The 49,831-nt window shown below is 38.5% G+C and carries 45 protein-coding genes, 1 pseudogene and 1 riboswitch (1 of these 47 running past the window's edge); of the genes and pseudogenes, 8 read left to right on the top strand and 38 right to left on the bottom strand.

Translation table 11 applies throughout. The annotated features are described in order from the left end of the window. Positions 1 to 275 precede the first annotated feature (275 nt). From SB775_RS13030 to hutG, 5 genes are all read right to left on the bottom strand, one after another. Positions 276 to 1,592, bottom strand: coding sequence for a Na+/H+ antiporter NhaC family protein (locus tag SB775_RS13030; RefSeq protein ID WP_410861834.1), 1,317 nt, complete (start codon positions 1,590 to 1,592; stop codon positions 276 to 278). Between the two features lie 192 nt (positions 1,593 to 1,784). Beyond that, positions 1,785 to 1,892, bottom strand: a riboswitch (SAM riboswitch). A 323-nt stretch (positions 1,893 to 2,215) separates the two neighbouring features. After that, positions 2,216 to 2,887, bottom strand: coding sequence for an SOS response-associated peptidase (locus SB775_RS13025; protein WP_410861833.1), 672 nt, complete (start codon positions 2,885 to 2,887; stop codon positions 2,216 to 2,218). Between the two features lie 60 nt (positions 2,888 to 2,947). After that, positions 2,948 to 3,103, bottom strand: a complete 156-nt coding sequence (locus tag SB775_RS13020; protein ID WP_155727292.1) for a hypothetical protein — start codon at positions 3,101 to 3,103, stop codon at positions 2,948 to 2,950. 280 nt (positions 3,104 to 3,383) lie between these two features. Continuing rightward, positions 3,384 to 4,589: a sodium/glutamate symporter gene (gene gltS, locus SB775_RS13015; RefSeq protein ID WP_061462884.1), complete on the bottom strand. Its 1,206-nt coding sequence runs from the start codon at positions 4,587 to 4,589 to the stop codon at positions 3,384 to 3,386. Between the two features lie 29 nt (positions 4,590 to 4,618). Next, the gene (hutG, locus tag SB775_RS13010) at positions 4,619 to 5,575 is read right to left on the bottom strand and encodes a formimidoylglutamase (protein ID WP_289320517.1); all 957 of its coding nucleotides are present in this window, start codon (positions 5,573 to 5,575) and stop codon (positions 4,619 to 4,621) included. A gap of 123 nt (positions 5,576 to 5,698) precedes the next feature. Between hutG and SB775_RS13005 the strand changes: the two genes are divergently transcribed. Further along, a complete protein-coding gene (locus tag SB775_RS13005) occupies positions 5,699 to 6,589 on the top strand; it encodes a LysR family transcriptional regulator (protein WP_410861832.1) in 891 nt (296 codons plus the stop codon). A 174-nt stretch (positions 6,590 to 6,763) separates the two neighbouring features. On the opposite strand, the gene ggt is transcribed toward SB775_RS13005, so the two are convergent. The 4 genes from ggt to SB775_RS12985 all read right to left on the bottom strand — a co-directional run bounded on the left by ggt (position 6,764) and on the right by SB775_RS12985 (position 12,631). Then, entirely contained in the window at positions 6,764 to 8,839 is a 2,076-nt protein-coding gene (ggt, locus tag SB775_RS13000) for a gamma-glutamyltransferase (RefSeq protein ID WP_289320519.1), read from the bottom strand. Between the two features lie 239 nt (positions 8,840 to 9,078). Next, positions 9,079 to 11,073: a TRAP transporter permease gene (locus tag SB775_RS12995; RefSeq protein ID WP_289320520.1), complete on the bottom strand. Its 1,995-nt coding sequence runs from the start codon at positions 11,071 to 11,073 to the stop codon at positions 9,079 to 9,081. Further along, positions 11,066 to 11,572, bottom strand: a complete 507-nt coding sequence (locus SB775_RS12990) for a DUF1850 domain-containing protein (protein WP_061462879.1) — start codon at positions 11,570 to 11,572, stop codon at positions 11,066 to 11,068. Before SB775_RS12990 ends, SB775_RS12995 begins: the two co-directional genes overlap by 8 nt. A gap of 84 nt (positions 11,573 to 11,656) precedes the next feature. Continuing rightward, on the bottom strand, positions 11,657 to 12,631 hold the full coding sequence (locus tag SB775_RS12985; protein WP_061462878.1) for a TAXI family TRAP transporter solute-binding subunit: 975 nt from the start codon (positions 12,629 to 12,631) through the stop codon (positions 11,657 to 11,659). A 453-nt stretch (positions 12,632 to 13,084) separates the two neighbouring features. On the opposite strand from SB775_RS12985, the gene SB775_RS12980 reads away from it, so the two are divergent. Continuing rightward, the gene (locus SB775_RS12980; RefSeq protein ID WP_289320521.1) at positions 13,085 to 13,999 is read left to right on the top strand and encodes a LysR family transcriptional regulator; all 915 of its coding nucleotides are present in this window, start codon (positions 13,085 to 13,087) and stop codon (positions 13,997 to 13,999) included. Between the two features lie 385 nt (positions 14,000 to 14,384). Here the strand turns inward: SB775_RS12980 and SB775_RS12975 are convergent, their stop codons facing one another. Further along, positions 14,385 to 14,723: a YmaF family protein gene (locus SB775_RS12975; protein WP_125162106.1), complete on the bottom strand. Its 339-nt coding sequence runs from the start codon at positions 14,721 to 14,723 to the stop codon at positions 14,385 to 14,387. Positions 14,724 to 15,000: 277 nt separating this feature from the next. Here SB775_RS12975 and SB775_RS12970 point away from each other — a divergent pair, with 277 nt between their 5' ends. Genes SB775_RS12970 through SB775_RS12960 form a run of 3 tightly spaced genes read left to right on the top strand, consistent with a single transcriptional unit; the run spans position 15,001 to position 17,987 of the window. Then, positions 15,001 to 16,035 carry a FecCD family ABC transporter permease gene (locus SB775_RS12970; RefSeq protein WP_061462876.1) on the top strand — a complete coding sequence of 345 codons (1,035 nt, stop codon included), beginning with the start codon at positions 15,001 to 15,003 and terminating at the stop codon, positions 16,033 to 16,035. A gap of 12 nt (positions 16,036 to 16,047) precedes the next feature. Then, on the top strand, positions 16,048 to 17,052 hold the full coding sequence (locus SB775_RS12965; RefSeq protein ID WP_410861839.1) for a FecCD family ABC transporter permease: 1,005 nt from the start codon (positions 16,048 to 16,050) through the stop codon (positions 17,050 to 17,052). A 20-nt stretch (positions 17,053 to 17,072) separates the two neighbouring features. Further along, complete coding sequence (locus tag SB775_RS12960) at positions 17,073 to 17,987, top strand: ABC transporter substrate-binding protein (RefSeq protein ID WP_289337667.1); 915 nt, start codon at positions 17,073 to 17,075, stop codon at positions 17,985 to 17,987. Between the two features lie 196 nt (positions 17,988 to 18,183). Here the strand turns inward: SB775_RS12960 and SB775_RS12955 are convergent, their stop codons facing one another. Continuing rightward, positions 18,184 to 18,381, bottom strand: coding sequence for a hypothetical protein (locus SB775_RS12955; RefSeq protein WP_410861831.1), 198 nt, complete (start codon positions 18,379 to 18,381; stop codon positions 18,184 to 18,186). Positions 18,382 to 18,586: 205 nt separating this feature from the next. Beyond that, on the bottom strand, positions 18,587 to 19,414 hold the full coding sequence (locus SB775_RS12950; protein WP_289337668.1) for a TrmB family transcriptional regulator: 828 nt from the start codon (positions 19,412 to 19,414) through the stop codon (positions 18,587 to 18,589). Between the two features lie 139 nt (positions 19,415 to 19,553). Between SB775_RS12950 and SB775_RS12945 the strand changes: the two genes are divergently transcribed. Beyond that, complete coding sequence (locus tag SB775_RS12945) at positions 19,554 to 20,183, top strand: homoserine/threonine efflux transporter (RefSeq protein ID WP_410861830.1); 630 nt, start codon at positions 19,554 to 19,556, stop codon at positions 20,181 to 20,183. A gap of 193 nt (positions 20,184 to 20,376) precedes the next feature. On the opposite strand, the gene SB775_RS12940 is transcribed toward SB775_RS12945, so the two are convergent. The 6 genes from SB775_RS12940 to SB775_RS12915 all read right to left on the bottom strand — a co-directional run bounded on the left by SB775_RS12940 (position 20,377) and on the right by SB775_RS12915 (position 26,817). Continuing rightward, a complete protein-coding gene (locus tag SB775_RS12940; protein WP_054397421.1) occupies positions 20,377 to 20,874 on the bottom strand; it encodes a PTS sugar transporter subunit IIA in 498 nt (165 codons plus the stop codon). A gap of 220 nt (positions 20,875 to 21,094) precedes the next feature. Next, a complete protein-coding gene (locus SB775_RS12935; protein WP_410861829.1) occupies positions 21,095 to 22,069 on the bottom strand; it encodes a carbohydrate kinase family protein in 975 nt (324 codons plus the stop codon). A 16-nt stretch (positions 22,070 to 22,085) separates the two neighbouring features. Beyond that, positions 22,086 to 23,558 carry a sucrose-6-phosphate hydrolase gene (locus SB775_RS12930; protein ID WP_289320525.1) on the bottom strand — a complete coding sequence of 491 codons (1,473 nt, stop codon included), beginning with the start codon at positions 23,556 to 23,558 and terminating at the stop codon, positions 22,086 to 22,088. A gap of 69 nt (positions 23,559 to 23,627) precedes the next feature. After that, positions 23,628 to 25,076: a sucrose-specific PTS transporter subunit IIBC gene (locus SB775_RS12925; protein WP_410861828.1), complete on the bottom strand. Its 1,449-nt coding sequence runs from the start codon at positions 25,074 to 25,076 to the stop codon at positions 23,628 to 23,630. Positions 25,077 to 25,269: 193 nt separating this feature from the next. Next, positions 25,270 to 26,265 (bottom strand): LacI family DNA-binding transcriptional regulator, encoded by a 996-nt coding sequence (locus SB775_RS12920; protein WP_289337671.1) that lies wholly within the window; start codon positions 26,263 to 26,265, stop codon positions 25,270 to 25,272. 276 nt (positions 26,266 to 26,541) lie between these two features. After that, positions 26,542 to 26,817, bottom strand: a complete 276-nt coding sequence (locus tag SB775_RS12915; protein WP_410861827.1) for a hypothetical protein — start codon at positions 26,815 to 26,817, stop codon at positions 26,542 to 26,544. Between the two features lie 195 nt (positions 26,818 to 27,012). On the opposite strand from SB775_RS12915, the gene SB775_RS12910 reads away from it, so the two are divergent. Further along, complete coding sequence (locus SB775_RS12910) at positions 27,013 to 28,188, top strand: SLC13 family permease (RefSeq protein WP_410861838.1); 1,176 nt, start codon at positions 27,013 to 27,015, stop codon at positions 28,186 to 28,188. Between the two features lie 330 nt (positions 28,189 to 28,518). Beyond that, positions 28,519 to 29,541, top strand: a complete 1,023-nt coding sequence (locus tag SB775_RS12905; protein ID WP_410861826.1) for an NAD(P)H-dependent amine dehydrogenase family protein — start codon at positions 28,519 to 28,521, stop codon at positions 29,539 to 29,541. A 291-nt stretch (positions 29,542 to 29,832) separates the two neighbouring features. Here SB775_RS12905 and SB775_RS12900 read toward each other — a convergent pair whose 3' ends face one another. From SB775_RS12900 to SB775_RS12805, 20 genes and pseudogenes are all read right to left on the bottom strand, one after another. Continuing rightward, positions 29,833 to 30,588: an IclR family transcriptional regulator gene (locus SB775_RS12900; RefSeq protein ID WP_410861825.1), complete on the bottom strand. Its 756-nt coding sequence runs from the start codon at positions 30,586 to 30,588 to the stop codon at positions 29,833 to 29,835. Between the two features lie 207 nt (positions 30,589 to 30,795). Then, on the bottom strand, positions 30,796 to 32,523 hold the full coding sequence (locus SB775_RS12895) for a PAS domain S-box protein (RefSeq protein ID WP_410861824.1): 1,728 nt from the start codon (positions 32,521 to 32,523) through the stop codon (positions 30,796 to 30,798). 20 nt (positions 32,524 to 32,543) lie between these two features. Next, on the bottom strand, positions 32,544 to 33,005 hold the full coding sequence (locus SB775_RS12890) for a GAF domain-containing protein (protein ID WP_410861823.1): 462 nt from the start codon (positions 33,003 to 33,005) through the stop codon (positions 32,544 to 32,546). Next, positions 32,995 to 33,648 (bottom strand): response regulator transcription factor, encoded by a 654-nt coding sequence (locus SB775_RS12885; RefSeq protein ID WP_061462865.1) that lies wholly within the window; start codon positions 33,646 to 33,648, stop codon positions 32,995 to 32,997. Before SB775_RS12885 ends, SB775_RS12890 begins: the two co-directional genes overlap by 11 nt. A gap of 101 nt (positions 33,649 to 33,749) precedes the next feature. Continuing rightward, positions 33,750 to 34,400: a sensor histidine kinase gene (locus SB775_RS12880; RefSeq protein ID WP_410861822.1), complete on the bottom strand. Its 651-nt coding sequence runs from the start codon at positions 34,398 to 34,400 to the stop codon at positions 33,750 to 33,752. 177 nt (positions 34,401 to 34,577) lie between these two features. Further along, on the bottom strand, positions 34,578 to 36,083 hold the full coding sequence (locus SB775_RS12875; protein ID WP_410861821.1) for a nitrate/nitrite transporter: 1,506 nt from the start codon (positions 36,081 to 36,083) through the stop codon (positions 34,578 to 34,580). Beyond that, a complete protein-coding gene (locus SB775_RS12870) occupies positions 36,076 to 36,363 on the bottom strand; it encodes a hypothetical protein (RefSeq protein WP_410861820.1) in 288 nt (95 codons plus the stop codon). Before SB775_RS12870 ends, SB775_RS12875 begins: the two co-directional genes overlap by 8 nt. Next, positions 36,350 to 36,661, bottom strand: coding sequence for a hypothetical protein (locus SB775_RS12865; protein WP_061462861.1), 312 nt, complete (start codon positions 36,659 to 36,661; stop codon positions 36,350 to 36,352). The genes SB775_RS12870 and SB775_RS12865 overlap by 14 nt, the downstream gene beginning before the upstream one ends. Positions 36,662 to 36,848: 187 nt before the next feature. Then, complete coding sequence (locus tag SB775_RS12860; protein WP_061462859.1) at positions 36,849 to 37,376, bottom strand: QcrA and Rieske domain-containing protein; 528 nt, start codon at positions 37,374 to 37,376, stop codon at positions 36,849 to 36,851. An 11-nt stretch (positions 37,377 to 37,387) separates the two neighbouring features. Next, positions 37,388 to 37,948 carry a 4Fe-4S dicluster domain-containing protein gene (locus SB775_RS12855; RefSeq protein ID WP_061462858.1) on the bottom strand — a complete coding sequence of 187 codons (561 nt, stop codon included), beginning with the start codon at positions 37,946 to 37,948 and terminating at the stop codon, positions 37,388 to 37,390. Continuing rightward, positions 37,949 to 40,117 carry a molybdopterin oxidoreductase family protein gene (locus tag SB775_RS12850; protein ID WP_410861819.1) on the bottom strand — a complete coding sequence of 723 codons (2,169 nt, stop codon included), beginning with the start codon at positions 40,115 to 40,117 and terminating at the stop codon, positions 37,949 to 37,951. Then, positions 40,104 to 41,186 carry a hypothetical protein gene (locus tag SB775_RS12845; RefSeq protein ID WP_410861818.1) on the bottom strand — a complete coding sequence of 361 codons (1,083 nt, stop codon included), beginning with the start codon at positions 41,184 to 41,186 and terminating at the stop codon, positions 40,104 to 40,106. Before SB775_RS12845 ends, SB775_RS12850 begins: the two co-directional genes overlap by 14 nt. Before the next feature lie 310 nt (positions 41,187 to 41,496). Continuing rightward, positions 41,497 to 42,492 (bottom strand): 5-oxoprolinase subunit C family protein, encoded by a 996-nt coding sequence (locus SB775_RS12840; RefSeq protein WP_061462855.1) that lies wholly within the window; start codon positions 42,490 to 42,492, stop codon positions 41,497 to 41,499. Next, a complete protein-coding gene (gene pxpB / locus SB775_RS12835; protein ID WP_410861817.1) occupies positions 42,492 to 43,256 on the bottom strand; it encodes a 5-oxoprolinase subunit PxpB in 765 nt (254 codons plus the stop codon). Before pxpB ends, SB775_RS12840 begins: the two co-directional genes overlap by 1 nt. A 13-nt stretch (positions 43,257 to 43,269) precedes the next feature. Continuing rightward, positions 43,270 to 44,061 (bottom strand): putative hydro-lyase, encoded by a 792-nt coding sequence (locus SB775_RS12830; protein ID WP_061462853.1) that lies wholly within the window; start codon positions 44,059 to 44,061, stop codon positions 43,270 to 43,272. A 76-nt stretch (positions 44,062 to 44,137) separates the two neighbouring features. Further along, on the bottom strand, positions 44,138 to 45,277 hold the full coding sequence (locus tag SB775_RS12825) for an NRAMP family divalent metal transporter (RefSeq protein WP_410861837.1): 1,140 nt from the start codon (positions 45,275 to 45,277) through the stop codon (positions 44,138 to 44,140). Positions 45,278 to 45,397: 120 nt separating this feature from the next. Continuing rightward, the gene (locus SB775_RS12820; protein WP_284471014.1) at positions 45,398 to 46,159 is read right to left on the bottom strand and encodes a LamB/YcsF family protein; all 762 of its coding nucleotides are present in this window, start codon (positions 46,157 to 46,159) and stop codon (positions 45,398 to 45,400) included. A gap of 548 nt (positions 46,160 to 46,707) precedes the next feature. Beyond that, complete coding sequence (solA, locus tag SB775_RS12815; RefSeq protein WP_410861816.1) at positions 46,708 to 47,832, bottom strand: N-methyl-L-tryptophan oxidase; 1,125 nt, start codon at positions 47,830 to 47,832, stop codon at positions 46,708 to 46,710. Positions 47,833 to 48,916: 1,084 nt separating this feature from the next. Beyond that, a pseudogene (locus SB775_RS12810) lies at positions 48,917 to 49,555 on the bottom strand (amidohydrolase family protein); the annotation flags it as partial. A gap of 103 nt (positions 49,556 to 49,658) precedes the next feature. After that, on the bottom strand, positions 49,659 to 49,831 hold the 3' end of the coding sequence (locus SB775_RS12805; RefSeq protein ID WP_289337677.1) for an MFS transporter. The gene runs 1,150 nt beyond the window's last position; only the last 173 of its 1,323 coding nucleotides appear in the window; the start codon falls outside the window, past its right edge; the stop codon is at positions 49,659 to 49,661.

The following is a 49,831-nucleotide window of genomic DNA, read 5'->3' as shown; positions in this document are numbered from 1 at the left end:
TGCATTAAGCTAACCACTACTACTGCCTTCATGATTCGGGACTTCCACCCTATAGATTGCACCCATGCCGGGCGCACGAAAATAAGCCTGAACCAGAATAAATGGTTCAGGCTTATTTTTATTAGTTTAAACTAATAACCTTATTCATAAATATCTTTTTTCATACCAAAATATTTTTGGTCGCATCTCGTTGCCAAACGGCAATTTTATGGTAATAGTCATAACAACACCCTGAATCCAATGATTCAGGGTGTTGTTTCAAAATTATTCTCATTTTAAGAAGTACGTTTCTTCGCTTCATCATTTCCCGCCTGAAACCGTGGAAAACCAATCAAGATGGCAATAATTCCACAAATCCCAATAAGTATTGGGTAATAAGAATATGGCAAGATGCTTATAGGGGAAATCTTTGCTACCCCTGCTGCAACAAGGAGCTGTGCCCCATATGGAATCAACCCTTGGATGCAACAGGCAAAAACGTCAAGCAAGCTCGCCGATTTACGTGGATCAATCCCATACTTCTCGGCAATATTTTTGGCAAGTGGCCCGGCAATGATAATCGAAATCGTGTTATTTGCCGTTGAAAGGTTCGTCAAACCAACAAGCCCGGCAATGCTGAATTCCGCTCCTTTTTTTGATTTGCTATTTCGGGTCACAAGGTGGAGTAAATAATCGATGCCACCATTATGTTTGATTACAGCTACCATACCTGCAATTAAAATGGCAAGGAAGGAGATTTCATACATTCCCGCCATACCTTCCCCAACCTTTTGAATGACACCCAACGGTTGATAACTTCCATCAGCCAAGCCGATAATTCCGGCAAATACAATTCCGATGGAAAGGACCAGGAACACATTGACTCCTGCCAATGCAGTGATCAATACACAAAGATATGGAAGGATCTTCACCCAATTATAAGCATGTTGGGAAATGTCGGCTTGTTCACCCATCGTTAAAATTCCTAGGATGGCACATGTGATGATGGCCGCAGGTAAAACGATGAAAAAATTCACTTTAAACTTATCCTTCATTTTCGTTCCCTGTGTTCGAACTGCAGCGATTGTCGTATCCGAAATGAAGGATAGATTATCACCAAACATCGCACCACCAATAACGGCCGCCATTGAAAGGGCAAGCGAAATATCTGTTTGCTCACTAATTCCAACCCCAATAGGTGCTAGGGCAACAATCGTTCCCATGCTTGTCCCCATAGATAAAGAAATAAAACAAGCAATAATGAAAATCCCTACCATTAATAGATTTTGCGGAAAAACAGCTAAGGCAAGATTCACTGTTGATTCAACTGCCCCCATGCCATTTGCAACCTTGGAAAAAGCGCCAGCCAAAAGGAAAATGATAACCATTAACATAATATTGGAGTCCCCGGCACCTTTACAGAAGATTTCAACCTTTTGATTGAAAGTCTCTTTCCGATTCATTGCCAATGCAGCTGCTGATGCGATAGAAATCGCTACAATCACCGGAAATGAATAAAAATCTTTAGTGATGATTCCGGAGCCAATAAATAAAATTAAAAAAACGACAAATGGGATCAATGCCCAGGGATTCCCTTTATTGTTTGCACTCATGATGAACACCTCTTTTTATTTTTCGCATGACATGTGTCACAGCCCTTATTCTTTTAACAGTTTTTGCAAATAACGCTAATAATAACCTGATATGCCCACTAATGGAATCAACAGCTTTAAAACTGTCGGCATAAAAAAAGACCTCTTCCTTTAAACAACAAGAAGAGGTCTTTTAATTTATAAAAAACGCCCCCCTTATCTTTCAGGCAAAAATTAGCCTGCTGGATTTGGCACAGCACTCCTATTAAGTCTGCTGCCGAGACATCTTCGGGCCAGTCCCTCCGTCTCTCTTGATAAGAAGATCTACATTATATAATTTATCAAATATTACGATATCCACCAGAAAAGTACCAGACTGGAAACTCGCCGAAACCATCTGAGTTTGTGAAAGTGACATCGAAAGCCATATTGAAAAGCAAATATAAGAGTACAGCATTTTATGTATTTTCGCAAGGTTTAGTTTTAAAGAATTTCACATGTGGACCTTAATATAATAAAGGGCCTTTTACATGTGCAGTAAATAAGGTTTTTTCAATAATGATGTACTTGTTATACTATGATCCAAATCCTGTCTTTTATCAGGAAGGAACTTAAAATAAAAAGAGGTCTAAAGAAAGGACCTCTCAGCAAATTTGTTGTATCAGGTTAGGTGAATTATTTTTAGTTGAGTTCACATCAGTCGATACCTCAAATGCTTCCATCTGTTCAGGATCGAATGATTTTAAATACTGCTGCAGATATGCAGGATCATTAATGGATGGATTCAACCAATCTTTTTCATCTTCAGGTTTTAGGATGACAGGCATACGATCATGAATGCTGGTCATTAGCTCATTAGGAACGGTCGTTATAACTGAGCACGAATAAATGTTGATGCCCTCTGGAGATTTCCAAGATTCCCAGAGACCGGCCATACCAAATGGAGCATGATTCTTAAGCTTTATTCGCATGGGTATTTTTCGCTCGGGTCCCTTCTTCCACTCATAAAAGGAATCAGCGATTATCAAGCATCGTTTCTTCTTATACGCATTCTTGAAGCTTGCCTTCTCAGCAATGGATTCCGCTCTGGCATTGATCATTTTGTAGCCCACTTTTTCATCTTTTGCCCAAAAAGGAATGAGTCCCCACCGAAGATATCCAAGTCGATTCCTAGTCCCGTCATTAATGACGGATAGCACGGAGTGGGAAGGTGCAATATTGTAACTGAATTGGTATTCTTCATCAAATGATCCTTGAATATCGAACCGGTCTTTTATTTCTTCAATGTCAGTGAAAAGGGTGAAACGTCCGCACATAATATCGCCTACCGTTTTAAGATTTATTACAGTGTAACAAATGGAACGGGCAGGTACAAATCAGCGTTCTAAAATCCTGATGTCGGTAAATGGTTGATTGAATAATTCGCTGGAAATCAAAAGTGTTCCAAGGACCTCTCTTTCATCTTCAGCTTTAATGATTTCCGACAAAATTAATGTACTGCCATTCCTGACCGTTACATTATATTCATTCATAGGATCCCCCCTCATAATGCTAGATGGTTGTTATTATAAACCAAAAACCTACAAGTATCATTATTGACCTTAAGCAGAGTCGTGGTTAATCCACTAATGAGGAGCCTATACAGTGGCTCCATTAAACTTGATTACCCTTAAGATTAATCACCCGAAGCAATCCGAGACCCTCATTTCATAGTAAAGGAAGCTTGTAATCTTCCATTTGCATTCAAAATAACTTATAGATAAAAAAGACTGTCCATGAATGAAATCAAAGACAGTCTGGTCAGAAGGTTTTTCACTTCAACAAATTTATACTGGTAATGATAATAGGGATAGCAAAAAGGTCGATGAGGAATGCCCCTACGATCGGTACGATAAGAAATGCCCTTCTCGAAGGACCAAATTGACCTGTAATGGCAGACATATTAGCCATTGCGTTGGGAGTTGCCCCTAATCCATGTCCGATAAAGCCACCAACCATGACAGCTGCATCATAATTCTTACCTAGTAATCTGAATAATACCAATGTACCAAGAAGTACTATGAAAAATACCTGGACGAAAACAATTAGAAGCATCGGCAATGCCAAATCGGCCACTTCCCATAGTTTTATGCTCATTAAGGCCATAGAAAGAAAAATCCCCAATGTTACGTCTCCGATTAGATCGATGCTTTTCATATCCACAGCTTCTCTTTTAAAACCATCAAGAATATTTCTAACGATAACCGCTACAAACATTGCTCCTACATAGCTTGGCAAAACAAAACCGGTTGAACTCGAGAAAAGCTCTCCTAAGTAAGAACCTGCTGCCATACAGAATGTTATGATCAGAATCTGGATCATGAAGTTTTGGGCGTTGATCCCCTTGGGTGAATCTCCGTTCGCTTCCACGGCTGCTGCCACTTCATCATCAATATCCGCTTCGGATGGCTGTAATTTATACTTAGTGATTAAATATTTAACGGATGGACCACCAGCTAACCCGCCTGCAACCAAGCCAAAGGTTGCTGCTGCAAGTCCAATGGATAAAGCGGAACTAACCCCAAGATCTTCAATTGTCCCGCCAAATGCAGTAGCTGCCCCATGGCCTCCTTCCATCGAGATGGGGCCCATTACTACTCCTAATAAAGGCTCTAAATCAAGTACGGTTGCAAGTGAAACTCCTATCATACTCTGAAAAAGAGCCAGGGCGCCGCAAGCCAGCCAGTAAATGACGAGCAGTTTCCCACCTAGCTTAACAAGTTTAAAGCTTGCCCCTAACCCTACAGTTGTAAAGAAAGTAAGCATGAAAAGGCTTTGTAAAGTAGTATCCAATGTTAAATTGATCAATCCAGCCTGTCTGAAGATTGTCACAAGTATCGCGAACAATAATCCTCCCACTACTGGAGCCGGTATGCAAAACCTTTTAAGGATGGGAATCTTCCCAATTAACAGTCCACCCGCCAAAAGCAGTGATACGGCGAGAAATAAAGTTGTGATTTGATTTAATTCCAGATTCATCGTATGTCTGCCCCCAGATGTATAATTTATTATTTAAAATGCAGCAATACCTCATTTATTAAATGTGCTGCCAATGTAACGGTTTTATTATTTTCGTCCAACGAAGGATTCACTTCCGCGATATCAAAGGAGAGGATCTTTTCGTTTGATACGACATGCCTAATAATGGCACGGACCAATTTCGGATTCAGTCCAAATGGAGAGGGTGCACTTACCCCTGGTGCGTAGGCTGAATCAATAACGTCAGTACATAATGTAAGAATGATGAAGTCATTTTTTTTAACGAATTCATTTATCCGCTGCTTGGTTTCATTCATTTCGTTCAATGACAAATCTTCTTCCAATATGTAGTCGACCTTACTCCTCTCAGCAGTTTTAAACAGGGCCTTCGTATTTCCCTGTTTCTGAATTCCGACACATAAATATCCACAACTTTGATCTTCGTCCAAAATCTGTTTAAACATCGTTCCTGATGAACTTTCTTTTTCATAAGGCCTCATATCAAAGTGAGCATCAATATTAATAATCCCCAATCTAGCCTTTGGTCCAACGTATTTCCTTATCCCAAGATAATGACCATAAAGGGTTTCATGTCCTCCGCCAAGTATGATAGGAATCGCTTTACTCTCCAATATCTGGGCAACAGCTGATCCCAGTTGAGCTTGGGCATCCTCCATCTCTGAACCTTCACAGATTACATTTCCAGCATCCACCAGTTCGGTTTGGGAGGATAAATGACATGGTAATTTCGCCAAGGACTGCCTTATATGATCAGGACCCTCTGCAGCACCAATCCTGCCTTTATTTCTTTTGACGCCTTCATCACATTTGAAGCCAATCATTCCAAAGGTTCTGGATGCTTTGGGAGAGGTGTTTAATTCCGAAATCGGTGACAAACGCACTCTTTGGTGGTACCTGAAGCTGTCCATTTCAGAATGGGAATCAATCCTTCCATTCCAATAATCTAAAATCGGTTTATTATACATAATTTCTCCTTTATTAAAAAAATTCTGAAATATCTTTTTTAAAAATTATAATTGAGATAATATATAATTACCAATACAAAATTTTAATATATCTATAGTTTTAAACTATAGAAAGGAGAATATATGGATCTTCGCCAACTACGTTATTTCACTACCGTTGTCCAGGAAAAGAATTACTCTAAAGCTGCTAAAATACTGCATATATCTCAACCTTCCTTAAGTAATGCCATAATGAAATTAGAAAAAGAAGTTAGTTTTCAGCTTTTGGAACGTAATACAAGGGGACTTGAGCTTACGGAAGCAGGGGGGATTTTTTATACGAGATCTGTGGATTTGTTAAGAAGATTCAATAATTTTCAAGTGGAACTTGAGGAGATGAAGCATGTTGGAAGTGGAACAATATCTATAGGTTCCATCGAATCATTCAAAATCTGGTTCCCGAAGATAATCAGGAATTTTAAAATCAATTATCCTAATATCCATTTCAAAGTCAGGGAAATATTGGGGGAAGAAAAGGTTATCGAATCGTTAAATCGGTTTAATGTTCATTTCACCATCACGAACCAGCCAATTAACCATGAGAAAATCATATCTGCACCCCTATACAATGAAAAATTCGTGCTTTTGGTCCATAAAGATGATGAATTAAACGAAAAAGAGTCTATCACTTTCCAAGACCTTGCAAAGAAAGAATTGATCATTAGTACAACTGGATTTCAAACAAGAGATGATATCTTAAAAGCATTCAAGCATGAAAAGGCACTTCCCAATATTATTTACGAAATAGAAAGACTTGAAACAGCTTGCAGTTTGGTGGAAGAAGGACTTGGTGTTACAATTTTACCGGAAAGCTATGTAAAATCCGTTACAACAACCGATACTTCAATCCGTGCAATAGAATCTAATTTTTTGGAAAGGACTGTATACCTGGCATACTTGAAAGATCGATATCTGTCACCTGCGGTATGTAAATTAGTTGAGGAGATACATCGCTTTTTTAATGAGAGTGATTGAATCGACTAACTAAAAAAGCAAATCTTCACTGAAAAAATGCACAAAAAAATATTCCCCTTTCTGCACAATGCACAAGGGGAATATCATTAGTCTGGACCGTTTCACTTCCAATATCCTTCTTACATCTTTTTAAAGGAATCCCTGTCTGGACTGGTTATATTAGTCAGGATGAAATCAATTCGTGACGCTACCATCATCGTCGGGATCTTCAAAATCCGCTGGATCTTTTTCCAATAGTGCCTCTTTGTCTGTTTCGTTCCATTTTGTTTTATATCCTAACGATTTCGCTACTTTTAACACCGGTAAATACGATTTTTTATCTGGTTCATATGTTCCTAAGTCACCTGCTCCAATTACACCCAATCCAAGTAGCAATTTGTCTGATTGGATATAGGGTTTTTCATCTATCAGTTTCATTTGTTCAGCAGTATAGGGATAAACGGCTCCATTCACCTTTAAGGTAAACGGTCCTTTCTTTTCTTCTTTTATTTCTTTTGGCTTTTTAGCTTTATAGGAAACATCATACACTCCTTGAACAGTTCCTTCTCTCGTATTGTCGGCTCCTCCATACATTTTCCCTGTTTCATAATCAAAAATGACAGCTTGCACATTACCGATATGTTGGGGTTTTTCTTCATAAACATGGCCTTTTGCCATTAACTCCAGCCTTGTATTTTGTTCAATTCCCGGTTCCCATCTAACTGTAGGATAACCAGCAGAATAAATACGTGGAGCTAGTATGGCATCTTGAATTCGCATATGATGATCAAGCACATTCATAATCGTTTCAGATACCGATGCTATTATCGTCGCTCCGCCTGGTGAACCAATGGCCATGAAGGGATTGCCATCTTTTAATACGAAGGTCGGGGACATACTGCTTCTTGGTCTTTTTCTTGGTTCCACCTGGTTAACGCCCCCCGGTGTGGCATCAAAATCCGTCATTTCATTATTAAGCATGAATCCATAATCAGGTACCATGATACCCGATCCGAATACTTGCTCGATTGTAGTCGTATAAGCAACCATATTTCCCCACTTATCCATTACAGAAAAGTGAGTCGTTTGTCCGATCGGGGTCTGCTCTTCCTTAACGTTCTTCATTGAAGTCGGTTCTTTGCCCTCATACTTCCATGGATCGCCTGCTTTGACATCAACTGTTGATCTATTTGGATTAATGAGTTTTCTTCTTTCTTTTATATAATCTTCATCCAATAGTCCTTTAGTAGGTACATCATAAAAATCTTCATCTGCCATATAGGCAGCTCGATCGGCATATGCGAGATGCATGGCTTCCGTTAGATAATGAAGATACTCAGGGGAGTTAGCCCCCATCTTTTGTACATCGTATCCTTCCATAAGCTTCAGGATTTGTTGGATCGTCAAACTGCCTGAACTTGGTGAAGCTGCACCCACCAATTCAAAGCCCCTATATTCCGATCTAATTGGTTCTCTCTCTTTCACCACATAGTTTTCCAAATCCTCTTTTGTCATCGTTCCTTCACGTTTTTGAACTTCTTTGGTAAGTGCTTCTCCAATTTCACCTTTATAAAAAACGTTAGAACCTTGTTCTTTTATTAACTTAAGAGTCTTTGCCAGATCTGGCTGAACGAGGGTATCTCCCTCTACCAATGGTTTTCCATTTGGCACAAAAACTTTTGCAGCCGCTTGGTTATTTTCAAGTTTTTTTACATTTTCGTCGATATATTGAGCTGTCGCCCAATTGACTTTTACCCCTTTTTCAGCTTGTAAAATAGACTGGTCGATAACTTGAGATAATTTCAATGTTCCATATTTCTCAAGAGCAGTTTCTACCCCTAAAAGTGTTCCGGGAACTGCAACCGCTTTCCCAGATATGTGCCGTTTACTAAAAGGTATAGGTTTTCCCTTTGAATCTAAAAAAAGTTCAGGCGTAACATTTTGTGGTGCCATTTCGCGACTATCGATCATCGTTATTTTATTTTCCTTTTTATTGTAGATCATCATAAAACCACCGCCGCCGATTCCAGACATCATTGGCTCAACTACATTTAACGATAATTGAATGGCAGCTGCTGCATCGACTGCATTTCCACCTTGTTTTAGTATCTTTATACCCGCTTCAGCTGCTAACGGATGAGAAACTGATACGATTCCATTTGTAAAACCCTTTCCCATTGACTTATCCACTCCGGGGACACTTGCAAAAGCTGGTGTGATCATACAAAAGAAACTGAAAGTAACTAAAATAAAACTTTTTAAAAATTTCATGAATTAGTCTCCTTTCAAAAACAAAATTGGGATTTCACCATACGGCAAGTGGATATACGGATGACCCTCGATCTGCAAGTCGGGAATATACTGGTTAATCTCTAAATTGAAGCAGTATGCACATTCCCTTTGGCTGTTAGATAAGTTCTCTCAATGATGATTCAATTCAAAAAATCACCCCCCTGAATTTTCACCATGACTCTTCACTAACCTTTACATCCGGATTGAAAATTGAAGCCTCAACTTTTCTCTATACTTTGCTTATGTTCCAAGATATTGGGGCTGTCGTATTTGTCGCTCTTTCCAAGATATTGTAAAGCCAGCAATACGATAAATGTAGTTAACCCAACGATGTCCGATATCGTTTCAGGATAGATTAATAGTAAACCAACGATTATAGCGAGGATTCTTTCTATCCAGTGCATTCCCCTCATCCAGTAACCTATAACTCCAGCACCAATTGCAATCATGCCTGACAGCGCTGTAAGAACGACCCAGGCGACCTCCAGCCAAGTTGTATCGATCATTAGTAATTGTGGAGAGAGAACAAAAATATACGGAATGATAAATGCAGCAATAGCCAGTTTTGATGACTGTATCCCCGTTTTTATCGGTTCACTGCCCGCTACCCCTGCCGCTGCAAATGCCGCTAATGCAACTGGAGGAGTTATATCTGCTATAATGCCAAAATAGAAGACAAATAGATGTGCAGATAAATCAGGGACGCCAAGCAAAATGATCGCAGGTGCTGCAATCGTCGAGGTGATCACATAGTTGGCAGTTGTAGGTGATCCCATTCCTAAAATAATTGCCGCTACCATCGTTAGCATCAGTGTTGGAATTAAATATCCACCAGAGAAATCGATTAATCCATTTGCCAATTTCAGCCCAAGCCCTGTTTTCGTAACTATTCCTACAATAATGCCGGCTGCTGCGGTTGCAGCAGCAACCGCAAGTGCAGTCCGGGCTCCATCCACTAATGCATAAATGATATCGATGAATTTCATGCGGACATCCTTGTTTATGAATCCTACAAGAACTGAGATAAGAATGGAATACAAGGCTGCATGTGTAACCGTTATATTCAGCATGAGCAGGAAGATAATGGCGATGATCGGAATTAACAAATAAAGTTTACTGATCACTTCCTTTTTATTTGGCATTTCTTCTTTCGTTAGTCCACGTAATCCAAGTCGTTTCGCTTCAAAATGGGTCATGATCCAAATTCCTGAAAAGTAAAGGATAGCTGGAATCGTAGCCGCCTTTGCTATATCCCAATACGTAATCCCATTCCCAATGAATTCAACCATTAAAAATGCCGCCGCCCCCATGATCGGAGGCATTAATTGACCGCCAGTAGACGCGGCTGCTTCCACTGCCCCTGCGAATTCCTTCTTGTATCCAAGATTTTTCATCATCGGTATTGTAAAGGATCCTGAAGTGACAACATTAGCCACAGAGCTTCCGCTGATCGTTCCTTGCAGAGCACTGGAAAAAATCGCAACCTTCGCAGGTCCCCCTATCCTTCTACCGGCAATAGACGTTGCAAGATCATTGAAGTATTGCCCGACACCCGTACGGACAAGAAAGGAACCAAATAATAAAAACAGGAAGATGAATGTCGATGAAACAGCTAACGGTGTACCTAAAATGCCCTCTGTCGAGAAGAACATCGTTTGCACCAAACGTTCCAGCGTTAAACCGCGATGAGAGAGGAATCCTGGCATATACTGACCAAAAATCCCATAGAAAACGAATAATAAAGCAATGACCATAATAGGAAGCCCTACTGCTCGTCTAGTTGCCTCTAAAACTAGCAGAATGGCCATTAAACCAACCGCAAAATCCACAGCGCCTAAACGTCCTACATTCATGACGATATCTTCGAAAAATAATGGCCAATATGCACCTACGCCTATACTAAGGATCGCTAAAATGATATCGTACCAAGCAACTTGAAATTTTCCTTTCTGACGCTTCTTCCGGTTTGCAGGAAAAAGTAAAAAAATCAAGGAAAGTGCAAACCCTAAATGTATCGTCCGTTGGATTTGTGCTGTAAAAACACCAAAAATAGCAGTATATAATTGGAATAACGAAAAAGCTAAGAGTCCAAAAAATACAATGTGTCCCAAGACGCCGGTTAATTTCCTTGTCCCTGCTTCAGGATCGTACTTTTCCAATAATTCCTGTTGTTCCGCTTCGGTTAAATACTGCATTTTTTCCTTATCAGCCATGAATCTTCACTCCTTTCAACTGTTCCCATATTGAAATTCTTTCCGATGAAATCCTGACCCATGTTCCTGGCTTAATAAAGTCTGCCAATGTATATGTTTTTTTATCATAAACTAATCGATGGTTAGCTCTAACTTGCCCTACACGTAAATCTATATAAGCGAAATTGCGATTCATATTTTTTATGAAGTAGATACCATCTTTCTCTTCAAATACTTCCTCCCCCTCTGCATTAGAAGGCATACCGACCGCAAAATCACTATAAGCAAGTTCGGTTTGTTCGATTTGCTTATCGGATAAACGATATGATTCCAGTACCTCCGAGAGGTGGATGGAGTGTGTATACTTAATCTGGAAGTTTTTTTCTCTTTTCAATGGCAAGTACGCGACTAATTCCCCTTGGTCCTGGTAGGAAAATGCAATTACATGCTTATACGGAAAAAATAATAGAAAAGCGATGATCAGAGGTGTACCAAAAGCCATGAATATCTTGAATTTCATAGGTACCCCTTTCAAAATCTGAAATCCCATTCAGAAAAAACGAGGCCGATAGGCCACATATTGCGAGCTACCGACCAAATTTCATTACTTGGAAACACCTTTTTCTTTAAAGTATTTTGCAGCGCCAGGGTGAATTTCCATATCCCCTAATCCTTCAAGTGCAGTCTCTGCTGTAATGAACTTGCCCTTGGCATGTGTGATTTTATCCGTGTTGTCATATACCGCTTTTGTCATTTCATACACTAAATCTTCATCAAGATCCTTTGTAACCACTAACATTGCTTTAACAGCAACTGTTTTAACATCGGATTTGATTTTATACGTACCGCTTGGAATTGTGTCTTCTGCATAGTATGGGTATTTTTTAACCAACTCTTGAATCTTGTCCTCTGCAATAGGCAGGATAATAATATCATTTTGTACGGATAGCGCATCAACCGCACCAGTTGGTGTACCGGCCGTAATGAAAGCTGCGTCAATACTTCCAGCTTGGATTCCTTCCGTCGACTCATCGAAAGAAAGATTTTGTCCTTTAATATCTTTCTCAGTCAACCCATGGATCTCCAGGATTTGCATTGCATTGATGTAAGCACCAGAACCCGGTGCACCTACTGATACCTTTTTACCTTTCAAATCCTCGACTGATTTAATTCCACTCTTTGCCGTCGTTACAATTTGAACCGTTTCAGGATATAAAGAGCTGATCGCCTGTATATTGTCTATAGGCTTGCCATCGAACATTTCTTTTCCTTCAAGTGCATATGCGGCGATATCCGTTTGCGAAAAAGCGATTTCAGCTTCTCCAGCTCTTAAAGTTTCCATGTTTTCAGCCGAGGCACCAGATGTCTGAGGTGTTATTTTCGCTTTTGTTTTATCAGAAATGATTTTTCCAATTTGTCCCCCAAGTGGATAGTATGTACCTCCCGTTCCACCAGTCAACAAACTCAGGTTTTGGTTTCCGCTGCCGGATACTTCTTCCTTACTGTCTCCGCAGGCCGTTATAATACCGGTCACTGTCAGAATCATAACCAATAAAAAGTACTTATTAAACTTTTTCATAAAACTCCCCCCCATTGTTTTTCATCATCTGCAAGAGATGATACTATTATTATTCTACCGACCACCCCACTTTTCCTTTTTTTTGCAAAATTAGACACAATAACTAAAAGTCCCACTATCGATTAAAAAGTTTTATTTATCTCAAGTAAACAAGCAGAGATTTGTAAAAACGCCCGCTTAAATTCGGAAGATTCTGTTATTTAATGAGTTCATTATCCTCTTTATTACATTTTTATCCTTAATTTAAGGATAATATTGACTCTTCCGTTTTAGAAATATATTATTGTTATAAACTTATAAGTCTTTATTATAAAAATACAAACTTTTAACATATTTCTAGCCTTTAATCGTTATATACAAATATTATTTGAGAGGGTATATTTGAGGTCCGCCCTTCCTTTTACCAGCTATTTTTAGTGTGTATTTTCAAATCTGACTAAAGTGGGTGATTGTTTGAATTTCCTATCCCTCCGCTATTTCATAGAGGTTTCTAACCATCTTAGTTTCAGTGAGGCTTCCAAAACCCTGCATATATCCCAGCCAGGACTTAGCCAACAGATTTTATCCCTCGAAAAACAATTAGGCCTTAAACTATTAAATCGAACGACAAGAAAAATTACATTGACGGAAGAAGGAGAGTACATCTATAAAAAACTTGCCCCTTCCTTTGAAGATATTGAGAAAACAGTGAATTACATAGTTGAAAATAAAACCATCCCCAAGCCCAAAATGAAGATTGCTACTGTCCCCTCTGCAGCTAGCATATATATCCCGAAGTTATTGAAAAAGATAGTGGGGGAATACCCGGAAACAGATTTTTACCTGCATGAAACAACATCCTCAAGAGCAGTGAAGCTCGTAAACCAACAAAATTATCACATCGGTTTCATCCGAACGCCCATACACAATAACATCATCGCAAATGAAGGATTAAGCATGATTGAATTCAAAAGGTTCCCTTTACAATTAGTCGTTTCCATTGATCATCCACTTGCCCAAAAGGATGCTATACACTTATACGAAGCAAGGGACGAATCTTTTATCCATTATGATGCCGTCCAAGCGCACTCCCTTCAATTCCTTTTGGAAAAGGCTTGTCTGACTGCTGGATTTTCACCTAAAGAATTATGTAAAGGATCCGAATTATTAACGATTGCCAACCTTATATCCAATAACTTAGGTGTTGCTCTCATGCCGAAAGATATGGTGAGTTTGTTGGGAAAAAGCAAAGTTAAAGCATTGAACATCGATAACTCTGAATTATTCAGTTCCATATCTGCAGTTTGGAAAAACACGGATGATGCGTCAATGCTGACTAAGCATATTTTAAAAACGTTAAAGAATGATCAGACTTTTTACGATATATGAGATTCTTGGCTTAAAAAGCTGCGAAACAACTCGGAGTGTGAAAAACCATTTAGTATTAATAATATTTGTTAACACTTTACCTTTTAAATGATTCATTTTTTGCATTTTGTAAAACTTCAAAAAAAGAGCCCCTCTCGATTAAAAGGAGGGGTTCGAAATAACGGGTTACGCATAAAGTGAAAAAAGCCCCATTTCTCGTTTATGACACTGAGAAATGGGGCTTTTAATTTTGGATAATTTCACTTCTAAACTTCGTTAAATAATTTATCACTGGTTATTTGAAAAACCTCGAATCGGATAAAACTCTACTAAAATTATCAAAAAAAAGAAAACATCAGGGGGCGTTCAATCCCCCTGATGTTTTCTTTTTGAATATCATGTACCTTTATTTATTCCCTGGAGCAGGTTGATCGACCCCTCTAACTCGATGTTTATGCCCATCATCTTCAGTTGTGTAAAAATCATAATAATGAACGTGCATTCCATTGCCAACAGGAATGGCTGGTCCCGAATATGCCTTATAATAATGGTTATGCCCATCCTCAAATACCACATATCCTTCTGTATAGTGAATATGTTCTCCCTCTTGTGATGGAATTGGCGGGGATGTTACATCCAGACATTGATGGACATGGCCGTCCTCTACAGATGTATAATCAACGGACCCATGATTATGATGTGGAACAAACCCAGAAACAAAATCATCTTTTCCTACCTTGTTCAATCCATTCACCCCTTATATATTAATTATCATAAATTCTATAAACTATATGCTTGGAACAATAAGGAGATTCGTAACAATCATAATTAAAAAATCGTAAAAGTACACTTTTACGAACGATTTTCCTGCCTACTGGAGCCTATGTGAACATATACAAACAATTCAATATTTTAACAAATTAACGTGTTAAAAAAATAGATTGATTTCAGCAAAGAGTAAAGATATAATCATCATGATAATGATTATCAATTCCAATGAACAGTAAAGGATGAATTAAAAAATGTTACATAATCCCTCTCTAAAGGGACTCAAAAAGCGTTCAAATGGTTTTCTGCTATTGTGTTTATTCATTCTGGTGATTATTGGATTAGTGCTGTGCCTATTTTTGGCTGTAACATTTGGAGCAAAAGAGGTTAGCATCAATACGGTGTGGTCAGCGATTTTTGATTATAATCCCACACTGACACAGCAACAGATTATCCACGAACTACGGCTTCCACGGGTGATTGGCGCTGCATTAGTCGGAGCAGCTTTTGCAGTTGCAGGTGCTTTGATGCAAGGAGTCACCCACAACCCCTTAGCTGACTCAGGAATACTTGGTATTAACGCAGGGTCAATGTTTGTGGTAGCCCTTAGTTTCGCTTTCTTTCCAAATATACCATATGCTGTCTTGATGGTTTTTTCATTTATAGGAGCTGTGTTGAGTACATTATTCATTTATATAATAGGCTCATCTGTGCCGGGAGGATTAACACCTATAAGGCTAACAATCTCAGGTGCAGTGATAGCAGCGCTCCTACATTCACTTAGTTCAGGAGTGGCCATTTATTATGATTTGAGTCAGGATTTAGCATTTTGGTATGCGGGAGGTGTAGCAGGGATAAAGTGGAGTCATTTGAAAGTGCTTGCTCCTATTATTCTTATCGCAATTATTTGGGCAATTTCATTAGGTCGATCTGTATCACTCATTTCAATGGGCAATGATATTTCCACCAATCTTGGTGTGAATACGAATCGTATTAGAATACTAGGAATGATAGTAGCCGTTATTCTGGCAGGAGTTTCTGTTTCGGCCGTTGGTTCAATAGGTTTTGTTGGACTTGTAATCCCACATATTTCACGAAAATTGGTTGGAGGATATTATCAGCTCATTATTCCAATGTCAGCATTATTGGGTTCGATTCTGTTAATACTGGCTGATCTGGGTGCCAGAACGTTGAACCCGCCTAGAGAGCTGGCTATTGGTATAATGGTTGCCCTTGTCGGTGTTCCTTTTTTCCTCTATATTGCTCGTAAAGTAGGGAGGGACTTATAGGTGAAGCGTCATATGAATGCAGACAACAAGAGGGCATATATAGTTACTATGGTATTTATTTTTATTAGTATAATTGCAGTATTAATAAGCTTGAATACAGGTACACTGCGAATTTCACCTTTAAAAATAATCCAAACGCTTTTTGGCAACGGTGATTTTAAAAGTTCTACTGTGCTATTTGATTACCGTATGCCACGAATCTTGATTACCATGTTGGCGGGAGTTGGATTAGGAATTTCAGGTGCAATCCTACAAGGTTTATCGCGTAATCCTTTGGCAGATCCAGGAATTCTAGGCTTACATGCAGGTGCGTCCTTTGGTCTGATTATCTTTGTAACCTATTTTCATTCATTAGATGAAAAAGCATCAATCCTTATACCGTTATTTACCTTTTTAGGCGGAGTCTTAACTGCTTTTCTTATTGTTTTACTTGCCTATGATCGTTACAAAGGCATACTGCCCATTCGCCTTATTCTCATTGGAATTGCGATTTCTGCTGGTTTTAGTGCTATTACACTTTTTCTGTCTCTTCGTCTTGATGAAGAAACCTACTCATTTGCTTCAAGATGGTTGGTTGGTAATGTATGGGGAAGAGATTGGATCCATGTTATTGCCCTTTTTCCGTGGATCCTTATTTTAGCACCTTATGCTTACTTCAAATCTAACACATTAAATGCCTTATCACTAGGTGATGAGGTAGCGGCTGGACTTGGTGTTTCTGTTCAAAAACAACGTTTGCTGATGCTGGTAACTGCTGTTGGTTTGTCATGTGCGAGTGTAGCAATGGCCGGCGGTATTGGATTTATTGGTCTAGTTGCCCCGCATCTTGCCCGTCGGCTCGTCGGCCCGATGTACCAGCATTTCCTTCCTGTTGCAGGGCTTATAGGACTCATTATTTTGGTGCTTGCGGATACCATCGGCCGATCCATATTTCATCCAAATGCTATTCCAGCTGGTATAGTAGTCGCTGCTATAGGAGCTCCCTATTTTCTTTACTTGCTCACAAAAACAAAATAACTTTTCAATTAGGAGAAAAAATGAACAAGAAAATTACTATTTTATTTAGCATTATGTTAATTCTTATTTTGTCGGCTTGCGGACAGACATCTTCAAATGATAGTAAATCAGCAAAAAAAAATAAACCAGAGAGTGAAGAACCTAGAATCGCTTCACTTTCCATCCACCTAACAAATGATTTACTTGCATTAGATATAACTCCAGTTGGTTCTGTAATTGGTGGAGAATTAAAAGATTTTCTGCCGCATGTGAAGGATCGATTAAAAGATACGCAAAAGCTTGGACCCGTAAAAGATCCAGATATGGAAGCGTTGATAGAACTAAATCCTTCTGTGATTTATCTTGATAAAGAATTTTCAGGACAAGATGTATCAAAATATGAAAAAATCGCACCGACTCATGTATTTAATCTTGATGAAGGAACATGGAGAGATCATTTAAAGTCCGTTGCTAAACTTGTCGACCGTCAACAGCAAGCAGAAAAGTTCATATCAGATTATGAAAAACAAACAAAAGAAGTCAAAAATTTAATTGAAAATAAACTTGGTGAAGGCAGTAAAGTAATGGCAATCCGTGTTACTGCAAAGGAGTTACGAGTATTTAGTACTGAAAAGCCAATGGGACCTATCTTATTTCAGGATTTAGGTTTTAAACCTGCCAATGGTGTTGAAAAGATTGATAAAAATCTGCCTTACGAAGTCATATCTCAAGAAGTTCTTCCAGATTTCGATGCAGATGCTATATTTGTCATTGTCAACAGTGACGATGAGTCTCAGACTGCTTTTAAACAGTTGGAAGATACACCCATTTGGAAAGGGTTGAAAGCAGTTAAAGGAAAACATGTATACGTAGTTCCGGATCAGCCATGGCTTGACTATTCAGCACTAGGAAATAAAATGGCCATGGAAAACGCAAAAGAAATCTTTTCAAAATAAATAGTGTTATTTTTGGGTTAAGATGAACGGGGAATTTTTACGCTAGGCGAAATTTCAAACTAAAAAAGTCGATTCCTGTACGTTAAGGAATCGGCTTTTTTTAGTTTGCTTCTTCAAGTAAAGCACTGTGAGATGGAGAAGATTTATACTTCAAATACCTTATTTTTTGCATTCGGGCTTAACACTTCTTCCGGCTTTAAAACTGCTTATAGCTTTCCATCATTGACTTTATTGATCCACTCACCAGGGTTCCCTTTCCTAAGGCAATCACATCGGCTTCACCTTTTTCAATGAAATTTTCTGGAACTTCTAATTGTCCATTGACTATTGCAGGACTCTCCCGTATTTTTTCGCTATAGGTGAAAATGATGCTTCCGCTAATGCGTGCTTCCATGCTTCAAATCCATCCATATTCATCAATCATTATTAGTAATTCCCATCTAGCAATATTCGCTACTTGGGATTGCCCATAGACGCTGGATGCTGGTGTTAAAGCTTGAATTTGTACTGAGCCCCACACTACTTCATCAAAACGATGATTAATAAAAAAGTAATGCTTTTCTTTTTATGTTGTTAAAACAGGAAAAAATAGTACAAATCTAGTCAACGTAATGTTTCTTAAAATCTGGATGGATAGAGAACTTTTTACGTAAATTGGCAAGGTTTTCACCAAAACTTTCTTCTAAAAGCTCTCTATGTTTCTCCATAATTTCCATGAGATACAAATCATGAATCATGACTTCTGTAATTGGCATTACCAAACCTACATGCATTGTCCATGCCGCACGACTATCTTTACCCAGCGAGACAATACCTGCTACTACTTCTGAGTCATCTCCACTAATAACAAGCCATCGTCCACCATACTCTTCTGTAATTTCATGACCCATATAATGGAGGTAAACATTAGCAAAATCACATACGATTTCCCCATAAGCAATAATTGTTACATTGACCCCTCTAGTTGCTGCCTGTCTTAGTTCAGACTCCAATTCTTCGAATTCCTCTTCCCAAATCTCTAAGAGGATTCTTTTTTCAGCAGATAATATACAAGCTTTAACCTTTTCGAGTATTTCATTGCGTCCAGTGATATTCCAGATATTTTCACGGTCATTTGCAGAACTTTCAAACTCCGCTAATGATTTTTCTGCCAGTTCAAAATTCTCTTCTGCTTTCATTCGACGGTTTTTTATTAGCTCCTTTGCAGGAACAGGAGTATACTGTGGTGTGTTCCCAGGACTAACCAGAATATCCCCTCTTATTGCGAGACCGTCCAGAATTTCATATATTCTTGAACGTGGTACACCGGAGTTTTTTGCTACTGCATAACCAGTCAATGGCGATTCTTCCAATAAGGTAAGATATGCTTTCGCTTCATATTCGGTAAAATTTAGATTTTTTAATGTTTCTAAAATGTTTTCTTTCATAAATCCTCCAACACAACCTTAGTTGCTACCTTAGTAACTAATATTTTAGCAAAATCTGTTGACCTTTTCCATAAGCATCCAATATACTTAATAAGTAGTTACTTGAGTAGCCACTAATAAACGAAAAGGGAGAAATAGTATGGAAAGCTTACTAACTTACATATCAATAGTTGCAATGATGGTTATTATACCCGGAGCAGATACTATGCTCCTAGTGAAAAACACGCTTCGCTATGGTCCAAAAGCTGGACATTATACCGTTCTTGGAATGGCAACGGGACTTTCTTTTTGGACGCTTATTGCTATTCTTGGGTTATCTGTTGTCATTGCAAAGTCTGTTATTCTTTTCAGTACAATTAAATATTTGGGAGCCGCCTACTTAATTTATTTAGGGATTAAAAGTTTTTTTACTAAAAGCGCTTTTTCTTTAAAAGAAATACAAGCACAAGCAAATACACCCACGAAGTATTTAAATCGGCATAATAAGGATTCCTTTATGCAGGCATTACTTAATAATATTCTTAATCCAAAGACTATTTTAGTTTATATAACAATCATGCCGCAATTTGTCAATTTGAATGGAAATGTAAACCAGCAATTGATTATATTAGCCTTCATCTTAACCTTACTCGCTGTATTATGGTTTCTATTTCTTGTTTATCTAATTGATTACGCAAAAAAATGGTTGAACAACTCCAAATTCCAGAAAGCGTTCCAAAAATCAACTGGCTTAATTTTAATAGGTTTTGGCATTAAAACAGGAATATAAATTGTATAAAACAAGTTCAAATTATCACCTAAAGTAACACAATTCCGTTAAGTTATGATACCAACTTAGTCAAAATAAAAACACCCCATTTCTGGGGTGGACATCTCTTGGTCATATGTTCTTTAGTTCTTTAGTTCTTTAGTTCTTTAGTTCTTTAGTTCTTTAACGAGTTTCTTCTATTTTACTCATTCTCCTATTTTAAGGTAACTACCAGAACGGTCGTTTTACCGGCTACAGATTGTCCACTATAGTGATACTCTAAATGTGTCACAATGTCTCCATTGGTAATGATCATCGGTGTAATAGTACTTGATGCTTTTTCCTTTACCAGTTCAAGGCTGTAGGTGACCAATATGTCTCCTGCTTTAACCTGGTCACCTTCTGCCACACAAACGGAAAACCCTTCTCCTTTCATGTTAACCGTGTCCAATCCAATATGGATCAATATTTCCAGCCCTTCTGCCGTTTCCAATGCAATGGCATGCTTCGTCGGGAAGACATTGATGACTTTTGCATCAGCCGGCGCCACTACCTTCCCTTCGATAGGAAAGAAAGCAATACCATCTCCCATCATTTTCTGTGAAAAAACTGGATCCGGTACATCTTCAAGCTTTAAAATTTCTCCTTCAATTGGCGATACTAATTTTATTTCCGAAATTTTTGTTTTTTTTCCAAATAAGTTTTTTAACAAGGTAATACCTCCTATTATTTTTAATATTCTGGCTGAACAACAAATTTCTTAAGCAATCACTTTTTTGATTTGTTCTTTTAGCTGGTCTGATTTCGGTCCAAAAATTGCCTAGATGTTATTTCCTATCTCCAAAACACCAGCAGCTCCAAGGCCTTTTAATCGGTCCTTATCAACTTAGCAAGCCAATCGGTCGGTACTTTTCCGTTTAGGGCAGGCGCCATTATTGATCGATTTGCTGCAGTTGATAAATCGCTTCTTTGGCCGGAATGGAAGAGATTGCTCCTTTTCCAGTCGTAGTAAGAGCGCCACTAGCGTTTGCAAAGCTTAGGATTTCTTGGTGATGAAGTTCAAGAACTTCTTCCAGATTTCCTTGCCGAACGTCTTTTTCCAATAACTGATACAGCAAGCCTCCGATAAATGCATCCCCAGCCCCTGTTGTATCCTGTACGCCGACGCGATACCCGGTTGATTCGTATTTTTTACCTCCTACATATAATTCGGCACCTTGAGCTCCTTTTGTATAAATTACTGCTTTAACAGCACCAGTAAATAACGAAGAAACTGCTTTTTCTTTATCAGTAATCCCGGTAATAAACTCAAGCTCTTCATCAGAAATTTTCAAAATATGAACCATTGGAACAAACTCTAAAATAGTTTTCCGGCATTCTTCAGGATCAGTCCAAAGCGGAAGGCGGACATTTGGGTCAAAGCTGATGATTCCGCCTTTTGCTTTTAGAGAAGCAATGGCTTTCACATGCGCATGCTTCATAGGACTTTCCACTAAATCGACTGAACAGAAGTGGAGGAGGTCGCCGTTTGCAAACCAGCTATCGTTAATTTCAGTCTCATGAAGCAGCAAATCTGCAGAAGGATTGCGGTAGAAAGAGAAATCACGTTCACCATTTTCAAGCAAAGATACAAAAGCAAGGCCTGTGTTGGCTTCATTCGTTCTCGTAATTTTATCTATTTTCACGCCGGCTTGCTGCAATTGTTCTAAAAGAAAGTCCCCAAATGAATCCATTCCGAGCTTAGTAATTATCGATGCATTGCCGCCATTTCTGGCAACTGATACAGCAACATTCGCTGGAGCGCCTCCTGGAGCACGCTCGAATTCCATTACATCTTTTAGTGCGGTTCCTTTTTGAAGGGGGATAAAATCAATTAATACTTCACCGATTGCATATAAATTTCTCATACCTTACCTCTCGCTTTCATACATAACTCCATTTTTTTGCTTGAAAAGTGGTGCTTCCAGATAATGCAAAGAAACGAATTTCATTTCTGTTTTCACGAGGGAAAATCCTGCTCGTGAATACTTCTTCACCGTCATTGATGAAAATCTCAACAGAAGAGGTATCTACAAATAAATGAAACTTAATTTTTTTGGTATTCACAAAGCATTTTCGGATTGTTCCATAAGCTTCTCCAACGGTCTCACCTGAAGAAGAGCGGTCAAGAATGACTTTTTTCTCTACAGTATCATATTTAATGACCGTTTTTTCATCATCACCGGCCCTGAATTCAATACCAAATTCAACGGCATCGTTGTTTTCAAATTCACATACCATTTCATAGGATACTCCTTTGAATTCTTCATACATGTTCTTGGTGTTCTTCAAAACACCTTTTACTTTAGTTTCCTGCCTGCGTAGCGCTTGAAGTTCCTGCACTGGCCGCTGAATCAGTTTACCGTTTCGAACAGATAATTCTCTTGGCAGTGTTAAACAATGCGCCCAGCCATTTTTGTCTGTGGGTAGGTCTATTTCAGGCAAGCCCATCCATCCGACAAGGATACGCCTTCCGTCAGGATTAACCATTGTTTGCGGCGCATAAAAATCAAAGCCTCTGTCAAGCTCCTGAAAAGAGCCATGTGATAATGAGTGGGTTATTGTATCTAGCTTGCTGCCAATAACATAACCGGATTGATAAATATTGTGGTAAAGGTCTCCCTTGGACTCCAAACCCTGTGGAGAAAACATCAATACACCATAGTTTTGCAGTTCAAAATAATCTGGGCATTCCCACATATATCCAAAAGTTCCAAGGTCAGTTTGTAACTCTCCTTCAAATGTCCAGTTTACTAGATTGGAGGAACGATATAGGACGACACATCCTGTTTTGTCTTTCCGCTGTGCACCGATTACTGCATAAAAGTTATCATTTTCTCTCCAAACTTTCGGGTCGCGGAAATGATTAGTATATCCTTCTGGTACGTCCCGAATGAATGGATGGGTCAATTTTTCAATTTGTCCCGTTTTCTCCATGATGGCGATACATTGATAGGGATGTCTTTGCCAATTCTCATCACGGGTGTTCCCGGTATAAAATAAATATAGTTTTCCTTCATATTCAATAGCACTTCCGGAATAGGCTCCATGGCTGTCATAATAATCATCCGGTGCGATCCCGATGCCGGCATTTTCCCAAGAAACAAGATCTTTTGATTTCGTATGATACCAATACTTCAACCCATGTACAGGACCAAGCGGAAACCATTGGTAGAATAAATGGTACTCACCATGATAAAAAGAGAAGCCATTAGGGTCATTAAGTAGGCCGGATAAAGGCTGTATATGAAAGGTTTGTCGCCATGTGCATTCATTTACTCTTGTTTGCAAATTTTGCAGCTCTACCTGATTAACATCTTCAACGCGGCGATAACGCTGTTCTTTTGTCCAGCCCATGTGATCAGACTCCTTTAAAAAATCAGATGACTGTTCCTTGTTTCGAACAGCCCTTTTCATATTAATAAATTAGGCTGCTTCTTTTCGAGAAAGGGCAGCAACTTTTTTATCTGTCCGATTTGCTAAACTGAATGTTGCGATAAAGGCAACCGCAAAGGAAATGGCCATACCAATTATATAAAAGATAATTGTATCTGTTTTTATGGAAATAATCCCTGGTAGACCTGCAGCGCCAAGTGCAATCGCCTTTACTTTGAAGAAGGTGACGAAAGCAGAAGCCACTCCTGAACCTATAATTGCTCCAATAAATGGATATCTCAGTTTTAAGTTAACACCGAACATTGCAGGTTCTGAAATCCCTAAAAGAGCCGAAATACCCGCTGCAGATGCCGTACCTTTTGTTTTTTTATCGTTCGTAATGAAAGTAACTGCAAGGGTTGCTGCACCTTGAGCAATATTGGACATTGCTGCAATTACGAAAATAAAAGAGCCCCCAGTTTTTGAAATATCAGAAAGTAATTGTGTTTCTACAGCAATAAAGCTATGATGCATACCTGTGATGACGATTGGTGCGTAAAGAAGTCCAAATATAGCTCCTCCGATAAAACCAGTTCCATCATATAAGAAGATGAGACCGTCTGTTAATAAGTTCCCTGTAGCACGAGTAATCGGTCCTACTACTGTGAACGTTAAGATACCAGTAATAAAAATTGTCAATAATGGTGTTAGAATATTGTCTAGTGCGGAAGGAATGACTTTTCGCAAATACGTTTCTATTTTTGCTAAAATAAAGGAAGCAACAAGTACTGGCAACACAGTGCCTTGATATCCGATTTTTTCAATTTCAAATCCAAGAATATTCCAGACCTGAATTTCACCGCTTACTAAGGCTCCTCCGTATCCCCAACCATTCAATAAGTCAGGGTGAACCATTAGCATTCCAAGTGTAGCACCCAGATAAGGATTTCCGCCAAACCGCTGTGTGGCAGAGAAACCGATTAAGATTGGAAGGAATACAAATGCTGCGTTGGCAAATGTATTAATTAGAGCTGCTAAATCTGCGAATCCCGGGTTAGCTTCGACAATGGATTGCCCTGCAATAAATAAGTCAGGTGCTGTGAGCAAGTTGTTAATCCCCATCAATAGACCGCCGGCAACAATTGCAGGAATAATAGGAACAAAAATATCAGAAAGCATTTTTACAAAGCGCTGAAGCGGATTCATTTTCTTCGAACCAGCATCTTTTACATCTTTCGTCGACATTTCAGTAAGTCCAGTTAGCTTTGAAAACTCTTTGTATACTTCATTAACGGTTCCCGCACCGATAATAATCTGGTATTGTCCTCCAGTTGAATATGTTCCCTTTACTGCATCCATCTCATCTAGTTTTGCTTGATCAACTTTATCTTCATCATGTAAAGCTAAGCGGAGCCGGGTCGCACAGTGTGCTGCAGCTGCCACATTTTCTTTCCCGCCGATTGCCTCCAATATTTCCTTGGATACTTCTTTATAATTCATAATGATCCTCCTTTTAAACGTTTATAAACGCTGACTTGGAACCGGTTCCGTTTGAATTCAAAAAAATATATGAATATATTAAGCAACGGAACCGGTTCCAGCATAAACCAAAAAAATATAACATCAACAAGTTGATTCACAGAAACCGGTTACATTTTAGAAGGGAAATATTTGGTAACCGATTTCATTTTGATTATAATCGGTGTAGTAAACGATTGTCAACGCTTTCTCGTTCAATAATTTTATATTTTGATAGAGATAATTTTGGTAATTCTTCCCCATTAACAAGCTTTACGATACTCTTAGCTGCCATTTGTCCTGCTTCTTTGTAGTAAAATTTCGCTGTAGTTATGCCTGGGTGTATCATCTCTGTTACTTCATAACCTCCAAATCCAGTGATTGACAAGTCTTCTGGGATTTTCAAACCTCTTAAATAAGCTGCTTTCAAAGCACCAATCGCTATATTATCAGTTGCACATACGATAATAGAGGGAGTGAATTCCTCAATAATAGAAGGGACATTGATTAATGCATCTGTTATGCTGAAGCTTGTTTCATAATACCTTACTTCACAGTCTGGTTTTTCATCTATCGCCCGCTGAAATCCTTTTTTTCGCATGACTCCTACAGCAATATCTTTTCCTGTTACGCCCAAAAAAGCAATCTTACGGTGACCTTTTTCCAGCACATGTTTTCCAAGATCATATGCTGCTTCATAATCATTGTGTATGATGCTGTGAATTGTTTCATGCTGCTGACCAACCAGTAAAACGGGCAATTGCAGCTCTTTGAAGGCCTCTAAATGGGCGTCTGTAACTTGGGATGGAAGCAAAATCATTCCCGCAACCTTTTGCTTAGCCAGTGTGTAAATATTTTCAATTTCCCGATCTAAATCCTGACCGGTATTTGAGATCAGCATTTGATAATTTAGTTCTCTTAATTGTTCATCAATGCCAATTAACGTATGAGAAGAAGCATACGAATCAAGTCTCGGTACAATGGTACCGATTATATTAGTTTTCTTTGCTTTTAAACTTTGAGCGAAGGCATTAGGAGCATAGCTGGTTTCATTTATCACACGTTCGATTTTATTTTTCGTTGCCTCACTAACAGAACCATTATTTAGATAACGTGAAACTGTACTCTTAGCAACTCCGGCAAGCTTCGCGATATCAGTAATTGTAACCAAAGCATTCATCTCCGTCTTTATATGGATTTATCTATTATACACCAATATGTTTAGTAAATTAAGAGGTGAATATAGTTGATTATTTAAACAGGAAATTTTACAACATTATCATTGTAAATTTAAATGTAAACGCATTCACGTCCAAGCAGGAGGTGAAAAATATGGAAATGAGTAAAGAGGGTACATTTATACAATGATAAATAGAACTGACCATTAAGAGAAAAAAATCCTTTCTTTTCTATTTACCTCCTCTTCCTAAATGGGTATAGCACTCCATCAAACCCAATTACAAAACATTTCGTATACTTCCTGATTAGTTTTAACATTACCAGGAAATACACCCATAAGTTCATTATAATAGTATTCTTTATCACTAAATAATGCTTGAAACTCCTTATCATCTGCGAAATCATTAAAAAACAAGTCCATTGAACTGTCTTTTCTTACCCAAGCAAATGCCTCTATAAGTGGAGTGAACTCATATTTCCAATTATCTACATGAAGGTGATTACCAGTATAGTTTTCATCATTAAAATAATCTTGATTATTCATTGACTTACCTTATTGAAAAATGTTGACAAACTATTGGCTGGTTTAGTTCATTAAGAGGTACCACCTAATCCCCATCAAGCCAAGACAAATCATTACCCCCATAACTAAAAAATGCTATTTTTCTGTAATTCCATGGAAATGATGGTGTTTTTTAAGTGTATGTTTCAAATGTAAGAAACAGAGTAATGTAGTAGAATAGATAGTACTGGAGGGGGATTTGATGAAAGAATATATTTATGTGAAGTACGAAAAAAAGTGAACTTGAAATTTGGAATTTTAAAAAAAGACATTGTATTTACCATATCACTCTTGTTTGCAATCGTAAGCTGTTTATTCCATTCACCAAAACTGGAATATATTGATTTTAAAGTATTAGTCAGTTTATTTAATCTTATGCTCGTAGTTAAGGCTCTGGAAGATCTTAAACTATTGGATAAGTTCGCCATTACTATACTGAGTAAATGTCATAATAGTAAAAGTGTTTCAGCAATCCTAATTTTATTATGCTTTTTTAGTTCCATGCTTGTAACGAATGATGTGGCATTAATAACATTTGTACCATTAACACTTATAATTAGTAAGATTATACAAACTTCTATGTTAGATACTATTATACTAGAGACAATTGCGGCTAACATCGGAAGCAGCCTAACTCCTATGGGAAATCCTCAAAATCTTTATATATTTACTAACTACGGAATAAGGCCCATACAATTTTTCACAACAATCCTTCTATTAGTGGTTCTTGGAATTATTCTATTATTCTTTCTTAATCAAAGATTGAATAGTAAAACACTGGAAATGGAACTTCCGTATATTTCTATAAAAAATAAAAAAAGGGCAACAGTATGGGGAATTCTATTTGGCATCATATCTGCATCCATACTTGGGGTTTTAAGCTACAAACTTGCGTTCATCATCGCTTTGGGAACCGCATGTATACTTGATATAAAATTATTGAAGAAAATTGATTATTTATTGCTTATTACTTTTATATGTTTTTTTATATTTATAGGAAACATATCGGATTTAAAGGTAGTACACACATTTGCAAGCGAACATCTCAAAAGTCCTACATCTATCTTTTTCAGTTCCATAATTTTAAGCCAACTGATAAGCAATGTACCAGCTGCGATCTTTTTATCAAAATTCTCCGTGAATTGGCAGCCTTTATTAGTAGGTGTAAATTTAGGTGGACTTGGTACGATAGTTGCTTCCCTCGCAAGTGTAATTTCATTTAAACTTTTTATTAAGAGAGATCCACAAAAAAGTAAAATGTACATTATAAGGTTTAGCTTTTATAACTTTTCGATTTTAGCTCTTTTAACTCTTGTTTATTACTTTACAATGAAAAATCAAAATTTCTTTTAATATAGGTTTAAACAACTTTGGGTTTTTTATATTGGATTTGCCTTAACATATGCCTATAGGGGTGCCGCCATATGCCCAGCAAGCTAGGGCATATCATTACCCCAAAAACAAAAAAACGCTATTCTTTCTGTAATATGTAGAAAGGATGGTGTTTTTTTATGTGTCACGCGGTTTCAGGTGAAGCAACCTCTTTTACATATAGCCACACATTCATTGCGGTCATTCCTTTTATAACGATTATTTATAAATATATAAAAATTAACTATTTTTATTATTTATCTCTCAATGTTAACATTTTGTTATACCTTATTTTGAAAGGATGAGAGATGAATGGCTAAACAATATTCTGAATTTACAGTATTCGGACTCGGCCCCATTGGCATTGAAATACTACGCAGTGCTTACCAAACCAATCCACAATCGATTTTCGGAGTTGTTGATATTGATCCCGATAAGATAGGTAAGGACATTGGCTCACTCATCAATGAAAAGGAAACGAATAAGTGTGTAGTCTCCCATATAAACGAAGTAAGGACTGACGCTGACCACCCTGTCGCCCTTCATGCAACTGGTTCAAACGCACAGCAAGTATGGCCTCAAATCAAAGAGCTTCTAGATCATGGATTTTCAGTGGTTTCCACCTGTGAGGAGCTTTCTTTCCCTTGGCATCGCTATCCTGTACTTTCACAGGAAATAGATGATTACGCTAAAGAAAAGGGACTTAGTGTCATTGGGACCGGAATTAATCCAGGCTACATAATGGATACTATGGCCATTTCTTTTTCTACAGTATTGACGACGGTTAATAAAATTAGGGTCAATCGTAAAGTGGATGTTTCGAAAAGGCGCCTTCCCTTACAAAAGAAGGTCGGAATCGGGATGACCAAAGAAGAGTTTGAATTTTTAGCTGAACAAAATAAAATTGGACATGTAGGACTTGAGGAGTCTGTCAGATTAATCGCTTATGGGCTCAATTGGAAACTTTCAAGTGTACTCAATACAATTGAACCAACGATTGCAAGCGAAAATATTACCGTTCCCCTAACTACCTTAAAACCTGGGGATGTTAAGGGGCTTCATCAAATTTCCACGGGCAAGACCACGGACGGAAAGGAAATTCACCTGGATTTAACGATGTCTGCAGGTATTAAACAAGAAGATGAAATCGTTATCGAGGGGAACGAAACCCAAAGATTGATTGTTCCAAACGGCATCTTTGGGGATACTGCAACCGCTGCAATGATTATCAATACCGCTAAGCAAATTGATGCCCTCCGTAAACCAGGTTTACTTACAATGGCTGACATCGGGGTGCCGAGAAATATAAATCAATCAGACTTTGTGCATATTTAGAGGCAGGCAGACCAACGATCATCCGTATGATTGTGACCAGATTCAAAAGCTTGAATATAGCGATGTAGATTGCTTACTTTATTTGTATAGGTGAACCATCTCAAATGGTTCACCTATGCATCTTGGCTCAGCAGCCAAAAAAAGACAAAAAACCACCATGATCGGTGGCTTTGCAGGTTATTCCCTTTTCATTTTTTATATAGGAATCAACCCGATTATGTAAGTCATCCTAATTAAGGAAACTATCGATTTAAAAGATGATTGTTTGGAAAATATCATTTTCTAGTATCTTTAAGATTTTTTAGAACCTAGTTTCATGGAAATTTCCTTGGCGGCTTTCGTTACTTTGTCAATCAATTCAGGCAAGCGATCTTCCTGAAATCTAGCCTCTATCCCAGCCACACTAATGCCAGCTACTATTTGATCTTTGCCATTGAGTATCGGCGCACTCACCGCTTTCGTATAATTCTCCAGTTCAGATGAAGTTATCGTGTAACCTTTCATTCTAGCTTCATCCAAAGCATGACGAAGTTTATCTTTATCCATTATCGTTCCAATGGCAATTGGTTTTAATTCAATACTTTCCAAATAAGCTTTACGCTCTTCTTCTGGCAAATGCGCTAGTATGATTCGAGAGTCGCCAGCGTATAATGGCGAACGCCTTCCAATAGATGTATAAAGTCGAACAGGATGCAATGTGTCCACCTTTTCAATGTACATGGCTTCGTCCTTATCCCTCACAATTAAATTCACTGCTTCTTCTACATCATCCCGAAGGTCTTTCATGATGGGATAGGAAATTGATCTGATATCCAAACGCTCCCCTACCAGTTGACCAAACTGCAAGAATATCAGTCCAAGTGAATAATGACCGTCATCGTCCCTTGTTAAAAATCCCATTTCTTCTAATGATCCCACCATACGGTGCAAAGAGGTTTTCGGCAGGTCGGAAAGTTCCATCATCTCATTAAAGGTGAGTTTCGGATGATTTATGAAAAGGGTAAGGATCTGCATGGACTTCACGACGGTTTTGTTATGTGCCTGCATACTTTTTCTCCTTCATGTTTTTAATTTTTTAGTTAATAATTCATTAGATAGGTGTTTTCTATTATAAAATATGAGCACTTAATCCTATTAGCTTCTTAGCGTTTTTCTTCAAAACTTTCAGCTTTAGTTTTTGAGGCATAGTTCTAACTGCAGCCCCAATGGGAACCCCCCCAGGAATTCCTTGCATATAAATTGACTTGGATTTCTCTACAAAGGTATTTCCAAAAATACTTTTGTCCCTCTTTCCTCTACTGAATGAATGGAAAGGTTTCCACCTGCAGCTCTGGCTCTCTCCTCCATACTGAATAAGCCTACGCCACGGGTAACCTTTTCAATATCAAAGCCCTTTCCTTTATCCTCTATGACCACACGAATTTCTTCATCAATTTCAGAAATCGTGACTCTTGCTTCTTGAGTATGAGCATATTTACGAATATTCGTTAATGCTTCTTGGATTATACGGTAAATGGTAATTTCTTTGTTTGTGTACAGACGGCAATTTAAATAACAGTCAAAATGGACCCTGATATGGTGATGCTCTGAAAACCGGACCAAATAAGAGCGAATGGCAGGAAACAAACCAAGATCATCGAGTACTGATGGCCGCAGTTCCCATGATAGGTGTCGAAGTTCTTCGATTATTTCAGTCGCTTCATCTCGCATCTGATCTAACAGGGGATGACTCATTTCTGCCTGCAGCCTGTTAATCGTGATGAGATGGCTGTACAGGTTTTGTCCGATACCATCGTGAAGCTCGCGGGAAAGGCGTTTCCTTTCATCTTCCTGAACATCAATGATTTTACCCGTCATTTTCTGAATCTCTTCTTCCGCAATCTTCCTATTGGTCACTTCATGGCGAATCGCCAAATACTGGTAAGGTTTATTGTGCTCATCAAGAAACGGAACTATTGTCGTATCTACCCAATAATAAGTTCCATCCTTGGTCATATTTTTAATCTCGCCTTTCCATACATTCCCGGATGAAATCATTTTCCATAGATCATTGAAAAATTCTCTAGAATGAAATCCCGAGTTAATAATTCGATGATTCTGTCCAATCAGCTCTTCCTTTGAAAATTTGGAAATCCTGCAAAATTGATCATTAACATATTTGATGGTCCCTTTTTGATCGGTTATTGCTACAATTGATGAAGCATCCAAAGCAAATTGAAAATCGACCAGTTTGTGTACGGATTTTTTCAGTTCCTTTACAACTCGTTTATATTCGGTAATTTCCTTCCGAATTGCCAGGTATTTATACGGTTTCCCCATTTCATTTAAGAAAGGGACAATTGTGGTATCTACCCAATAATAGGTTCCATCCTTTGCTCTGTTCTTAACCTCGCCTTGCCATACACTTCCTGCTGAGATTGTTCTCCAAAGATTTTGCATAAATTGCTTTGAATGATGACCTGAATTGATAATTCGATGATCTTTCCCTAAAAGCTCTGATGCTGAATATTTGGATACCTCACAAAATTTCTTATTGAAGGATTTTATCTTGCCTTTTTCATCTGTAAAAGCAACAATCGTTGATTCATCTATTGCGTACATTATATCAACCAGCTCATTTATGGGATAGGATTGATTTTGATTAAGCCGTGATTGGTCTTTCACTTTATGGAACACGACTAAGTAATGGATCTCTTTTTCAAGAGAAAAGGCATTCATCCTGAAAAAAAGGGAAAAAGCATGACCATCCTTGTGAATTCCGAACTGGTGGATTATTTCCCCTTCCCCACTTGCCTGAAGGTTTGCTCCTGGCATAAGATTCAAAAGTTTTTCTCCTATTAATTCATGATTTGAATAACCAAAATTTTCATATACCCGTTGATTCGCAAAAGAGATGATGCCAGATTCATTGACGAGAATTGTCGCATCGCCGGACCCAGAAAAATTCTCTTTTTCCTTTTCCAAATGATTATTCCAGTCCATTCATAGTCCTCCTGTTGCCGTTAAATTGAGCTGTTTAATTCCTTTTCCAATTTTTTCGCTGCATCAAGGATCGTTTGCTGGTCACTTTCAGAAATAGGCTGAGTTGTTCTATTACCTACCAATAATACTCCTTTGAGAACAACTTTAAATTGAATTGGAACTGCGAAAGCGAATCTAAGATTTTCCGCGAGCATGATAGGGTATTCTAGTGCTTTGCCGAGGATATTATTAGGAAAATCTTCAATTTTCATCGGCCTGCCTGTAGAGATGACCTTACCTGCTATCCCTTTCCCATATCGAACAGTTATTCTTTTGTATTTATCATTTCTGTTCCCGGCGGCATAATGCCAGCTTACATCTGGACCGTTGCTGTTTTGTAAAGCAAGACCAACAAAATCACAGTCCAACTCTTTTAATACTCGTACACACGTTTGTTTAAATGGTTGACCTTTTCTTGATTGATTGTACACGTTAAATTCCATGCCCTAATAACCCCTTTTTTAAAGCAAATGCAACAAGTTCAGGTCTTGTTTTCATCTGAAGCTTCTCCATCAGGTTTCCTTTATGGGTTTCAACCGTTTTCACACTTATGACAAGTTGTCCGGCAATTTCTTTATTGGAAAATCCTTTCGCAATCAATGTCAGCACCTCTTTTTCACGGTCCGAAAGCAGATTGAAAATATCAGAGGTCCCCTGCTTCACACTGCCTATGTATACTTCCATTAACCTTTTTGTTGCAGATGGATGAAGGTAAGCATTTCCGGTCGATACAGAGCGAATAGCTAGTAATAATTCTTCATGTGGTGCACTTTTTAAAATACAGCCTGAAGCCCCCGCTTGAATGGCTCTGAATAAATATTCTTCATCATCATGCATTGTAAGTATTAATATGGATACTTCAGGCATTAGTTTTTTCAGTTCTGAAGTTGCTGATAAGCCATCTTTCCCATGAGGCATGCTTAAATCCATGACTACCACATTAGGCTGGTGCTCTAGCGCTTGCTGTATTCCTTCGTTCCCTTCAGAAGCTTCCGCTATGACTTCCATATCAGCATGATTATTTAATAGCATCTTTAAGCCCATTCTTACAACGGCGTGATCATCGCAAAGCAAAATTTTTATCAAAGCTGCTCCCCCTTTGCTCTGTTCGTATATGTAGTGTTATTAGTTGAATATGAAACAACAACGGGGATTGCTCAATTAGCAAACCCCTTGTTTAGTACATTTTAATATAATGGAAGGGAAATCTCTATAGAAGTCCCCTCATCTATTTTTGAAAATATGAAACATTTTCCTCCAATCAAATGCATTCTTTCACTTATGGCTGCAAGCCCGCTCGACTTATTCATAGCGGTTTCCACCTCAAACCCTTTTCCTGAATCTTTAATCATGATCAATAACCTGCTTTTTTTCCATTTGAATAGTATGCTTGCCTTCATCGTATCAGCATATCTGGCTATATTCACTAATGCTTCCTGGCAGACTCTGAAAAGTGTAATGCTTTCTCTATCAGATATTTTCGATTCAACACCCAGATTCTCTATCTCAACTTCAATGCCATATGTTGAAGTGTATAATTTTATATAGCTTTTCATAGCAGAAATCAGCCCCAGAGTTGTAAGGGTTGGAGGATGCAATTCCACAGCCAAGAGCCTGATTTCTTGAATTGTCTTTTCCAATAACTGATTCATATCGCCTGCATAGCTTTTCATGGCAGGCTGTTCGATTTCCTTTTCAATGAGCTGCATACCTGTAAAGAGACTGTAGAGGGACTGTCCCACACCTTCATGAAGCTCCATTGCAATTCGTTTAATCTCTTCTTCATGAGTTTGAATAATGTAAGAACTAATGTTTTTTTTGAGTGGCTTAGTATTCATTCCCACCCTCCTTACTTGTTTGTCGCAAATTATCGGACAGACCGACTTACGCCACGTCCTCCCAAAAGTTACGCTTCCTATCGAGCGATGTATTCTTGTTCAGTGGGAAAGTTTGCATTATATTTTTGTACGTCAAAAGCTCCGCTTCAAGACTGAGAATTTACTATATATTATTCTTTATGCTTTTTTCACTATATTACTTGAAATGTCACTAAACATCCCGGCATATTGAACGACATCCCCGGCATCATTTTTTATTGCACTTATTGTCAGCCATTGTAGATATTGTTGCCCATCCTTCCGGCTATTCAAGATTTCACCTTGCCAGAAACCATTTTTTTTAATAGAATTCCATAATTCCTCATAAAAAGTTTGCGGTTGTTTACCAGACTTAAGTATACTAGGATTCTTTCCAAGTACTTCATTTTCCTGATAGCCTGTAATTTTAGTAAATGCAGGGTTTACTGAAATGATTTTACCACTGATATCGGTGATCAAAATGCCTTCTATTGTATGGTCAATCACTTCTTTGGCAAGCCCCATTTTACCTTGGAAATACATCCAGACAACTAAAATCAAACTTGCGAGGGCAACTTCGGACAATGCCATGAACCCGATTGCATAATGACCTGTAATATTGAATAACAAGGATAAAATTAACGGAGGGAAAAATCCTCCCAAACCACCCATTGCTGACACAATTCCATTCACAATACCAGCCTGCCTTTGAAAATACATCGGCACAAGCTTAAAAATGACACCGTTTCCTATTCCAGCACAGAGAGCAATGCTTAAACAGCCGAATGTGTACCATCCGAATGATGGAGCAAAGGATAGGATCATGGCTGAAACCGTATAAACACCAAAAACAAACATGAGCAGAATAAGAGAATGGAAGCGGTCGGCTAGCCACCCGCCAATTGGTCTCATAAAAGTAGCAAGGACAATAAAGCCAGCTGTCCTTACACCGGCATCAACTTTATCTAATCCAAAATTCTCTACAAGGAAGTTTGGCAGATAAATAGTGAATGCAACAAAAGAACCGAATGTTATAAAGTAAAATAAGCTTAGCAGCCACAGTTTTTCATTTTTGTAGACACCCTTAACTTGTTCTAAAAGCGGGGTTTTTACTTTCGGTTCCTTTTTATCCCCCAATAGGAAGTTACCAACGATAAAGACTGACAAAATCACAAGATAAACCTGTACGGTTGTCGACCAGCCAAACTTCGTAGCTACAGCGGGGGCTGCGAAAGCTGAAATGGCCGTTCCGAGGTTTCCTGCACCATAAATTCCGTTAATAAAGCCATGGCGTTCCTTAGGATAATACTTAGGTAAAGAAGTTACTCCAACAGAGAATACGGCTCCCCCAATTCCCAGGAAAAGCCCCCCAATCAACAAATCAGCAAGAGAATCCGCGATACTGATATAATAAACAGGGAATAACAGCGATATAAAGCTAATCAGGAAAATTTTCCTGGCCCCGAACTGATTGGCGTAAAAGCCAAGTGGAATGCGAAGGATAGATCCTAAAATAACCGGGACAGCTGTTACCAGTGCAAGCTGACCATCCGGTATATTGATATCTTCTTTAATAAAAGGCAGCAGGGAAGAAATTAATACCCATACCATAAATCCTACAACGAGATTTAAGGTGTGTAATGGCAGCTGAATTTTTTTAAACATCCTGACCACTCTCTCTTCTAATTATATATTGTAAACCCGATTTTTCATCAAAAGCCACCCATTCATTTACACTTTTAGTCACAATCGATACCAATGGGACAGCAAAAAAGTTAATGTCGTCAAAATAAATGCGCAGATGTGTGATGTCAGGACAAAGCTCCACCTTAACAATCGTTTTTGTAACGAAAGAAGCTTTATCCTGGCCACCATCATCCAGGATGGCTACGCTTGCTTTTTCTGATACTAACGGTTGTATATCTTCTATTTTAATGGGCTCCACAGGTATTGCACCCCCTCTTTGTCATGTAAACGTTTAGTTGATACCCGTGCAAATGTTTCCAGAATAAATCTCCTGCATGAATCTCGATAAATTCAATTGCTTCCTCTTCAGACTCCCATCTGCTCATTCCTTTTACTTCAGCAACTACAATATCGACCCCATCGATTGACTTTTCATCTAAATACCAGTTTAGTCGGACATCTTTAAAAAGGTCTGAAAGGAGCATATCGATTTCAACAGCAAAATTTCCAGATGCTTCTTTTATAAAACAAAAATCAATGTACGTTTCACTGTTCATTTACATTCACGCCTTTTCATTTTTCGTTTTTTTATATGTAAATAACGCTAAGGGAAACACCACAATGTTTAATCCCACGAATATTAAAACATTCACATAATTTTCATAATAATATTGGTGAACCATAAATTGGGTAAATACAATATTCATCATAAGGAATGCACAGAGCAACGCGACCCCAATAAACTTAAGCCTCATAACGCTTCACCCTTACTGCGTATACCGCTCCATTTTCCACTTTCACCTGAATCTCAGGCAGCGGCCTTCTTGGCGGACCCGCAGTTGGAGCACCTGTTTCAACATCAAATTTCCCATGATGGCAAGGACAAACCATCTCTCCCTCTTCCTTCACCCAGAAAACCGGGCAGCGAAGATGTGTGCATGCATTTTGGTAAGCTGCATATTTCTTTTCTGATAATCTGATCAAAATGGCATCATCATGATCACCTGGAAATTTAAAATTCATTGCGTCACCAATTGCAAGTTTGCTTACATCTGTGATTTTTTTGTGAGGATACTCCTTCTCCCCAAGCCCCATCAATTCTTTAGCCGCTACCGCCCCCCAAGGGAGGGAGGAAATGGCGAATACGCCAGCAGCACCCACTAATGTTTTCATGAACCCACGTCTGTCAAGCTTTCTTTCATTATTCCGTTCAATATTATGAGTGTAATTATCTTCATTAAAGGGAATTTTATTATTTTTATCTGACGGCATCTTAATCCCTCCTAATATAACTTAGTTATCCCCTGTAAAATACCTGGGAGATTTACCTTAACGTTCGTTTCACTTTCAAGATATGGCAGGCTAGTCACCCATTTTCCATTATCTAGATTAAATTGTTTTCTCTTATTTTCAATTTCTTCATCGGTCAACCATTGAAGTGTATTGGATGGGCAAACACTTGCACACATTGGCGGGATACTGTCTTTTGTCCGGTCGATACACAAATCGCATTTGTACATTAGGTTTTGTTCAGTGTCAAATTTCGGTATTCCGTATGGGCAAGCAATCGTACAATTTTGGCAGCCGATACATTTTTCAACGAGTGCTGATAATACGGCACCTGTCTCATGGATTTGGATTGCCTGGGCCGGACAACTCCTTGCACAGGCCGGATTCACACAATGAAGGCACATAAGAGGCATCGTTTGCCGATTAACCAGAGGGTTTACATCATATACATAGTTTCTGTTCCTCTCTTCATGCCCCCCGCATTGTGTACAAGCCGCTAGGCATGACCGGCATCCTATACAGTTTTCAAGTTCTAAGTAGAGCCTCTTTTTCATTTATTGCACCTTCTTTATTTCGACTTTTTCCATTTGAGCTGCACAGACTTTAAATTCCGGCATACGGGAGATTGGATCAAGCGCTGCAATTGTTAATAGATTGATAGATTGCTCGTGGCCAAAGTGGTATGGAACAAATAGAGTGTCTTCACGAATGGCTTCTGTAATTTTCACTTTATAGATTGCCTCGCCTCTTCGGGTAAATAGACGGACTTTATCTTCATTTTCCAAATTGTATTTTTTTGCTAATTCCGAATGTACTTCGACATACGGTTCCGGACACATATCGCGCAGGAACTGTATTCTTCTCGTCTGGTTCCCTGATAGATAATGGTAAACGACACGTCCAGTTGTTAAACGAAGCGGATATTTTTCATCTGGCTCCTCAGCAGGGGGCCGATAAGGAAGCGCACAAATTTTCGCTTTACTGTCTGCGTGATAGAATTTTTTATCCAGGAACATATGCGGCGTTCCCTTGTCATTGTCATCCTTACAAGGCCAAAATACTCCGTCCTGTTTGTCAATCTTATCCCATGTAGCGCCGTAATAATCGGCATTTCCGCCTTTACTAGCCAGTCTGAATTCATCTGCCACATCTTTTGCAGTTTTCAAATGGGAAAAATATCTTCCTCTCCCAAGACGTTCTGCAAGCTCTACTTGTATTTGCCAATCGGGCTTAGAATCTCCGATAGGTTCTTGTGCCTTATTTATCTTAATAATTCGTCCTTCAAGGTTTGTAACTGTTCCTTCATCTTCTGACCACGTTACAGAAGGCAGGATCACATCCGCAAACTCTGCTGATTCAGAAAGGTAGAAATCCGAACACAACATAAAATCCAGGTTTTTCATCGAACTTCTGACGAAATTTAAATTCGGCGCAGATACTGCAGGATTAGAACATAGCAGATACAATCCGCGGATCGTTTTTTGTTCCATCAGTTCAAACATTTCATAAGCAGAAACACCCGGCTGAGGCATTTCTTCCGGTGTGATTTTCCATACTTTACAAACTTCTTCTACATGTTTAGGATTTGTAATTTTCCGGTATCCTGGCAATAAATCCGCTTTCTGACCATGCTCCCGACCACCCTGTCCGTTTCCTTGACCAGTGAATGTTGCTACACCAGACTTCGGACGGCCAATCTTACCTGTTACAAGCGCCATGTTTGTATATCCGGATACATTGTCAACACCCTTATGCTGTTGTTCAATTCCACGGGCAAACATGACAACTGCATTCGGTGCTTTTCCATAAATCTCTGATGCGCGAATGATCTTTTCCGGTGAAATACCTGTAAGCTCACTCGTATATTCCGGCGTAAATTCTTTTACTAGCTCTTTTGTTTCTTCAAATCCGTTTGTATGATTATTAATAAACTCTTCGTCAGCATAACCATTTTGAATTAATAAATTTAAGATTCCATTAGCAAGGGCAAGATCCGTTCCCGGTTTCAGGTCAAGGTGCAGATCTGCTCTTCTCGCAATAGGCGTTTCGCGGGGATCCACCACGATAATGTAACCGCCTCTTTCTTGTACGTTCCAGACACGAAACATAGAAGTTGGATGGCATTCTGCTGTGTTGCTTCCTGCAATAAATAAGCAATCTGTTTCATGAATATCTGTCCAGGGTAATGTTGAACCTCTATCTACGCCGAAAGAACGAAGGAATCCCCCGGCCGCACTTGACATACAGAAACGGCCATTATAGTCAATGTAGCGTGTTCCAAGAGCCACACGTGCAAATTTTCCTGTTAAATAGCATTTTTCATTTGTCATTGATACGCCACTGAAAACGGATAATGAATCTTTTCCATATTTTTTTTGAAGCTCACTGAATTTTTTCGCGATTAAATCATATGCTTCATTCCAGCTTGCTTCACGAAAGCCTTCCTTTGTTCCCTTTAATGATGCATCATCACGAATAAGCGGTTTTAAAATACGATCATCATGGTTCGTCTGCTGGTAAGCTGTAACCCCTTTTGGACACATTTTCCCAACCGTTACAGGCCAGTCATAACGTGGTTCAACCCCAATGATTTTATTTGTCGCTCTATTTACCCTTAAATTCATTCCGCACTGCATTCCACAATACGCACAATGCGTTTTGACCAATGTTTCATTCGGGTGTATCACATTCTCTACTTCTTTAAAAAACTTATCCCTTTGCATTCTGGTTTGCCTCCTTAACTTTTAGCTCATGGATAGGGAAACCGGAAAATTGAGCAATCCGGTATTTTCTTCGACAAGGTAGGCACATTTCAGCGAGATGATGGCCTTCCTTCGTTTGAAATTCGATATCATTCACGCCGAGAACCTCTACGACATCTTTTGATTGTTCTGATGAAACAAACTCATCACCACATACTTTGCATCCTTTCATGGATTGTTCCGCATAATGCTCTCTGTAGTTTCTTGCAAATACACTCAGTGGGCGGAAAGGTATGTGAGCAAGTTTTCCGAACGGAAGATAAATCAATGTAATAATGACTGACCACTGATGAATCAGGGACATAGCTGGCTGTCCTGTACCATGCAAAAAGATGTTCATGAACGTTAATGCCAATCCTGTAACACTGACTAATAACAGCATAAATAATGGAAGAAAGTCATACATGAATTTTTGTTCTGCTCTTGCCTGCATATTTTTCAAGCGGCGGTAAAGTGCCATGCATACTCCCGTGATAACCATTACAGCAGTAATGTTCAGAGCGTTATATGATAAGTCCGCAATGATCCCATCAGCTGGTACTGTTATTACCTTGATCCCCATTGCGATGATGTTGTAGTAGCCATTGTCGTCCATGGTGAAGTACATCCATCCAAAAACTAGGGGGAATGTCACAAAACAGGAAAGAATACATCCCCAGCCGATTAGAACGTGCTGAGTCCATCGGTAAATTCCCCTATTCCAGATGAAATTGTATGTTGCTAAATGTTCAACCGATGTTTTAGGCGTTGATTTTTTAAATAGAAGTTTGATGCCTTTTTTTATGAAAATCTTTGTTGGCGGCCTTTCTCCCCATGCGATAAACCTGTAAAAGAACCCCCCAATAAAAATAATCGTCCCCACCATATAGCCATAAAGGTTTAAATCTACGTGTGTAAACATTCTCGTGCCAAAAAACGATAAGGTTACAAGTCCGCAAACTGCTAGAAACATAGACTTGGCAAAATGTGATGCAAAAGCATTATCCATTGATTTTCCTGTTTTTTGATTTGCTGCTACTTTTGCCTGCATTACTATTCCTCCTCATTACAATTACCATACCTTTATTGTAAGAGGTGCCCCGATTTTTCCATATCGGGGAACTTCCCCATCCTAAGGGGAAAATTCCCCTATCTTTGAAAATAAAAAAAACAGTTCTAATGTACAGAACTGTTGTACTATATTTCAATTAAATTTTCTCTTTTCAAATTTTTATCTTGTAATGGAGGAGAACCGTTGGAAGTTTCTCTTAATATTAGCTTTTTAGGAGAATGAACCAAAAAAGAAAGAACCCTAATATTAAGAGTACTTTCTTCCTTTTTGTTACTTCTTGATGAAGTAACTATATAACCTGCTGTTTTTTTAGGGCTAATGAAATCGAAACCTTCAATTCTTTCAATTGTTGTTCTTTTTGAAGGAAAAGCTGCTCGGCTTCTTTTAAGGTTACTCGTGAAAATTGAATGGATTCCCCTGGTTTGATCTGGGCGATCATTGGTAAATCTGCCGTAATAACCTGAGCTATCTTAGGGTATCCTCCCGTTGTTTGGCTATCCGCAAGGAGAATGATCGGGTTTCCATCAGGAGGAACCTGAACAGAGCCGTTAGTTACTGCTTCAGACAATAGCTCACGTTTCTCGTTTAACTCAAGCAAAGGGCCAGATATCCTATAGCCCATACGATCAGATTGGTTTGAAACTTTAAACAAATTCTCTGTAAAACTGACTTTACTGGAGTCCGTAAAATAATCGGATTGGCTTCCATCTATGAAACGAATAGCTGGCATGCGACTTGGCATAAACTCCTTATCATTGACAAACCACTTTGGAGCGGTGAACGATTCCTTAAATTCCCGGTTAATTAGAATAGTAGAAGTTACATTAAAATCCACAACATCATCCACTTTTAACGCTCTTCCTTTAAAGCCGCCGATTTCCCCTCTTAAATATGTGCTTTTACTATTCATAACTGTAGAAATAGCGTATCCTCCCGCAACAGACAAATAAGACCTACAACCTGATTTACACCCTTCAAATCGAAGAATGGTGCCTTTTTTCACATAAACAGGCTTCCACATTGGTACAGTCTGACTGTCAATAGTAGGTGATAAATTTCCACCTGTTATCGCGATCAAGCAATTTTTTTCTATTTTAAGTGTCGGACCCATTAACGTAATTTCCAGGGCCGCTTCACCTTCTTTGTTACCAACTAACATATTGGCAATTCGAAGGGAATATGGATCCATTGCCCCGCTTATAATCACCCCATGTTGCTGAAATCCTTTTCTTCCAAGATCCTGAATACTAGTTAATAATCCCGGCTTGATTACACGCAGGCTCACTATACCCCCTCCTTTAGAATCATTTCTTTATACTCTTGAGTAGAAATTGGATGGAATTTCACAATGTCTCCTGCTTGTAATAAACTTGGGGGATCTACATTTGGCAAGAATAGTTTGGTTGGCGTTTGTCCGATTAATTGCCATCCACCAGGTGTTGATATAGGATATACTCCCGTTTGCATACCAGCAATTCCTACTGCCCCTGCAGGAATGGTCATTCGGGGAGAGGAACGCCTAGGCGCTGAAATTTTTTCTGATAGTCCACCGAGAAATGGAAAGCCTGGTGCAAATCCAATCATATAGGCCAAATACTCGCCGTTTGAATGAATATGGACGACTTCATCAGTAGTTAAATTATTATAACGGGCTACATATTCCAAATCAGGGCCATATTCATTCCCATAACACACGGGAATGGACACCGTTCGATGTGTGAGCTTTTTATCATCTTTTAAATCCTCTAATTTCGTTTCCAAGATCGAACGTACCACTTCATAGGGAGAAATGGTTTCAGTTTCATTGCTTTGTTTTTGATTCTTATAGATAACTAGAGGGTCGTAAAAAACCGTCAAATTAGTAAAAGCCGGCACACATTCTATAAATCCAGCAAAAGGTTCATCTTCAAGCAAATCCATAAACATTTTAATTTTTTTGTGGATGCCGTATTTCATTTCATTCCCAAATGTAATCACGATTGCGGAATCGCCTAAGGGAGACAGTACGCATGTAGTTTTATTCAAAAGCTTTTCCGGCATAGAACTCATCTCTTTCTGTCTATTATAAAACGCCTAATTTTTCATCACGAATATCCGTTATAAACATATATCCTGGTGCATGCGTAATCATAATCGACGGTTTGGTTTCCATTGCGATAGATTGAGGCGTTACACCACAAGCCCAGAAGACTGGCACTTCTCCTTCACGAATCGTTACTGCATCACCAAAATCAGGTTGCTGTATGTTAGAAACGCCAATCGCCTCCGGATCTCCAATGTGGATTGGACCACCATGAACAGCAGGAAAACGCGATGTAACTTGAGCCGCTCGCACGACATCTTTTTGAGGAATCGGACGCATGCTCGCTACCATTTTCCCGTGAAATATCCCTGCTTCAATACATGAAATATTCGTTTTATACATTGGTACGTTACATTCCTCTTCAATGTGACGAATCGATATATCATTATTCAAAAGGGCGTGTTCGAATGTAAAGCTGCACCCAATTAAAAATCCAACCATATCATCTTCCCAATAGTCTGAAATATCCGTTACTTCTTCCGCTAATTCACCATCTTTATATACCCGATATTTTGGAATATCTGTACGTATATCAGCAGACTGGGCAGCAAATTTAGGAATAGGAGAACCAATCTCCGTTACGTCTAGAAGTGGACAAGATTTAGGATTACGCTGACAAAATAATAAAAAATCAAAAGCATGTTCTTTTTTTAAAATTGCAAGGTTTGCTTGTGCATAACCGTTTGCGATTCCAGCAGTTGGTTTAATCCATTCATTGTTGCGGATCATTGCGCGCCATTCAGCCGGAGTTGCTTGCGAAAGATTAATCATATTAACATCTCCTATAAGTAACTAGCAGTTTTTCACAAACTGCTAGTCGTATGAATTAGATTGAATCTTTTAGTTATTAAAATAGTGATGGCAGTTGATTAATCAAAGTATATCCGCCCATTAACGCCATAACAATTACCACGAACACACCAGAAATCGTTAACCATAAAGGATGTTTATAATCACCCACAATATTCTTCTTATATGCCGCAATTAAAAGTGTACCAAGTGCAATTGGTAAAATCAGACCATTGATTGCCCCTACTACAAGCAGCACTTTAACCGGTTTGCCAATTAACATAAAGCAAAGTGTTGAGACGACTATAAAGCCAATTATAATCCAATTAGCCCTTTTATTTATTTTTTCACTGAATGTTCTGATAAACGACACAGAAGTATATGCAGCGCCAACTACTGATGTGATTGCTGCAGCCCACATAACAATACCAAAGATTTTATAACCAACATTTCCAGCAGCAAGTTGAAAAACGGATGCCGCAGGGTTTCCTGAATCAATTTGCAAGCCTTTAGATACAACGCCTAGAACTGCTAAAAATAAAGCAATCCGCATAACTGTGGTTATTAAAATCCCCATTACTGAACTCTTTGTGACTTCTGGCAGTGCTCCTACACCTTTTACGCCTGCATCCAATAGACGATGTCCACCAGCAAATGTAATATAGCCACCTACAGACCCCCCAACCAAAGTAACAATTGCGATAATGTCAATCTTATCAGGGGCGAATGTCTTCACTACTGCTTCTCCAATTGGAGGAGCAGTTGTCCATGCAACATATATCATCAAACAGATCATAAAAAAGCCGGCAATTTGTGTAAAGCGGTCCATCGCTTTACCCGCTTCTTTTACAACAAAAATTAATATTGCAATAACTGCACTAATTGCTGCTCCAGTTGTAGGGGATATTCCTGTCATCGCATTCAGACCAAGTCCAGCACCTGCGATGTTCCCTATATTAAATGCGAGCCCTCCCATAACAATGAGTGTCGCTAGAACATAACCCAGGCCTGGAAGAACCATGTTTGCAATCTCTTGTCCCCGTTTTTCAGATACAGCAATAATGCGCCATACATTTGTTTGTGCAAAAATATCAAGAATTACTGAAATTAGAATTACAAACCCAAAACTCGCTGCAAGACTTTGGGTATAAACAGTTGTCTGCATTAAAAAACCCGGTCCTATGGCTGATGTTGCCATAAGAAATGCTGCACCTAGTAATAATGTCCGGTTAGTTTTTGGCTTAGAATGATCTTTTTTCTCGTCAGGTATATTTTTAATTGGCTCCAATGGAATCTGCCTCCTATGTGTTTGTAATTTTTATTTAGAAATAGACTTAACTGTAATTTCAGATATTTCTAAGGATTTTTTTACATGACGAGCAAAGGTTAAAGCATGTGTTCCATCCCCATGAATACAAATGGTATCTGCCTTTAAAGTCACATCAGTCCCTTGCTGTGACAAAACCTTTCCTTCTTTAACCATTCGAACTACCTGTACAACAGCATCATCATCATTTTCTATCATTGCATGCGCTTCCATTCGAGAAGTCAATGAACCATCTTGTTGATATGTCCGATCCGCAAACACTTCACTAGCCGTTTGTAAACCAATCGTCTGTCCAGCACGTATTAATTCACTTCCAGACAGGCCAAATAAAATGAGCTCAGGATTAATCTTGTATACAGCCTCTGCAATGGCAAGGGACAACTCTTTACTCTTTGCCGCCATATTGTACAAAGCACCATGTGGTTTAACATGTTGCATATTCCCGCCTTCAGATTGCAAGAAGCCATTTAATGCACCTATTTGATAGACAACAATATCATAAGCTTCCTGTGGAGAAATATTAATATTGCGTCGGCCAAAACCAATTAAATCTTGTAATCCTGGGTGGGCACCAATTTTTACATCTTTCTCTAATGCAAGTTGAACCGTTTTTCTCATAACGGTAGGATCGCCAGCATGAAATCCACACGCTACATTGACAGATGTTACAAAATCCAAAATCTCTGCATCATTTCCAATTCGATATGTGCCAAAGCTCTCACCTAAATCAGAATTCAAATCAACTGTATTCATTGTACACTCCTCCTATTTACAGAAATTTCGAACAATAAAACTTATAAATATGTAGAAAAAAATAAGTATTTCACTTTCAACAAATTCCGAAATTCGGAATTGCCGTTTCATATTTCGGAATATTCTTATTCTATCATTTTTTTTTATTTCGACAATACTTTGTTAGATAACCTAACATATAGTTAGAATCAAAATCTGAATGGTAGACTAGTAATAATAAAAAAACCATTGTTTCCTATAATAAGGAAGCAACGGTCTTGATTACAAGTTTAAAGGGAAATGTATATACTTACATTCGATGCGAAACGGAAAGGACTTATTTTATTTGGCTGTTTTCACATACTTTGTTGCTTTTTACCAGGTAGTGAGTTGTGGTTGATTTCCCCTCCAGAAGCTCGCTTTCCTTGGTGCGGGCGGTGAGCCTCCTCGGCGTAAACGCCTGTGGGGTCTCACCTGTCCCGCTGCTCCCGCAGGAGTCTCGCACTTCCGCTCCAATCAACCTTAAATAGTTTCGTTTTAAAAACAACAATCTTTACGAAAAGAGCCTTTTATTTAAATCGATTTATAGAAAATACTGAGATATCATTCTCACTCTTACCTGAAATAATAAGGTCACTTAAAATCTCTCCAATAACACTACTGAATTTAAACCCGTGCCCTGAGAAACCTGCTGCAATAGCAATGTGTGGATAATTAGGATGTGTATCCACTATAAAGTTCTCATCTGGTGTCATTGTATAGATGCAGCTTTTTCCATGTTTTATTTTTTGACCGGTAGGCATAAATTGTTGTAGAAACTGTACCAAATCCCCCTCATCTTCATCCAATACACCAAACCGTGCTATAGAATCATCGGGATTAATGTAATTTCCTCCATCATGTCTTCCTACTTTTAAACCACTGTCATTTATACTTGGAAAGCCATAGTATGTACCTACAGACGTATCAAAAGTGAAGGCCGGGAAATTTTTGTAATTATATAATTCATTTGCTTCAAACCATGCAAATGTTTTTCTGATTGGGGCTAGAGGAACATGTAAGTCTAACATTGCTAAAAGTTTTGGTGACCATGCTCCTGCTGCAACAACTAAAGCTTCTGCGTAGAAAGTCTGTTCATCAGTTTTGATCGTGACCCCATTACTATGAACAAATATCTTCCTTACTTGGCTATTCACAATGATGTTAGCACCATGTGACTCCGCAAGTTGTTGATACGCTCGAATACACTCTTCACTTTTTAACACACCCGAAGTCGATTCAAAGCAACCTATATAATCTTCTGGCAGTGAAATACCTGGCCACCTTTTATGGATTTGATTTGAATCCAGGATATCTAAAGGTAAATTAAATTTTTCTGAACTCGCGATTACTTGATTAATAAATGTGGATTTTTGACTGCCAGCATTCAGTACACCTGTTGGAAGGAATAACTGTTTTCCCGTAAGTTTTTCTAATTCATTCCATAGTTTTTGTGATTTAAGTGCCAAAGAAACATATTCTTCACCTTCTCCATAGGCATGTCTAATAATTCTTGTTTCTCCATGATGACTGCCTTTATTATGAGGAGGAACAAAAGAGTCTAATAATAATACCTTTTGTCCATTTTTAGATAGAAAATATCCTGCCGACATTCCCATAGATCCAGCTCCAATTACAATTACATCATAATGCATTCTTTTCTTTCCTCCTCCCAATTTTGATGATTGGATATTTTCGAAAGTATAGGTTGTGATAAAACTGTGCTTTCAGCTATAAGCGTGCTGAAAATAAATAAATTCCTAACTTAATGAAAAAGGGAGCCGCTTTACTGAGATTGGTCAGAGTAAAACAGCTTCCACTATAGTTTTTAGAACTCAATTTCACCAATCGCCATTTCGACTAGATTGACTATCTCTCCTTCATGAATTTGCCCATAAATCGTTTCAATATCAGGATAAAAAAACCGATCTTCCTTTACCATCGGGACTTGGTCGCGTATTAAATAATCGGTGACGGTTTCCCGCAGCTGTATATTGTGGAATCATGTAGCCGCTATTTTACCCTGGATTTACTACTAAGAAATTAGGAAGTTCACTAAGGTGATGGTTTACTAGGGGCATCGTCAATTGTGAATTTTTGTTCGTTCAAAGAATCTCCTCCATTTTTTGATTTTTCAGATATATAAATCCAAAAAAATACCATTATTTCAATTATCCGGTAGCACCCCTGAAGTTTTCAGTTCACATAAAATAATGATATTTTGCCGACCCTACCAAATAAAGAATGTACACCTGCATGCAAGTTAGAAATTTACTTACAGGTAGTTTTTCATTTTATGGTTAAGACTAATACTATAATGAAATTACAGCAATGAAAATTATAAAATAGTATTTTTTTATAATTTATATCAAATCATTCTAACTTTTTTGTCTTTTTAATTAAGAATATATAGTTTCAAGGTTTGACAAATTGTTTATCATTGAAATAAATGACTACACTAAGGACTTTACAGCCTTCTATTACCTCAAATTTTTCCCTTGCTTCCTTTTCTGTGTAAAACTCAAACATTTTAAAACCATTCTTCGAATGGATAGTGATTATCCATATAATATCTCCTCCACATAGAAGGGTTTATTCCACGATTCCCTTAAAATACCTTTACTTAATCTTCACTGTAAAGCGGTAAAGTATTTAACGCTGACAATGGGTAGGATGATAATCCACCATCCTACGATTCAGCACTATTACATGTTGACAAGTACTTCTATAGCCCATTCCATCCGCTGGATTTCCGACTTCAAGCGAACCTACCTTTTCTTGCTGTTGATTGCACAAGAAGTATTGTATGTTACCGCCGTAAGTGCTTCAGCAGGTGTAAAACGCATCGCGATTCATGCCAGGTTCATGACAAGAGGCTTAGAAAAGTTGGCGGCGAGGATCCGGGATTGCAATCGGTCTAAATGGCAACAGCTACACCTTCCTCAACCATTCAGTGTCCTTGGGCCGCATCTTCTCTTAAATTCAAAGCTGTGGCTGGAAGCAAGCGGGCAATGGTTCCTGACTTAGCCATTACTTGAATCCCTCTTCGGAAGCCTTTAATAAATGCTCAGCAGAAATAACCCCTATTTTGGCAGCTAGTTCCGCGCCCTCGTTTGGTTCTATTTCATCAGCATGAATTTTAGGATCAATCCGTACTTTTTCCCGGCCTTTAAAATACCCTCTGATTGTTCAGGGGTAAAGACTCCCTTTTCACAAAAGCCATCAATCATTGAATTCAGCAAGCTTTTATTCAGAGAAGATTGGAAGCATATCATTAATCAGATGATCGACAAATTCATCCTCATGGCCCTTATAATCCTTGGGAACCGCATGGGCTCTCATAATAGTAGGAACTGGTTCAATCGGATGCTCTTCCTGTTACTTCTTCTGAAATGAAGCAACGGCTTTTTTATTCTTTTTAAAGTGAAATGAAATAAATATTAAACATAATCTGTTATCAATACACACATGATGACTTATCTTAGCTAACCAGATTATGGGTAGTTTCAGATGAGTTACCTTGTTTGCCTGGTTTCACGAAAACCATGGCTATCATGCCAATCGTTACGGCTATTGAAGCTGCGATAAACATGGCATTATATCCATATATGGCGACAAGACTTCCTGTTAGGGTTGGGGCAATAATAGTCGCTA

The organism is Peribacillus sp. SIMBA_075, from assembly GCF_046534585.1.
The sequence above is the reverse complement of the archived record's forward strand: the minus strand, read 5'-3'. Positions and strand labels throughout refer to the sequence as shown.

Excerpts from the sequence above, each read along its gene's own strand:
- SB775_RS12945 (WP_410861830.1), top strand. The coding sequence starts at position 19,554 with ATGGAAAGCTTACTAACTTACATATCAATAGTTGCAATGATGGTTATT.
- SB775_RS12860 (WP_061462859.1), bottom strand. The coding sequence starts at position 37,376 with ATGCCGTCAGATAAAAATAATAAAATTCCCTTTAATGAAGATAATTAC.
- SB775_RS12850 (WP_410861819.1), bottom strand. The coding sequence starts at position 40,117 with ATGCAAAGGGATAAGTTTTTTAAAGAAGTAGAGAATGTGATACACCCG.
- SB775_RS12970 (WP_061462876.1), top strand. The coding sequence starts at position 15,001 with ATGTTACATAATCCCTCTCTAAAGGGACTCAAAAAGCGTTCAAATGGT.
- SB775_RS12935 (WP_410861829.1), bottom strand. The coding sequence starts at position 22,069 with ATGAGAAATTTATATGCAATCGGTGAAGTATTAATTGATTTTATCCCC.
- pxpB (WP_410861817.1), bottom strand. The coding sequence starts at position 43,256 with ATGAGTTCTATGCCGGAAAAGCTTTTGAATAAAACTACATGCGTACTG.
- ggt (WP_289320519.1), bottom strand. The coding sequence starts at position 8,839 with ATGAAATTTTTAAAAAGTTTTATTTTAGTTACTTTCAGTTTCTTTTGT.
- SB775_RS12890 (WP_410861823.1), bottom strand. The coding sequence starts at position 33,005 with ATGGAATTTAACGTGTACAATCAATCAAGAAAAGGTCAACCATTTAAA.
- SB775_RS12950 (WP_289337668.1), bottom strand. The coding sequence starts at position 19,414 with ATGAAAGAAAACATTTTAGAAACATTAAAAAATCTAAATTTTACCGAA.
- SB775_RS12990 (WP_061462879.1), bottom strand. The coding sequence starts at position 11,572 with ATGAAATTCAAGATATTCATGGCTTTTGGTACACCTCTGATCATCGCT.
- SB775_RS12820 (WP_284471014.1), bottom strand. The coding sequence starts at position 46,159 with ATGAATACAGTTGATTTGAATTCTGATTTAGGTGAGAGCTTTGGCACA.
- SB775_RS12930 (WP_289320525.1), bottom strand. The coding sequence starts at position 23,558 with ATGGGCTGGACAAAAGAACAGCGTTATCGCCGCGTTGAAGATGTTAAT.
- SB775_RS12830 (WP_061462853.1), bottom strand. The coding sequence starts at position 44,061 with ATGATTAATCTTTCGCAAGCAACTCCGGCTGAATGGCGCGCAATGATC.
- SB775_RS12845 (WP_410861818.1), bottom strand. The coding sequence starts at position 41,186 with ATGCAGGCAAAAGTAGCAGCAAATCAAAAAACAGGAAAATCAATGGAT.
- SB775_RS13030 (WP_410861834.1), bottom strand. The coding sequence starts at position 1,592 with ATGAGTGCAAACAATAAAGGGAATCCCTGGGCATTGATCCCATTTGTC.
- SB775_RS12875 (WP_410861821.1), bottom strand. The coding sequence starts at position 36,083 with ATGTTTAAAAAAATTCAGCTGCCATTACACACCTTAAATCTCGTTGTA.
- SB775_RS12865 (WP_061462861.1), bottom strand. The coding sequence starts at position 36,661 with ATGAACAGTGAAACGTACATTGATTTTTGTTTTATAAAAGAAGCATCT.
- SB775_RS13025 (WP_410861833.1), bottom strand. The coding sequence starts at position 2,887 with ATGTGCGGACGTTTCACCCTTTTCACTGACATTGAAGAAATAAAAGAC.
- SB775_RS12995 (WP_289320520.1), bottom strand. The coding sequence starts at position 11,073 with ATGGCTGATAAGGAAAAAATGCAGTATTTAACCGAAGCGGAACAACAG.
- solA (WP_410861816.1), bottom strand. The coding sequence starts at position 47,832 with ATGCATTATGATGTAATTGTAATTGGAGCTGGATCTATGGGAATGTCG.
- SB775_RS12880 (WP_410861822.1), bottom strand. The coding sequence starts at position 34,400 with ATGAATACTAAGCCACTCAAAAAAAACATTAGTTCTTACATTATTCAA.
- SB775_RS12900 (WP_410861825.1), bottom strand. The coding sequence starts at position 30,588 with ATGCAGGCACATAACAAAACCGTCGTGAAGTCCATGCAGATCCTTACC.
- SB775_RS13020 (WP_155727292.1), bottom strand. The coding sequence starts at position 3,103 with ATGAATGAATATAATGTAACGGTCAGGAATGGCAGTACATTAATTTTG.
- SB775_RS12905 (WP_410861826.1), top strand. The coding sequence starts at position 28,519 with ATGGCTAAACAATATTCTGAATTTACAGTATTCGGACTCGGCCCCATT.
- SB775_RS12985 (WP_061462878.1), bottom strand. The coding sequence starts at position 12,631 with ATGAAAAAGTTTAATAAGTACTTTTTATTGGTTATGATTCTGACAGTG.
- SB775_RS12915 (WP_410861827.1), bottom strand. The coding sequence starts at position 26,817 with ATGAATAATCAAGATTATTTTAATGATGAAAACTATACTGGTAATCAC.
- gltS (WP_061462884.1), bottom strand. The coding sequence starts at position 4,589 with ATGAATCTGGAATTAAATCAAATCACAACTTTATTTCTCGCCGTATCA.
- SB775_RS12825 (WP_410861837.1), bottom strand. The coding sequence starts at position 45,277 with ATGGCAACATCAGCCATAGGACCGGGTTTTTTAATGCAGACAACTGTT.
- SB775_RS12960 (WP_289337667.1), top strand. The coding sequence starts at position 17,073 with ATGAACAAGAAAATTACTATTTTATTTAGCATTATGTTAATTCTTATT.
- hutG (WP_289320517.1), bottom strand. The coding sequence starts at position 5,575 with ATGTATAATAAACCGATTTTAGATTATTGGAATGGAAGGATTGATTCC.
- SB775_RS12955 (WP_410861831.1), bottom strand. The coding sequence starts at position 18,381 with ATGGAAGCACGCATTAGCGGAAGCATCATTTTCACCTATAGCGAAAAA.
- SB775_RS12895 (WP_410861824.1), bottom strand. The coding sequence starts at position 32,523 with ATGGACTGGAATAATCATTTGGAAAAGGAAAAAGAGAATTTTTCTGGG.
- SB775_RS12925 (WP_410861828.1), bottom strand. The coding sequence starts at position 25,076 with ATGAATTATAAAGAAGTATCCAAGGAAATATTGGAGGCAATCGGCGGG.
- SB775_RS13005 (WP_410861832.1), top strand. The coding sequence starts at position 5,699 with ATGGATCTTCGCCAACTACGTTATTTCACTACCGTTGTCCAGGAAAAG.
- SB775_RS12965 (WP_410861839.1), top strand. The coding sequence starts at position 16,048 with ATGAATGCAGACAACAAGAGGGCATATATAGTTACTATGGTATTTATT.
- SB775_RS12855 (WP_061462858.1), bottom strand. The coding sequence starts at position 37,948 with ATGAAAAAGAGGCTCTACTTAGAACTTGAAAACTGTATAGGATGCCGG.